This is a genomic window from Actinocorallia sp. API 0066 (assembly GCF_020991275.1).
Lineage (GTDB): Bacteria > Actinomycetota > Actinomycetes > Streptosporangiales > Streptosporangiaceae > Actinocorallia.
This window is the reverse complement of record NZ_JAJLQY010000002.1, coordinates 169,323-226,993: the sequence shown is the minus strand read 5'-3', so window position 1 is coordinate 226,993 and position 57,671 is coordinate 169,323. Positions and strand designations below refer to the sequence as shown.

Annotated in this window: 39 protein-coding genes (2 of these 39 cut by a window edge); 13 read left to right on the top strand and 26 right to left on the bottom strand. The window is 73.2% G+C overall.

Annotated features, from left to right (window positions below; translation table 11 throughout):
- Positions 1-964: the 3' portion of an MMPL family transporter gene (locus LO762_RS05780; protein ID WP_304523613.1), read on the top strand. Its footprint begins 1,094 nt before the window's first position; only the last 964 of its 2,058 coding nucleotides appear in the window; its start codon lies beyond the left edge, outside the window; the stop codon is at positions 962-964.
- Here LO762_RS05780 and LO762_RS05775 read toward each other — a convergent pair.
- From LO762_RS05775 to LO762_RS05745, 7 genes are all read right to left on the bottom strand, one after another.
- Entirely contained in the window at positions 951-1,157 is a 207-nt protein-coding gene (locus LO762_RS05775) for a hypothetical protein (protein WP_230613150.1), read from the bottom strand. The genes LO762_RS05780 and LO762_RS05775 overlap by 14 nt on opposite strands.
- Before the next feature lies 1 nt (position 1,158).
- Positions 1,159-1,620, bottom strand: coding sequence for a flavodoxin (locus tag LO762_RS05770; RefSeq protein WP_230613149.1), 462 nt, complete (start codon positions 1,618-1,620; stop codon positions 1,159-1,161).
- A gap of 179 nt (positions 1,621-1,799) precedes the next feature.
- The gene (locus LO762_RS05765; protein WP_230613148.1) at positions 1,800-2,669 is read right to left on the bottom strand and encodes a Gfo/Idh/MocA family protein; all 870 of its coding nucleotides are present in this window, start codon (positions 2,667-2,669) and stop codon (positions 1,800-1,802) included.
- 81 nt (positions 2,670-2,750) lie between these two features.
- Positions 2,751-3,350 carry a malonic semialdehyde reductase gene (locus LO762_RS05760; RefSeq protein WP_230613582.1) on the bottom strand — a complete coding sequence of 200 codons (600 nt, stop codon included), beginning with the start codon at positions 3,348-3,350 and terminating at the stop codon, positions 2,751-2,753.
- A gap of 133 nt (positions 3,351-3,483) precedes the next feature.
- Positions 3,484-4,728 (bottom strand): cytochrome P450, encoded by a 1,245-nt coding sequence (locus LO762_RS05755; protein WP_230613147.1) that lies wholly within the window; start codon positions 4,726-4,728, stop codon positions 3,484-3,486.
- Positions 4,729-4,739: 11 nt separating this feature from the next.
- Complete coding sequence (locus LO762_RS05750) at positions 4,740-5,708, bottom strand: phosphotriesterase (RefSeq protein ID WP_230613146.1); 969 nt, start codon at positions 5,706-5,708, stop codon at positions 4,740-4,742.
- Entirely contained in the window at positions 5,705-6,481 is a 777-nt protein-coding gene (locus LO762_RS05745) for a phytanoyl-CoA dioxygenase family protein (protein WP_230613145.1), read from the bottom strand. Before LO762_RS05745 ends, LO762_RS05750 begins: the two co-directional genes overlap by 4 nt.
- A 78-nt stretch (positions 6,482-6,559) precedes the next feature.
- On the opposite strand from LO762_RS05745, the gene LO762_RS05740 reads away from it, so the two are divergent.
- Complete coding sequence (locus LO762_RS05740) at positions 6,560-7,483, top strand: TIGR03621 family F420-dependent LLM class oxidoreductase (protein ID WP_230613144.1); 924 nt, start codon at positions 6,560-6,562, stop codon at positions 7,481-7,483.
- A gap of 53 nt (positions 7,484-7,536) precedes the next feature.
- On the opposite strand, the gene LO762_RS05735 is transcribed toward LO762_RS05740, so the two are convergent.
- From LO762_RS05735 to LO762_RS05685, 11 genes are all read right to left on the bottom strand, one after another.
- Positions 7,537-11,103, bottom strand: a complete 3,567-nt coding sequence (locus LO762_RS05735) for a carbohydrate binding domain-containing protein (protein ID WP_230613143.1) — start codon at positions 11,101-11,103, stop codon at positions 7,537-7,539.
- A 73-nt stretch (positions 11,104-11,176) separates the two neighbouring features.
- Entirely contained in the window at positions 11,177-14,659 is a 3,483-nt protein-coding gene (locus LO762_RS05730) for an alpha-amylase family glycosyl hydrolase (RefSeq protein WP_230613142.1), read from the bottom strand.
- Positions 14,660-14,730: 71 nt separating this feature from the next.
- Complete coding sequence (locus LO762_RS05725) at positions 14,731-15,666, bottom strand: acetylserotonin O-methyltransferase (protein ID WP_230613141.1); 936 nt, start codon at positions 15,664-15,666, stop codon at positions 14,731-14,733.
- An 85-nt stretch (positions 15,667-15,751) separates the two neighbouring features.
- The gene (locus tag LO762_RS05720; protein WP_308103405.1) at positions 15,752-17,065 is read right to left on the bottom strand and encodes an MFS transporter; all 1,314 of its coding nucleotides are present in this window, start codon (positions 17,063-17,065) and stop codon (positions 15,752-15,754) included.
- 291 nt (positions 17,066-17,356) lie between these two features.
- A complete protein-coding gene (locus LO762_RS05715) occupies positions 17,357-21,538 on the bottom strand; it encodes a non-ribosomal peptide synthetase (protein WP_230613140.1) in 4,182 nt (1,393 codons plus the stop codon).
- Entirely contained in the window at positions 21,532-22,113 is a 582-nt protein-coding gene (locus tag LO762_RS05710; protein WP_230613139.1) for a DUF6875 domain-containing protein, read from the bottom strand. Before LO762_RS05710 ends, LO762_RS05715 begins: the two co-directional genes overlap by 7 nt.
- On the bottom strand, positions 22,110-23,390 hold the full coding sequence (locus LO762_RS05705) for an NAD(P)/FAD-dependent oxidoreductase (protein WP_230613138.1): 1,281 nt from the start codon (positions 23,388-23,390) through the stop codon (positions 22,110-22,112). Before LO762_RS05705 ends, LO762_RS05710 begins: the two co-directional genes overlap by 4 nt.
- Complete coding sequence (locus LO762_RS05700) at positions 23,387-24,352, bottom strand: hypothetical protein (RefSeq protein WP_230613137.1); 966 nt, start codon at positions 24,350-24,352, stop codon at positions 23,387-23,389. Before LO762_RS05700 ends, LO762_RS05705 begins: the two co-directional genes overlap by 4 nt.
- Positions 24,349-27,297 (bottom strand): non-ribosomal peptide synthetase, encoded by a 2,949-nt coding sequence (locus LO762_RS05695; protein ID WP_230613136.1) that lies wholly within the window; start codon positions 27,295-27,297, stop codon positions 24,349-24,351. The genes LO762_RS05700 and LO762_RS05695 overlap by 4 nt, the downstream gene beginning before the upstream one ends.
- Positions 27,294-28,712, bottom strand: coding sequence for a class I adenylate-forming enzyme family protein (locus LO762_RS05690; RefSeq protein WP_230613135.1), 1,419 nt, complete (start codon positions 28,710-28,712; stop codon positions 27,294-27,296). Before LO762_RS05690 ends, LO762_RS05695 begins: the two co-directional genes overlap by 4 nt.
- The gene (locus LO762_RS05685; protein WP_230613134.1) at positions 28,709-30,235 is read right to left on the bottom strand and encodes a condensation domain-containing protein; all 1,527 of its coding nucleotides are present in this window, start codon (positions 30,233-30,235) and stop codon (positions 28,709-28,711) included. The genes LO762_RS05690 and LO762_RS05685 overlap by 4 nt, the downstream gene beginning before the upstream one ends.
- A 735-nt stretch (positions 30,236-30,970) precedes the next feature.
- On the opposite strand from LO762_RS05685, the gene LO762_RS05680 reads away from it, so the two are divergent.
- Positions 30,971-32,794, top strand: coding sequence for a phosphoenolpyruvate carboxykinase (GTP) (locus LO762_RS05680; protein WP_230613133.1), 1,824 nt, complete (start codon positions 30,971-30,973; stop codon positions 32,792-32,794).
- A 108-nt stretch (positions 32,795-32,902) separates the two neighbouring features.
- On the opposite strand, the gene LO762_RS05675 is transcribed toward LO762_RS05680, so the two are convergent.
- The 5 genes from LO762_RS05675 to LO762_RS05655 form a co-directional block, all read right to left on the bottom strand.
- Positions 32,903-33,676, bottom strand: coding sequence for a hypothetical protein (locus tag LO762_RS05675; protein ID WP_230613132.1), 774 nt, complete (start codon positions 33,674-33,676; stop codon positions 32,903-32,905).
- Complete coding sequence (locus LO762_RS05670) at positions 33,628-36,717, bottom strand: BTAD domain-containing putative transcriptional regulator (RefSeq protein WP_230613131.1); 3,090 nt, start codon at positions 36,715-36,717, stop codon at positions 33,628-33,630. The genes LO762_RS05675 and LO762_RS05670 overlap by 49 nt, the downstream gene beginning before the upstream one ends.
- A gap of 150 nt (positions 36,718-36,867) precedes the next feature.
- Positions 36,868-38,706, bottom strand: a complete 1,839-nt coding sequence (locus LO762_RS05665; RefSeq protein WP_230613130.1) for a substrate-binding and VWA domain-containing protein — start codon at positions 38,704-38,706, stop codon at positions 36,868-36,870.
- Positions 38,707-38,805: 99 nt separating this feature from the next.
- Positions 38,806-39,948: a CoA transferase gene (locus LO762_RS05660; RefSeq protein WP_230613129.1), complete on the bottom strand. Its 1,143-nt coding sequence runs from the start codon at positions 39,946-39,948 to the stop codon at positions 38,806-38,808.
- A 19-nt stretch (positions 39,949-39,967) separates the two neighbouring features.
- Positions 39,968-41,107 carry a CaiB/BaiF CoA-transferase family protein gene (locus LO762_RS05655; protein ID WP_230613128.1) on the bottom strand — a complete coding sequence of 380 codons (1,140 nt, stop codon included), beginning with the start codon at positions 41,105-41,107 and terminating at the stop codon, positions 39,968-39,970.
- Positions 41,108-41,252: 145 nt separating this feature from the next.
- Here LO762_RS05655 and LO762_RS05650 point away from each other — a divergent pair, with 145 nt between their 5' ends.
- Together LO762_RS05650 and LO762_RS05645 are read left to right on the top strand one after the other, a co-directional pair.
- A complete protein-coding gene (locus LO762_RS05650) occupies positions 41,253-42,152 on the top strand; it encodes a phosphorothioated DNA-binding restriction endonuclease (protein ID WP_230613127.1) in 900 nt (299 codons plus the stop codon).
- Between the two features lie 64 nt (positions 42,153-42,216).
- On the top strand, positions 42,217-42,942 hold the full coding sequence (locus tag LO762_RS05645) for a M50 family metallopeptidase (protein ID WP_374201534.1): 726 nt from the start codon (positions 42,217-42,219) through the stop codon (positions 42,940-42,942).
- A gap of 91 nt (positions 42,943-43,033) precedes the next feature.
- On the opposite strand, the gene LO762_RS05640 is transcribed toward LO762_RS05645, so the two are convergent.
- On the bottom strand, positions 43,034-44,071 hold the full coding sequence (locus LO762_RS05640) for a DUF6777 domain-containing protein (protein ID WP_230613126.1): 1,038 nt from the start codon (positions 44,069-44,071) through the stop codon (positions 43,034-43,036).
- A gap of 119 nt (positions 44,072-44,190) precedes the next feature.
- Between LO762_RS05640 and LO762_RS05635 the strand changes: the two genes are divergently transcribed.
- Positions 44,191-45,822, top strand: a complete 1,632-nt coding sequence (locus LO762_RS05635; protein ID WP_230613125.1) for a serine/threonine-protein kinase — start codon at positions 44,191-44,193, stop codon at positions 45,820-45,822.
- Here LO762_RS05635 and LO762_RS05630 read toward each other — a convergent pair.
- Positions 45,819-46,754, bottom strand: coding sequence for a cation diffusion facilitator family transporter (locus tag LO762_RS05630; protein ID WP_230613124.1), 936 nt, complete (start codon positions 46,752-46,754; stop codon positions 45,819-45,821). The genes LO762_RS05635 and LO762_RS05630 overlap by 4 nt on opposite strands.
- A gap of 134 nt (positions 46,755-46,888) precedes the next feature.
- Between LO762_RS05630 and LO762_RS33045 the strand changes: the two genes are divergently transcribed.
- The 5 genes from LO762_RS33045 (at position 46,889) to LO762_RS05605 (ending at position 54,677) form a co-directional block, all read left to right on the top strand.
- Entirely contained in the window at positions 46,889-47,851 is a 963-nt protein-coding gene (locus LO762_RS33045) for an SWIM zinc finger family protein (RefSeq protein WP_304523612.1), read from the top strand.
- 346 nt (positions 47,852-48,197) lie between these two features.
- Positions 48,198-49,622, top strand: a complete 1,425-nt coding sequence (locus LO762_RS05620; RefSeq protein WP_230613578.1) for a DUF5691 domain-containing protein — start codon at positions 48,198-48,200, stop codon at positions 49,620-49,622.
- A 2-nt stretch (positions 49,623-49,624) separates the two neighbouring features.
- Entirely contained in the window at positions 49,625-50,707 is a 1,083-nt protein-coding gene (locus LO762_RS05615; protein WP_230613123.1) for an AAA family ATPase, read from the top strand.
- 47 nt (positions 50,708-50,754) lie between these two features.
- Positions 50,755-53,439: a DUF5682 family protein gene (locus tag LO762_RS05610; protein ID WP_230613122.1), complete on the top strand. Its 2,685-nt coding sequence runs from the start codon at positions 50,755-50,757 to the stop codon at positions 53,437-53,439.
- Positions 53,436-54,677: a VWA domain-containing protein gene (locus tag LO762_RS05605; protein ID WP_255684940.1), complete on the top strand. Its 1,242-nt coding sequence runs from the start codon at positions 53,436-53,438 to the stop codon at positions 54,675-54,677. The genes LO762_RS05610 and LO762_RS05605 overlap by 4 nt, the downstream gene beginning before the upstream one ends.
- 297 nt (positions 54,678-54,974) lie before the next feature.
- Here the strand turns inward: LO762_RS05605 and LO762_RS05600 are convergent, their stop codons facing one another.
- Positions 54,975-56,000, bottom strand: a complete 1,026-nt coding sequence (locus LO762_RS05600; RefSeq protein WP_230613121.1) for an alpha/beta hydrolase family protein — start codon at positions 55,998-56,000, stop codon at positions 54,975-54,977.
- Between the two features lie 172 nt (positions 56,001-56,172).
- Between LO762_RS05600 and LO762_RS05595 the strand changes: the two genes are divergently transcribed.
- Together LO762_RS05595 and LO762_RS05590 are read left to right on the top strand one after the other, a co-directional pair.
- The gene (locus tag LO762_RS05595; protein ID WP_230613120.1) at positions 56,173-57,120 is read left to right on the top strand and encodes a diacylglycerol kinase family protein; all 948 of its coding nucleotides are present in this window, start codon (positions 56,173-56,175) and stop codon (positions 57,118-57,120) included.
- A gap of 66 nt (positions 57,121-57,186) precedes the next feature.
- Positions 57,187-57,671, top strand: the start of a protein-coding gene (locus tag LO762_RS05590; protein WP_230613119.1) for an NAD(P)/FAD-dependent oxidoreductase. The gene runs 970 nt beyond the window's last position; the window shows 485 of its 1,455 coding nt (coding positions 1-485); its start codon is at positions 57,187-57,189; its stop codon lies beyond the right edge, outside the window.

The following is a 57,671-nucleotide window of genomic DNA, read 5'->3' as shown; positions in this document are numbered from 1 at the left end:
CTCGCTCGCCGTGACGGGCGGGCTCGCGCTCGGCGTCGTCGGAATGGACCTCGGGCTGGAACACGCCGAGATGTTCCAGGACAAACCGGGCTCCGTCATCGCGCAGGAGCGGATCGCCGAGCACTTCCCGTCCGGGGCCGCCGACCCCGCCGTCGTTGTGGTGCCCGACGGCGATGCCGACGCCGCCGTCAGGGCCGCCTCAGGGGTGCCGGGGGTCGTCTCCGCGACCGCCGGGGACAGCGTGGGCGGGCGCACCCAGCTCGCCGTCGTGCTCGCCGACGCGCCCGACAGCGCGGCCGCCAAGGGCACCATCGACGGGCTGCGGGACGCGCTGCCCGCCGCCGCGCTCGTCGGCGGCAGCACGGCCGAGGAACTCGACACCGAGCGGGCGACGGCGCGGGACCTGCGGGTGGTGGTGCCGCTTGTGCTGCTCGTGGTGGTGGCCGTCCTCGTGGGGCTGCTCCGGGCCGTCCTGGGGCCGCTGCTGCTGCTGTGCACCGTGGTCGTCTCCTTCCTGGCCGCGCTGGGCGCCTCGAACCTGCTGTTCGTGCACGTCTTCGGCCACGCCGCGGTGGACTGGGAGGTGCCCCTCCTCGGGTTCGTCTTCCTCGTCGCGCTGGGAATTGACTACAATATTTTCCTGATGCACAGGGTGCGGGAGGAGTCGGCCCGGCACGGGCACGCGCGCGGTGTTGTGGTGGGGCTCGCCGGGACGGGCGGCGTCATCACCAGCGCGGGCATCGTGCTCGCCGCGACCTTCGCCGTGTTCGCCGTCCTGCCGATGGTCACGATGATGCAGCTCGGCGTCATCGTCAGCCTGGGCGTCCTCCTGGAGACCCTCCTCATCCGCACGATCCTCGTCCCGGCCCTGGCGCTGGACCTCGGGCCCCGCTTCTGGTGGCCCAACCCCCCGACCGGCCCGGCCGCCGACCCGACCCGGCCGGAGGTCGTCAAGGTCGCCTAGCCCCGCTGACGCCCCGCGCCGCGCCCTCCGGCTCGGCGCGGGGCGTCAGCCGTCCGCCCGCCTCAAGCCGCGCGCGGTACCGCGACAACAGTTCTCCGGGCAGTTCCAGCAGATCCACCAGTTCCTCGACCAACGCCGCATCAACAACGGCGACCTCCACCGCCGTCAGCTCCCGCCCCTCCGCACCCGTCACCTCAGGCCGTTCCTTCCGCCACCTCGGCCGCCACCATCGCCCCGAGGTTCCACACCGCCTCCAGGTCCGCCTTCCGGGGCGCCCCGAGCACCGTCACCGCGGGCTGCACGGCCCGCCACCCCATCCCTGCCGCGATCCCCTCCACCGCCCGGACCGCCCCCGCCGTGTCACTGTTCCCGTGCACATAGAGCCCGTAGGCCATCCGCCTCTTCTCCCCCAGGCACGGGTAGTAGACCGTGTCAAAAAAATGCTTCACCGCCCCCGCCATGTACCCGATGTTCGCGGGCGTCCCCACCACCACCGCGTCCGCCCCCAACAGGTCACTGACGGTCGCCCCCAACGCCGCCCGCACCACAACCTCGACCCCCACCAGTTCCTCGGTTCCCACCCCCGCCTCGACCGCCTCCAACAACTCCTGTGTCCCCGGCGAAGGCGTGTGGTGCACCACCAGAACTCTCCCCACACCCCCAACCCTAACCACCCGCCCCCACCCCGCACACATCCAGGCCCACAAGCCCACGCCCGACGTCCGCGCCGGTCCACGTCCCCGGCTACCGAAGACGATCCCCCTCCCCCGCCGTGCGGCACGCCGTCATCGGGTGGGCCGGGCACCGGGAGGGCGGTGCGCCGGGGGCGGGTCGATCAGAGGGTGAGGTGGGATTCGGCGGTGGCCAGGAGGGTCTGGATGTGGAGGCCGTGCGGGGCGGCGAGGGGGTGGGGGGTGCGGGTGCGGACGGACTGGGCGAACTCGGTGATCATGCGGGTGAAGTCGTCTTCGGCGACCTTCCAGTCGAGGCGGGCCTCGCCTTGGTGGCCGAAGACCTCGATGTGGGCGGACTGGTCGGCGGTTCCGGCCATGGAGAGGGAGACCTCGCTGACGGCGCCCGTCTCGTGTTCGAGCAGCATGCCGAGCCAGCGCAGGGGGTGGCCGTGGGCGCGGACCGACGTGATCCGGCCCAGGGCGGCGTCCATCATGTCGAGGACGTGTGGGCCGAGGTCGAGCAGGGCGCCGCGTTCCAGGCGCCAGGGGGTGGCGAACGGGCCGCCGCGCAGGCCCGGGGACACAAAGCGGCCGTAGCCGCCGAAGACGTCCAGGGTGCGCGCCTGGTCGAGGAACGTGCGCGCCTCCCGGGTGTACCGGAGGGAGAACACCATCTGGGAGACGACGCCCGCCTCCTCGATCGCCTCGGTGAGACGGCGCGCCCCCTCCAGATCCATCGCGAGGGGCTTCTCCAGCAGCACGGCCTTGCCCGCCCTCACCGCCTTCAGGGCGAGCTCCGCCTGGACGTCCGGTGGGACGGCGAACGCGACGGCCTCGCACCCGTCGAACAGCTCCGCCAGCGTCGCGCACGGGCGGGCGCCGTGCGCGGCGGCCAGCTCGGCCGCCGCCTCGGGCCGCCGCGCCCAGACGCCCGCCAGCTCCGTTTCCGGCCCCGCCGCGATCGCGGGGGCGTGCACCATTCCGGCCCAGGGACCCGCCCCGACCAGGCCGATTCTCACTGTGTCACTCATGCGAGAACCCTTTCACGACCGGCCGCGACCCGCGATCGACGCCTGTGGATAACTTTTCGACGGCGACCGCGCCGGCCCCCGTCAGACGGTCGTGACGACCTCGTCGTAGTCGAGGCGCGGGTTGCGCTGGAACCAGGCGTCGGGGCCGGGCCTGCCGATGTTGATGACGGCGAGGACCTTGTGCGTGCCGTCGCCGAAGAACTCCTTGTTGACGCCTTCGGCGTCGTAACCGGCCATCGGGCCCGCGGCGAGCCCGGCGGCGCGGATCCCGATGATGAGGTAGCCGATCTGGAGGGTCGCGTTGAAGGAGCCCATGCCGTGGCGCACCTCGGCGGCGTCGTCGAAGTTCGCCTTGGCGCCCGGCGCGTGCGGGAAGACCTTCGGGAGCTCCTCGTGCCAGTCGGTGTCGTAGCCGACGACGGCGACGAGGGGCGCGGCGGCGGTCTTGGCCCGGTTGCCCTCGGACATGTGGGTGAGGAGCCGCTCGCGGGCCTCGGGGCTGCGGACCAGCGTGACGCGCAGGGGCTGGGTGTTCATGGCGGTCGGGCCGTACTTGACGAGGTCGTAGATCGCCTTGACCTGCTCGTCGGTCACCGGCTCGTCGGTGAACGTGTTGGCGGTCCTCGCCGTACGGAACAGCAGGTCCTGCGCGGCGGCGTCGAGTTCGAGGCTCATCGAGATCACCTTCCCGGTGGGTGGGGGTCTGCGTACGGAGCGTCTCAACAACTTGAAACCTCAAGTTCTGCCCCGCACCGACATGACGTGCGTCACACCCTCTCGCCGCCCGTGACGACGGCGACCCTGCCGGTGAACCTCACCGCTCGTCCCACTCCACCTGGAGGGCGCTGAGGCCCCTGCCGACCAGGCTGCGCCGGTACTCCACCGGGGTGCCCTCCACCAGCCGCAGGGACGGGATGCGGGACGTCAGCTGCTGGAACGCGATCTCCATCTTGAGCCTGCTGAGCGCCGCGCCGACGCAGTGGTGGACGCCGTACCCGAACACCAGGTGGTCGCGCGCGTTGGGACGCCGGATGTCGAACCGCTCGGGGTCGGGGAACACGGTCTCGTCGTGAGCCGCCGAGTCGGTGCTGATGAGCACCTCCACGCCCGCCGGGATCGTCACCCCGTGCAGCTCCACGGGCCGGGTCGGTATCCGGAAGCTGCCCAGGCTGGCTCCGTCGATCCGGAAGGACTCCTCGATCATGCCGGGGATGAGGGAGGGGTCCGCCTTGATCTCCTCCCATACGTGCCGTTCCCTCATGAGCCGCAGGACGGCGTTGCCCAGGGCGTTCGGGACGGTGTCGTTGCCTCCGAGCAGGAGGGCGCTGATCGTCTCCACGACCTCCCGGTGCGACAGCTCGTCGGGGATAAGACCGGCCATCAAGGACGCGAAGTCGTCACGGGGCCGCTCGCGTCGTTCCGTCACGAGGCCGTCGATGTAATCGAGGTACTTGAGGAAGTCTCCGGCCAGTTGCTTCTGCCGGTCGGGGGTCTGCGGCGAAAGGAAGAGCTGGAACCACGACGTCACCCAGTGCTTGACGTTCTCCTCGTCCTCGGGAGGCACCCCGATGAAGAGCGCGGCCAGGTGGGCCGACGGCAGGTGCGCGATCGTCTGGACGAGGTCGGTGCCGCCGCGCGGGATCACCTCGTCGAGGACGCCGTCCACCTGGGCCCGGAACGCCTCGCCCAGGCGCGCGACGGCCCTGGGCGTGAACGCGCGGGAGATGGCCCGCCGCATCCGGGTGTGCTGGGGCGGGTCCACGTTGGCGGCGAAGTTGTCCAGGAACGACTCGTGCTCGCCGAGCGCCCTCCGCACGTCGTCGGTGAGCGTCCGGGAGATGGTGAGGGACCCGGCGGACGAGAACGTGCCGTGGTCGCGGTAGGCGGCGCGCACGTCCTCGTAGCGGGTGAGCACCCACATCCGCAGGTGCTCGCTCCAGAACACCGGCTGCTCGCGTCTGAGGCGGCGCAGGAACGGATACGGGTCGGCGACGTGCCAGGCGGCCGTGACGTCGAAGTCGGCGGCCTCCTCGGCCGCGGCGAGGGGGTGGGGGGACATGGCGGGCTCCCTCAGTAGGGAGCGACGGGCGTGAGCACCCGCCGCGGGTTGTCGATGAGCATGAGGTCGAGCTGTTCCCTGGTGACGCCGCGGTCGAGCAGCGCGGGCAGCACGTCCGACGGGATGTGCCGGAGGTGGTAGTTCGGATGCCTTTCGGCGATGACGTCCCACTCGAACCTGTCGTTGAAGCAGTAGGAGTCGTGCCCGAGGACCATGCGCCCGGCGTAGCCCAGCTCGCACAGGGCGGCGACGGTGGCGACCCTGTCCTCGAAGGAGGTGAATTCGATGCCGAAGCGGTCCATGCCCAGGTAGGAGCCGTTGTCGGCGAGCCTCCGCAGGTAGTCCAGGTCGGTGGAGTCGCCCGCGTGCCCGATGACGACGTTGTTCAGGTCCACGCCCTCTTCAAGCAGCAGCTTCTGCTGGTCGAGGCCGTTGCGCACGGACGACTCGCTGTGCGTGGTGATGGGCGCGCCCGTCTCCCGGTGCGCCCTCGCGCAGGCCCGGATGACGCGCTCTACGCCGCGCGTGATGCCCTGCTTGCCTGTGGCGCACTTGAGCATGCCCGCCTTGACGCCCGTCCTTCCGACGCCCTCGGTGATGTCCCTTGTGAAGAACTCGGCGAGCCTGTCCTCGCCGCCGAACAGCGTGCCGGGCCCCCGGTTGCCGAAGTAGGCGGGCAGGTCGTCGTAGGTGTACAGGCCGGTGGCGACGACGATGTTCACCCCGGTCAGCTCCGCGACCTTCTGTACGGCCGGGACGAACCTGCCCAGGCCGATCACCGTGAGGTCCACGACGGTGTCGATGCCCAGCGCGCGCACGGCCTCCAGTTTGGCTGCCGCGTCGGCGGCGCACCGTTCGAGGTCCCAGCCTTCGGGGATGTCGGGCCAGTTCCACAGGATCTCGGGGCTGAGGCCGAAGATGTGCTCGTGCATGAGGACGGACCCGAGGTTCTCGACGGGCCCCCTGACGGTCTCGGTCACGCGCCCGCCTCCGGGAACCGTGGGTGGTCGAACGGCTGGTTGACCTCCAGGCCGAGCCCGTCCGTCTGCGCGTAGGGCGTGCCGGTGTAGAGGGCGTCGGCGTCGAAGTAGGTGACGGTGAACGAGAGCCTCGGTTCGTCACGCAGGTTGGCGCTCGACCCGTGGACGGTCAGAGCGTGGTGCACGGTGGCGTCGCCCGCCTTGAGGTCCAGTGGATCGGACAGAGGCAGCTCGGTCAGCCACGGGTGCTGGCTCGGCTGGTCGTCGCCGTCGCGGGCGAAACTCCGGCCGAGCACCCCGTACCGGTGCGAACCGGTGTAGAAGCGCAGCGATCCCATCTCGGCCGGGACGTCGCCGAGCGCGAGCCACACGGTGAGCATCTCCGAGCGGTCCATCGGCATCCAGGGGAAGTCCTGGTGGAAGACGGTGGCGCCGTGTCCGCCCGCGCGCTCGGGCTCCTTGACGAGCAGGTTCGTCACCTGGACGCGGACCCTCCCGACCCCGTGCAGGAGCCGGGCGGCGGTCGCGCCGAGCGCCGGGTCGAGGGTGAGGTCGCGGAACAGCGGATCGGTCTCGGCGATGTCGCGGGACTGGCCGAACGCGGCGTCGACGGCGCCGCGGCGGGCCCGGTCGCGCTCGGCGAGCCGCGCCAGGGCGGTCGCGCGGAGCCGGGCGACGGTGTCGGGGGGCACGAGTCCTGGCAGGTGGACCCAGCCGTTCTCCCGGAAGAAGGCGACCTCGTCGTCGGTCGCCGGACGCACTGCGAGGGACATTGCCCAAGTGTCGAACGCACGGCATGGTAAAGCAAGCGCTTGGTTTGACTTCGTTCCCGACCCCGGAGGAGCCCGCCCGTGTCCCACGAGTACCGTCCGTTCCGTTTCGGCGCCGTGCTGCGCCTCGCCGGCACCGGCCGCGCCTGGGCCGACAAGGCCAGACGCCTGGAGGACGACGGGTTCAGCACCCTCCTCGTCCCCGACCACCTCGTAGGCCCGCGCTTCGGCCCCGTCGCCGCGATGACGGCCGCCGCCTGCGCGACCGAGACCCTCAACGTCGGCACGCTGGTGTTCGCCAACGACTTCCGGCATCCGGCCGTCCTGGCCAAGGAGGCCGCCACGATCGACCTGCTCTCCGACGGCCGCCTCGAACTCGGCATGGGCACCGGATGGATGGCCCGCGACTACGACGCCGCAGGGCTGGAACTCGCCTCCCCCGGCGTCCGGGTGGCCCGCCTCGACGAGTCCCTCAGGGTGATGAAGGCGCTGTGGCGGGGCGGACCCGTGCACTTCGAAGGCGAGCACTACAGGATCTCCGGCCTCGAACAGGATCCCCTTCCGGCGCGTAAACCGGGCCCGCGCATCATGCTCGGAGGCGGCGGCCCGAAGATGCTGGCGCTGGCCGCCCGCGAGGCCGACGTCGTCAACCTGACGATGCGGGTGCGCGCGGACGGCGCGGGCCCCGACCTGCGCGACAGCGGCGTCGCCCGGTTCCGGGAGAAGATCGCGACGCTCAGGGCGGCCGCCGGGTCCCGCTTCCCCGAGATCGAACTCGGCACGTCCGTGCTCAGCCTCGGCCTGGACGCCCGGCCGGAGGCGTGGAGCGCCGCGAACCCGTCCGCCCAGGCCGGGACGCCCCAGGTCCTCGCGGGCTCCCTGGACGAGATCTGCGCCGCCCTGCGCCGCTGGCGCGCGGAACTCGGCATCAGCTACTTCGTCCTGCACAACGAGGACGACCTCCCGTCCTTCCGCCAGGTCGTCACCCGCCTCGCGGGCACCTGAACGCCAGGAACAGCCCCGGGAGTCACGCGACTCCCGGGGCCGTCCTTAGGAGATCACTTCAGGTAGGGGCCCGCCGCTCCGATCTGCCCCGGCGCGGCGTTCGCGCCCGGAAGGTCGAGGACGTAAGCGCGGAGGTTGCCCTTTCCGGACGGGGAGGCCGTCAGTGTGCCGTTCGTGACGACCTTGACGTCACCCGTCACGGCGTCCTTGTAGGTGCCGTTGGGGATCCCGGTGAAGGTGGCGGCGCCGGAGATCGCGACGAGCACGAAGCTGTCCACCCCGCCGGAGGTGTACCGCCGTTTGAACGCCAGATCGCCGGAGACGCCCTGGCGCGAGTACTGGCCCATCTGGAGCGCGGGGACCGCCCGCCGGATCCGGTTGAGCCGCTGGAGGTGCTGGACGAGGGGCTGCGCGAGGGTCGTCGCGACCTGCCCCGACGCGCTGGACGCGATCCCGAAGTCCGCCGCCGTCACGGATCCGGCCAGGTGGTCGCCGAAGTAGGCGCGGCCCGTGGTGGCCAGCGGGCAGGTCGGGCCGCAGTCGATCGGCGCGCCCTTCTTGAACTCGATCTCCGACCCGTAGTAGAGCGTCGGGATGCCACGGAACGTCCACATGAGCGCCATGTTCTCCGCCCACGCATCGGTTCCTCCCGTGTACCGGACGTTCGACTTGTTCGGCCCGTAGTCATGGGAGTCCACGTAGACGGCGTTGAACGTGGCGTCATTGGTGGCGTCGTCGGAGTCCATCCCGTTGTGGAACGCGTTGCTCGCGTCCCCGAAGTTCATGTGCATCCGCATGTCGATGATGTTCATGCCGGAGAACTGCGAATGGTCGGGAGCGTGGTAGCCGTTCCCGTTCAGGAAGGCGTTGTCGGACGTCGGCTGGTTCCCGGTGCCCTGGTTGTTCTCCCAGACGAACTGGTCGAGGGCCGCCTGGACGTCGTCGCCGGTGTAGGTGCGGCGCTCCTTCCAGGTGAAGAACTGGGCCGAGTGGTTGACCGAGCCCCGGTTCCACTTGTCGTTCACGAACGCGGCGACCTCGCCGAACAGGTAGAAGTCCCTGGCTTTCGCCGCCCCGTACTTGGCGACGAGCTTCTCCTGGAGGGCGGGCAGGAAGCGGCGGTTCCAGGTGACGCGCGGGATGTGCACGGCGGTGTCCACCCGGAAGCCGTCGACGCCCATCTCGATGTACCTGTTGTAGACGTCGATGAGGTAGTCCTGCACCTCCGTGTTCTCGGTGTTGAAGTCGGCGAGGTCCTCGTGCAGCCAGCAACTGCGCGCGTCCTCGCCCTCCCAGTTGCCTATCCAGCACTGGTGGTAGAGGTCGGCCGGGAACAGCTTGGAGGTCGGCGTGGGCCACTGGCAGTGGCGGATCGGGAACCCTTCGGGGCTGGACTGGCCGGTCGCCTGGCCGTAGTTCGGGCAGACGTTGCCCGTGGGCGCTTCGGTGCTCCACAGGTCGCCGTTGTAGGGACGTCCCTTGGCGAGCACGTTCTGGGCGGGCGTCAGGGACGGGTCGTTCCCCTGGTGCTCCTCCATCGGGTCGTAGGTCTTGCCGGTCTGCCTGGCGCTGTAGAACCAGTCCCACGCGCCGTCGCGGGCGCCCCACACCTTCGGCACGTGCAGGCCCTTGGCGCCCCAGCGCGAGGAGTGGTTGTAGACGACGTCCTGGTAGATCTTGATGCCCTTGGCGTGGGCGCCGTCGATGAGGTCCTGGTAGGACGCGCCGGGCGACTCCAGCCTGGGGTCCACCCGGTAGAAGTCCCAACCGTGGTAGCCGTGGAAGTCGTAGTCCGAGCGGTTCAGGACGACGGGCGTGATCCAGATGGCGGAGAACCCGAGCGCCTTGATGTAGTCGAGCTTGTCGATGAGGCCCTTGAAGTCACCCCGGAACATCGGGTCGTTGTTGGCGGCGTTGCCTGACTTGACGTGCTGGCTTCCGCCCCGGTTGTTCGCGGTGTCGCCGTCCATGAAGCGGGCGGTCATCGCGAAGTAGATGGAGTCCTTGCGCGGGTCGCCGCCGAGCATCTCGCCGGGCTCGGGGTCGGGCAGCGCCCGACCGGTCGTGACGGTCACGGACGCGCTCGCGGCCGAGGTGTTCCCGGCGGCGTCGCGGGCCCGGACGGTGTAGGTGTAGGCGGTCTCCGGGTCGAGCCCCGAGATCCGCAGGGACGGCGCGGTGCCCGTCTCGTAGACGGTGCTCTGCCCTCCCCTGGTCTGGGTCACGACATATCCGGCGACGCCCACGTTGTCGGTCGAGGGCGACCAGCTCAGCTCGACCGCGACCCCGTCGGCGGCCCCTTCCAGGCCCGTCGGCACGGTCGGGGCCTCCGTGTCGGGCTCCGGCGCGACGCACGGGTCGGGCGCGTCGGCGGTGACCACGCCGTCCCTGACGGTGACCCGGCCGAGGCCGAGCGGGTAGTCGGCGCCGCCGTTGTTGTCCCACGCGCCCGCGCCGTTGTTGAACGCCGCCCTCAGGCCCGCGGCGGCGCCCAGGGTGACGGTGAGCGACACCCAGTCGGTGCAGGCCGCTCCGTCCATCCTGGCGCCGGGGACGGTGGTCCACGCGCCGCCGGTCGGCTGGTAGTGGAGGTTCACCACCGTCCAGTTCCGGGTTTTTGTGTAGTAGTACACGCTCGTCCGGTTCGGCTGCGGGGCGGTGCCGGTCGTCGCCGCCACCGAGGCGGACGGGGCGGAGACGTTCCCCGCCGCGTCCTTCGCCGTGACGCTGTAGGCGTAGGCCGTCTCGGCGGTCAGCCCCGTGTCGGTGTGGGACGTGGCCGTCACGGGGATCCGGACGGTGCCCTCAGGACCGGTCCGGATGACCTCGTAGCCGGTGACGCCCACGTCGTCCGTGGCGGCGTTCCAGGTGAGCGCGACCGACGTCCCGGTGACGGTGGCGGCCAGGCCCGAGGGCGCGGACGGCGCCGTGGTGTCGGGCGCGCAGGGGTCGGCGGCGCCGGGGCTGACCACACCGTTCCGCACGGTGGTGCGGCCGGTCGGCAGCGCGTAGTCGGCGCCGCCGTTGTTGTCCCACGTGCCCGAACCGTTGTTGAAGACGACCTTCAGGCCGGTGGCCGTGCCTATGTCGACGGTCTTGCGGAACCATCCGGCGCAGCCCGCGTCCATCGTGACGCCGGGGACAGCCGTCCAGGAGCCTCCGGTCGGCTGGTAGTGGATCCTGGGGGCGGCCCACGCGGTCGCGTAGTACACGGTCGCGGTGTTGCCGGGTTGGGTGGGCCCGCAGGGGTCGCCCGCCCCTATGACGCCGCCGTTCACCGTGACGGAGCCGGTGCCCAGCGTGTAGTCCGCGCCGCCGTTGTTGTCCCAGGCTCCCGCGCCGTTGTTGAACGCGGCCTTGAGGCTCGTGGCGGTGCCGAGGTCCATCGTGCGCTTGACCCAGCCCGCGCAGGCGACCTCCATGGCGGCGCCGGGGACTGTCGTCCAGGCGCCTCCGGCGGGCTGGTAGTGGATGTTGGTGGTGGCCCAGGCGGTCCGGTAGTAGACGGTCACGGAGGTGGCGGCGGCCGCCGGGGGCGCGGCCGCAAGGGAAGCGGCACAGGCGAGCGCGGCGGCTACCGCGACGCCCGGCCGCACCCGGGATCGGGTGGACAGAGGCATGGTGCTCCTCTTGGGGTGGTGGTGGGGCCGGGCCGAGGAACGGCCCGGCCCCCGGGGTGGGAGGCCGGCCGCGTCAGGACGCGGGCGCGGCCCCGGTGGCGGCGAGGAGGCGGCCCTCCCCGTCGCGTTCCACGGCGACCGGCCCTGCGGCCGTCGCCGTCGCCAGGAGGTCCACGTCGCGGGGATCGACGGTGAACGCCTGGTGGTCGGCCAACTCCGGGTACCGCTCCTGCTGCGCGTCGCTCAGCGGGCCCGCGGGGACGAGCCGGATGACGCGGATATCGCCGGAGATCTCTCCGCCCGTGTAGGCGAGTTCACCGGAGGCGGCGAAGAGCAGCGTGTAGGTACGGGCGGTGGTGCTCCGGCGCTTCCAGGCCACGACGCCGTCGTCGATCAGGGCGGCTCCGGCCGTCTCCAGGTCCACGTCAGGCGCGTCGGCGCCTATGACGGGCAGGAGGTAGCCGGGTGTGGCGGCCTGGATCCAGACCTCGTTCCCGAAGGTCGCGAGGTCGAGCGACTGGTCGTCCGGGAGGTCCTTCTCGTCGCCCTTGTGCAGGATGTAGGCGAGCACCTCGGCGTTCGCGGCGAGCGGGATCTCCCAGTACACGCCGAACGCATCGGTTCCGGCGGGTGCGGGCGGGTTCGCCCAGTCCGTCGGTGTGGCCGCGCCCGCCCACGCGTGCGGGCCCCAGCCGGTGTAGTCGCCGTCCGGACGGCGGTAGTGCAGCACCGCGACGCCGTCGGCCGCGGCCTTCGACGGGTGCACCGCCTGCTCGCCGGAGTCCACGTAGCCGTCCGGCTGGTCGGCCGGGACGAGGGACTGGTCCACGCCCGGATCCTTCTCGTCGCCCCGGTGCACGATGAAGTGGAGCGGCGCGGCGGCGTCCTTGAGCGGGACCCGCCAGAACGCGCCGTAGCCGTCGACGCCGTCGGGGGCGCGCGGCGCGTCCCAGGTGGTCGCCGCGCCGTCGGCGAGGCCGTCGCCCCACAGGTGCAGGCCCCAACCGGTGTACACGCCGTCGGGGCGGCGGTAGTGGACGGTGGTGTAGCCCTGTGCCTCGGCCTGCGAAGTGAACACGTCCTGCGCGTCGGGGCGGAGCCACAGCTCTCCGGTGCTGGCGGGCGTGACCGTGTGCTCGGCGATGACGTCGTCGCCGTCACGAAGGCTCAGGGTGACCTCGTCCGCGCCCTCCGCAAGGCGGACCCATGCGAACCGGCCGTAGGAGTCCTCGCCCGCGAACAGCACGGGCCCCTCCTGGGCGACATCACCGGACGCGTGCAAGGACAGGCCGTCGTAGGAGCCGTCCTCGCTTCGGTAGTGGACGAGGACGTGGTCGCGCTCCACCTGGCCCGGCTCCGGCGCCGGGGCGGGCGCCGCGACGGTGCCGGTGACCTGCGCGGACGCGATCCGTCCCGCGCTGTCCACGGCGATCGCCTTGTAGGTGACCTTCGTGCCCGGCTTCAGCCCGGAGACGTCATGGAAGACCCGGAAGTCGCGATTGTCGTCAACGCCGATGTGCTTCCAGCCGTCCCGGCCCGTCTTGGCGAGGAACACCACACGGTCGAACCCGGCGCCCGGCACCGTCGCGGCGACCTCGACGCGGCCGGACAGGTCCGCGTCGGGCAGCGCGACCGACACCGCAGGGGCGGCCTCCGGCTTGGCGAGCTTCTTGCGGGCCTTCAGGACGACGGCCTGGAGCGGCGGGACGGTCACCTCCAGCGACCCGTCCCGTGCCGTCACGGCCTGCCCTGTGGCGCCGTACAGGCCCGTGAACGCGGCCTGCGCGGCGAACGTCGGGACCTTCACCCGCGCGGCCGTCTTCGCGCTGTTGACGGCCACGACGTACTCGACGTTCTCGTCCGGGTCGATCCGGGAGAACGCGTAGACGTTGCCCGTGGCGAGCCGCTCGATCTGGGCGCCGTCGCGCAGCGCGGGGTGCGCCGCGGTGAGGTCGGCGAGTTGCCTGATGGCGGTGTAGAGCGGGTGCCGGGTGTCGAAGTTGTCGCGGGCGTGCGTGGACTTCGTCCCGATGAGCGGGTCGTCGAGGTACTCGGGCACCTTCGAGGCGAACAGGGAGGTGCGGGCGAGCTGGTCGTTGCCGTCGCCGGTGAAGCCCTGCTCGTCGCCGTAGTAGACGACGGGCTGGCCGCGCGTCAGGTACATGAGCTGGTGCGCGAACTGGTCGCGCCGGAGCAGCTCGGCGTCGGAGGCGCCCGGATTGTCGCGCAGCAGGAAGCCGCCGATCCTGCCCATGTCGTGGTTGCCGAGGAAGGTCGGCAGCGAGTAGGCGTTGCCGTCGCCGTCGGTGTAGCGGTCGTCCTGGGCGTACAGGCGGCGCAGCACGTCGGCGGAGCCGCCGTTCACGAAGGTGCGGGCCGCCTCCTGGAACGGGAAGTCCAGCACCGACTGGAGCTCGCCCTCGGTCGTGTACTTCGACGTCAGGGCGACGTCGCTGCTGTAGACCTCGCCGAACATGAAGAAGTCCTTCTTGCCTTGCTTCTTCGCGTAATTGAGGACGTCCGGCGCGAACCGCTTCCAGAACTCCAGGTTGACGTGCTTGACGGTGTCAATGCGGAACCCGTCGATCCCGGCTTCCCTCACCCAGGTCCGGTAGATGTCCGTCATGCCCTGGACGACCCTCGGGTGCTCGGTGAACAGGTCGTCCAGGCCGAAGAAGTCGCCGTACTCGCCGCTCTCTCCGGCGAAGGTCGAGTCGCCCCGGTTGTGGTACAGGGTGACGTCGTTCAGCCAGGCCGGAACCTTCTTCGGCAGCGACGGACCGACGACCGGCGTGTAAGGGAACGACTTGTCCGTCAGGGCCGGGAAGCGGGGCTCGCCCTTCGCGTCGTGGTCCCTGTCGTCGAAGGGGCGGTTGCTGGCGTCCAGGTAGGGGGCGGCGCCCTTGGGCCGGTAGGAGTAGCGCTTCTCCTTGTAGTCGATGATGTCGGCGGTGTGGTTGGTGATGACGTCGAAGAACACCTTCATGCCGCGCCGGTGCGCCTCCTTCACCAGGCGCTTCATGTCGGCGTTGGTGCCCAGGTGGGGGTCGATCCTCGTGAAGTCGGTGATCCAGTAGCCGTGGTAGCCGGCCGACACGTTGTCTCCGGTGCCCTGGACGGGCCGGTTGGCGAACATCGGGGTGAGCCACAGGGCGGTGCTGCCCAGGCCCTTGATGTAGTCGAGCTTGCCTATCAGGCCCGTCAGGTCGCCGCCCTGGTAGAACCCACGCCGGGTCGGGTCGAAGCCGGTGACGAGGGGGCCGCCGGTGAGGCCGCCCTTGTCGTTGGACCTGTCTCCGTTGGCGACCCGGTCCGTCATCGCGAAGTAGAAGTTCTCACGGCTGAGGCTGGGCCGCGCGGGGGCGTCCTTGACGAGGCGGCGGTCCTCGGCGTCGGCCCGCGCGCTGGGCGCCGACCTGGCGGGCTTGGGCCGCTGGCGGCCGTCGTCGGGGGCGGCGGAGGCGGGCGCGCCGGCCAGCACGGGGCTGAGCAGCGACGCGCCGACCACCGCGGCGAGGCCGGCGCGCAGCGCGCGGCGCGGGCGGTTGGCTGCCACGGGGATCCTTTCTCGGGGGGTGGGTGCCGGGCGGCGGATCGGGGGGTGCCGCCCGGACGGCGTGGGCGCCGCTAGGGCGCGGCGCGGGCGGTGAGCAGGAGGTGCGCGGGATGCTCGGGCAGCTCTGCGAGCCGGACGGCACAGCCCGCCTCGACGGCCCAGGCGGCGAGCGCGGCGGGCGGGTGCAGGCGGCCGCCCTGGGTGTGCCAGAGGTTGAGGTCGAAGAAGCGCTGGAAGGCGAGGGCCTCAGGGCCGCGCGGATCGGGGTCGGACTCCAGGATCAGCAGGGTGCCGCCCGGCGTCAGCGCGGCGACGGCCTCGGCGACGAGCGCGCGGGCCCGCTCGGACGGGAAGCCGTGCAGCACGTTGCAGAGCAGCACGACGTCCTGGCCGCGCTCGGTGATCGCGCCGGGCCGTCCCAGGTCGGCGCCCCGGCCGGTGACGCGCTCGGGGAGGGCCGCGTCCGCGACGACGGACGGCAGGTCCACGACGGTCGCGCGCAGCTCCGGGTGCCGCGCGCACAGGACGCGGCTGAACGTGCCGGTGCCGCCCCCGACGTCGAGCAGGGTCCGCGCCCCCTCGGGCAGGGTGAGCGCCGCCGCCAGCCCGGCCGCCAGCCCCTCCTGGAGCCGGTGGAACCCGTGGCGCTCGGCCGGGCGGCCGTCCAGCCACCGGTAGAACGACCCGTCGGGTTCGCCCGATCTGACCGCTTCGGCGAGCCCCTGCCAGGGCCCCGCCGCCAGCGCCGTCCACAGCCCGAGCACGGCCCCCCAGTGCCCGCGCACCTCGACGGCCCCCGAGCGCTCCGAATAGCGCCCGTTCTCGCACGCCAGATATCCGGCCGCCACCAGCGCCTCCAGCAGATGCCGCAAGGGCTCGACCGCCGCTCCCGTCCGCTCCGCGACCTCCCGCAACCCCATGGGCCCCTCGCCCAGCACGTCGAAGACGCCGAGCCGGGACGCCGCGACGGCCGCGTGACAGCTCAGCAGCCCGAGCAGGTCAGCCATCGGCTCCGCCGTGCGCGCGCTCGGCGCGACCTGGAGAGGCGCGTCAGGCGGGTCGGCCGAGTGGGTAGAGGGCGGGGCGGGGGTTTCAGGAGGCATGGGCGGGCTCCGGGGCGGGGTCGTCGAGGGTGCGGAGGGTGGGGTGGAGGGTGGCAGCGGCCAGGGCGGCCAGGAGGAGGGCTGTCATGAGGAACAGGGCGGCTATGCCACGTCCAGGGCCGGTGCCGGTGAGGGCGCCGAGGGAGGCGGCGAGGGCGCCTCCGTCCGCGAGGAGGGGTTCGGCGAGGCGTTCGGCGAGCGGCCCGGCGGAGAGGTAGGCGATCGGCTGGGCGACCTGCCCGAGCGCCTGCACGGTGCCGGTGACCCGGCCGAGCGCGGCGGGCTCGACCCGCGTCTGGAAGATCGTCCGGCCGCAGCCCTGCACGATGGGCAGGGTGAACAGGAAAGCGGCGGCGGCCGCTCCGACCAGCAGTGGCGACGGCCGCACCGCGTGCAGCGCGAGGGCGACGGCCCCTGTCAGCATAAAAACGGTGACGCCGCGCGTCCGGCGGCGCGGGCCGCCCCACGCGCCCATCACGAGGCTCCCTACGAACACCCCGGATCCGCCCGCCAGCATGAGCACACCGAGCGTCGTGGGCGGCGCGAAGGACAGGATGAGCGGCTGCACCAGCACGCCCGCGAGCCCGTACACGAAGTTGTATCCGGTGAAGACGAGCGCGAGCAGGAGCAGCGCCCGCCGCGCGCGCAGGTAGCGCCATCCGAACAGCAGGTCCGCGCGCAGCGGCCGGGGCGCGGCGGGCCGCTCGGGCCGCAGGACGCGCGCGGGCAGCCTGACCGCCGCCAGAACGCTCACCGCGGCCGTGAACGAGACGAGGTCGAGCACCAGGACGCCCGCGGTCCCCACGGCCGCGAGCAGCCCCGCCGCGACCGCGGGGGCCGCGATCTGCGCCGCCATCCCGAGCTGCATCAGCCCGTTCGCCCGCCCGAGGTGCCGCTCTGGGATGAGAAGCGGGGTGATCGCCTGGTACGCGGTGAAGTGGAAGGCGCCCGCCGCCGAGCTGACGGCCGCCGCCACCGCCACGTGCCACGGCAGCAGCCCGCCCGTGTGCACGAGCAGCAGCAGGACGGCCGTGACGACCCCGCTCACCGCGTCGGCGGCGATCAGCACCCGGCGCCGGTCGAACCGGTCGGCGACGACCCCGGCCAGCGGGCCCAACACCACGGGCGGCACCATCGCGGCGAGCATGACCAGCGCGAACCCGGTCACCGACCCCGTCGTCTGGTAGACCCACACCCCCAGCACGAACGACGACAGCGCCGACCCCACACTCGACACCAGCGAAGTCGCCCAGACCACGGCGAACCGCACCACGTCCCCGCGTGTCTCCTCCACGACGCTCACGCAAGCCCCCCGCAAGGAAAGCGACGCGCCACGGGACCCCGGCGGATCTCGCCCCTGGCGGTCATGCGGACACCCCGCAGGGGAAGCGCTCCGCCACGGGACCCCGGCGGATCTCGTCCCCAGGTGTCGTGCGGAGACCCCGCAAGGGAAGCGCTCCGCCGCGATCGGGCGTAGGCGCGGGAAGGGTGGGGTGCCGCGAGGGCGCCGCGTCCGCCACGGCGTCTCCGGTGTTCCGTGCCCGGCCGTCACGCGGGCACCGTGGGAGAGCGGTGGTGGGTCGGGGGTGGGCGGTCATCGGAGGGCTCCGGTGGTGAGGAAGGCGACGTAGCGGGCGATGAGAGCGGGGTCGGCGGGTGGGAGGGAGCCCAGGGCGCCGATGGTGTGGGCGCAGTCGAAGTCGGGGCGGGGGAAGGTCGGCGGGTCGGGCGGGAGCGAGGCTACGTAGGGGGCGAGGGCCAGGGGCGTGCCGGCGGCGAGGCGGGCGTTGACCTCGTCGCGCCAGCGGGACCACGGGACGAGCGCGACGTCGTGGCCTCCGGCGCGCAGCGCCTCAGCCAGGCCCGGGTAGCCGATGGTCGCGTTGTTGAAGTAGTGGAAGTCCCGGCCGGGCGTCTCCGGGTCGAGCACGGCGCGCGCGATCGCCGCCGCCACCCGGTCCACGGGCGCGACGTCCTCGGTGTGCGCGAGGTCGGGCACGCACCCGGTCTGGGCGAACGTGCGTAGGAGGCTGCTGAAGTAGTCGCCGGGCTCCGCACGGCCTGTCTCCGAGTGGCCGCCTATCCGTGCGGGCCGGTGCAGGCTGAGCGGGATCCCTTGCTCGCGGGCCTCCCTGCACAGCCGGTCCGCGACCCACTTGGCCTGTTCGTAGGCGCCGGGCAGCCCTAGCGGGTCGTCCGGCGCGTCCTCCTCCGTGACGCGCCCTCCGCGAAACTTGTCGGCGATGTACACGCCGAGCGTGGAGACGGCGTGGACGGGTGTGCCGCCTCCGAGCGCGGCAAGGCGCAGCACCTCGATCGTCCCGCCCACGTTCGCCGGACGCAGCCGCTCATACGGCTCGCTGAAGCTGACGAGCCCGCCGCTGTGGCAGATCACGTCGCAGCCCGTCGCGAGCTCACGCCACGCCTCCTCGTCCAGGCCGAGGCGGGGCAGCTCCAGGTCTCCCGGTAGCGCGATGATCCGGGCGGCGTCGCCTTCCAGGCCGCGCGCACGCAGCGCCTCCAGCACCCGCTCCCGAGCCGGCCCGGACGACGCGGCCCGCACGGGGCACAGCACCGTCACCTCAGGCCGGGCCAGCAGCTCGGCCAGCAGATGCGCCCCCAGGAACCCCGTGGCGCCTGTAAGCAGCACCCGCACCTTTCCGCCGCGCCTGCGGCCTGGAACCGCTGCCGCGTCGCCCGTCCCGCCTCGCGACGGCCGGGCGCGGAGGTCGGGCGGAAGGGGCTCGCTCAGGTCGGGGGGCGCGGAGGCCGGGCGGTCGCCTTGGGCGCGGCGGGCGAAGTCGGCGAGGTCGGCGGCGGCGAAGAGGTCGTCGAGCGGCACCCGGACGCCCAGGCCGCGCGCGACGGCGGCGGTGACGCGGGTCGCGACGAGGGAGCTGCCGCCGAGGGCGAAGAAGTTGTCGGCGCGGCCCACCCGGGGCACGTCGAGGACCTTCGCCCAGATCCCTGCCAACGCCGTCTCCCAGGAGCCCTCGGGCGGCTCGTGGCCGTGTTCGGCGGACGGCACCGGAGGCAGCGCGGCAAGGTCGACCTTCGCGTGCGGGGTGCGAGGCACCGCCTCGACCGGAACGAACACGTCCGGCACCAGAGGGCGCGGCAGCCGGGTCCTGGCGAAGGCGCGCAGCTCGCCTGGGGTCGCTTCCGTCGCGGCGTAGGCGACGAGGCGGCCTTCCACCGCGATGACCCCGGCATCGCGCACCGAAGGGTGCGCGGTGAGGGCGGCCTCGATCTCGCCGGGCTCGATCCGGAAGCCGCGGATCTTCACCTGGCGGTCGGCCCTGCCGAGGAACTCCAGTTGGCCGTCCGCGCGCCACCGGGCGAGGTCGCCCGTCCGGTACATGCGGCCGCCGTGCCACGGGTCGGGCGGGAAGCGGCGCGCGGTCTGCTCGGGCGCGCCCAGGTAGCCCAGGGCGACGCACTCCCCCGCGAGGTGGAGTTCGCCGGGCGCGCCCGGCGCGGCGGGCAGCCCCTCGGAGGTGAGCACGTAGGCCCGCACGTGCGGCAGCGGACGTCCGATGGGCAGGTGCGCGCCCTGGTGCTCGGAGCCGTCCAGGGTGGTGGACACGGTGGCGCACACGGTCGCCTCGGTCGGGCCGTAGTGGTCGTGGAGGCGGATCCGGGAGCCCGTCGCGGCGGCCCACGCGGCGACCGCCCCGGTCGGGACGCGGTCGCCGCCGACCATGAGCGTGGTGACGGGCCAGTCCGCCGGGACCGTCGCCTCCCCCGAGGCCAGGTCGTCGGTCCAGCGCCGCCAGAGCGCGACCGGCGCGTCCACCGCGGTGACGCCGTGCGCGGCGCTGAACGCGACGAGGGCGGCCGCGTCGAGCCCGGCCGGGTCCGGGTGCAGGACGAGCGCCGCGCCCGACGTCAGGGCCGGGAAGAGGTCGCCGACGGACGCGTCGAACGTCAGCGGCGGCAGCATCAGCACCCGCTGGCCGGGCGCGAAGCAGCCGTGCGCGGCGACGAACGACCGGGTGAACCGGGCGAGCCCGTCCCGGCCGACCATCACGCCCTTCGGCTCGCCGGTGGACCCCGACGTGAAGATCACGTACGCGAGCCCGTCCGGCAGGCCCTCCGGCGTCGCTCCGGTGCGGCGCAGGCCGTGCGCGTCGATGACGGTGTCCGCGCCCGCCCGGCGCAGCAGGCCGGGCGCGCGCGGGTCGTCGGGCGACAGCGGCAGGTAGGCGGTGCCCGCCCGCAGCGCCGCGAGGATCGCCACGATGGCGTCCGCCCCCGTCGGCAGCACCACCCCGACCAGCCGCGCCCCTTCCAGGCGCGCCGCCAGCAGCCGTGACCCCCGCTCCAGCTCCCGATAGGTGAGCGTCCGCCCACCCGCCACCACCGCCACGTCCCGAGGCCGCTCCGCGACAACCGCGAGGAACGCCTCGACCACGTCCCCCGCCGCCTCTCCTGAGGCGGGGTGTTGGGCCAAGGGGTGGGTTGGGGAGGTGGATGGGAGGGCCGGGATGTTGAGGAGAAGGGTGGAGGGGTCGGTGGCGCAGGCGTGGAGGAGGCGGACGACCTGGTCGCGGAAGGAGGCGGCCTCCTCGGGGGTGAGGAGGTCGGCGGCGTAGTCGAAGTACAGCTCGGTGCAGGGGTCGCCGAGGGAGACGACCATGGTGAGGTCGAGCCGTGACGTCGGCGCGACGAGCGGCCACGGCTCGGTCGGGAGCCCCTCGGGCGCGGCCGCTGCGCCGCCCTGCTCCATCACGAGCATCGTCTGGAACAGCGGGTTCCGGCCGGGCTCGCGGGCCGCCCCGGACGCCGCGACGATCTCCTCGAACGGCGTGGCCCGGTGCGCGAGCGCGTCCAGGACGGCCGCCCGCACCGCGCGCAACTGGGCCCGGAACGGCGCGTCCTCGGTGACGGCGCAACGGATCGGCAGGCTGTTCACGTAGAACCCGACGGCGTCGGCGAGCCCCGGCGCGTCCCGCTCGCTGGACGGCGTGCCGACCACGACGTCGCGCTCCCCCGAGTGCCGGGCCAGCGCGACCGTCATCGCGGTGAGGAACACGACAAAGGGTGTGCACCGCTCACGCCGTGCCAGGTCGAGCAGCGCGCGGGACAGCTCGGGGTCGAGCCGTGCCATGCAGTGCGCGCCGCGCGCGCTGGGCGCCTCCGGCCGAGGCAGGTCGGAGGGTATCCCCTGGAGAGCGGGTGCCCCGGCGAGCCGTTCGGCCCAGTGAAGACGGCCGTCGTCAGCACGTCCGTCGGCCCACAGCGCGTAGTCCGGGAACTGGACGGGCTCACCCTCCGGCGGCCGCCCTTGGTACCGCGCGAACAGCTCGCCTTCGAGCAGCGCGAGCGACTGCCCGTCACAGACGATGTGGTGCAGGCACCAGACGAACACGTGGTCGTCGTCGGCGAGGCGGAGCAGGAGCGCCCGGTGCAGGGGCGGCCGGTCCAGCGGCATCGGCCGGGCCGCGAACTCGGCGCTCAGCCTCCGGGCCGCGCCCTCCGGGTCGGGCAGCCCCGACAGGTCGCGCTCCTCCACGAGGTCCGGCACGTCGGACTCGACCCGTTGGACGGGTCCGTCAGGTCCCGCGCCGATCCAGGTCCGCAGCGCCTCGTGCCGTGCCGTCGTCGCCCGTAGCGCGGCACGTAGGCGGACCGCGTCCAGGGGGCCCCGATAGCGGCGGCTCGTCCAGCAGAGATAGGCGCTGCCGGAGAATCCCGACTGGTCGAGGAACCACAGGCGGGCCTGCGCGGGCGTGAGCGGGGCGGACGCGCCCGGAGGACGTCGGGGGATCAGCATCGGGCGCCCCCGAAGAGTTCGGTGTGCAGGGCGAGCAGCTCCGGGTCGTGTTCAAGGAAGGGCCGGTCGGACGCGACCATGTGCCGCAGCCCCAGCAGCGGGATCGGGCTGCGCAGCGGACGCCACACCGGGTTCCACAGCCCGCCCTTGGGCGGCGGCCCGTCGTGGAACTCACCGATCATGAGGCCGCGGTGCACGAACGAGGCGCGCAGCGCGGCCTGAGCCTCGTCGATCAGCTTCAGGTGCGCGACCTGGGGGAACAGCAGCAGGATCGTCGTGAAGATCGCGTCGGGGGTCGCGCGCGGGGCCAGTTCGAGGAACCAGTCCCGGTAGCGCTCCGCCACGGGGGTGATCTCTTCGAGCGTCTCGACAGGCCCGTCCACGACGTGCAGATAGAACGTCCTGCGGCTGAGTGAGCCCTGCGCGTACGGGCAGACGGGTCCCTTGCGGCCCAGTTCAGGGTGTGGGCTCACCAGGTAGTCCCGTGCCCACGCGAGGATCTCGGCGGCTTCGGGGACGTGCGTGTCGGTCGTCTCCAGCAGGGTCAGGGCGGGGTCACGGGGGTGGGTGATCATCGCTGGTCCGTTCGGAGGATGCGGGCCGCGAGGGCGGCCGTCGCGGCGCCCGCCGTCAGGCCGGCCGCGGCCAGCGCCAGGTCCTGGCGGCGGGCGCGGGCGAGCGCGTCGGCGTAGGGCACGGCGGTGTGGGAGATCATCGTGTAGAGCGGCAGCCAGCGGCCCGGGAGCAGCCGGGCCAAAGCCCGGTCGGCGCGGGCGCGGGCCAGCCGCAGCGGGGAGCGGGTGCCGTCGCGCAGTTCGGCGAAGTTCCGCGCGGAGAGGTCGGCGAGCACGTCGGTGTGCGGCTTGCGGGCCGCCTGGTAGGCGGCGAGCGCGGCGGGCAGGTCGGCGCGCCGGGCCAGGCAGGCGGCCAGGACGAGGCAGTCCTCCAGCGCGGCGTTCATGCCCTGCCCGTAGAACGGCGTGACGGCGTGCGCGGCGTCCCCGACCAGCACCGCCCTGCCGTGGTGCCAAGGCGACGTGCGGACGGTCACCAGGTGGCCCACGGGGCGCGCGGGGAACGCTTCCGCCAGGTCCGGCACCAGGTCGGGCACGGCCGGGAAGCGGGCCGCGAAGAAGTCCGCCACGGCGGCCGGTGTGGTCAGCTCGGCGAGGCGGCTCAGGGGCAGGAACACGGTGCCGGTGTGGGAGCCGTCGACGTTCGGGTGGCTGAGGACGAGGCCGTGCTCGCCGGGCCACAGGTTCAGCGCCTCGTGCGGGATCGGCGCGCCCGCAGGGATGGCCACCTCCTTGTAGCCCCAGGGCAGGAAGTCCTGCCTGTAGTCGGCGGGCCTGCCGCGCTGGAACAGCCCGCGGACCGTCGAGAACGCGCCGTCCGCGCCGACGACGAGGTCATACCGCTCGGACGTCCCGTCGGCGAACGTCAGCAGGCCCTCGTCAGCGTCCAGCCCCACACAGGCGTTCCCGAAGCGGAACTCCGCGTCCTTCTCCGCGCGGCTGATGAGCATCCCGTTGAGGACGTCGCGCCGGATCGAGTGCAGGACCTGCGACGCGTCGGCGCCGTAGGGGGAGAACACCGGGCGGGCGCCAGGGCGGTGCACCGCACGGCCGCGCATGGGCACGAGGTGAGGCGCGAGGTCGTCCCACAGGCCGATCCGGCGCAGCGCCCTGATGCCGCGCGCGGAGATCCCCAGGTTGACCGACCTGCCTTCACCGCCTCCGGTGACGCGCGGGTCGGGCCGCCTGTCGTGAACCGTGACGGTGTCGCCACGTCCGGCCAGGAGCGCTGCCAGGAGCGGCCCAGCGAGGCCCGCGCCTACGATCGCCACCCTCACCTGAGGGCGCCCAGCGTCGTCGGGCCGTGCGCGCGCAGGTCGGCGGCGGTCAGCCGGACGAGCTCGGCCAGCGCGGCCAGGTCCGGCATGCCCAGCAGCAGCGGTTCGGCCTCGGGGAAGCGCCACAGCAGCTCCTCGATGAGCAGCCGCTGGTAGGCGGGGCGCAGGTCGGAGTAGGTGCGCAGCTCGGATTTCAGCATCCAGGTGTGGTGGAACAGGCCGGCGTGGTCGGGGCCGTCCCACGGGTCGGTGCCGCCGACCCAGAACCGCTCGGTGGCGGGCCGCAGGTCGGTGCCGAGCGTCCGCGCGACGGCCGGGGCCAGCCGCTGCTCGGCGAACACCGCGCGCACGTGCGCGCTGCCCTCGTAGGGCCCCGCGTTGCCTACGGCGTACTCCATCCCGGCGGCGGCGTAGGCGGCGCGGTGCTCCTCGTCCAGGAAGACCGAGATCGCCATGTTCGCGGCGGGTGTGTCGAACGTCCAGCGGGACAGGTCGGCGCCCGCGTGGTTCGGCACCTCGGCGACGTCGGGGTAGATGACGGGGTTGAGGCGCTCCCAGTGGGCGAAGACGAAGCCGGTGCCTTCGGGGATCTCCAGCGGCCTGCGTAGGTAGAGGTCGGTGTCGAAGATGGCGAAGGGGGCACGCAGCCGGGACGCCGCGTAGATCTTCGCGCCCGTGGAGTAGACGAGCGGATCGAGGTCGACCCCGTCCAGGTCGTCGAGGAAGGTGTCCACCTCGTCGTAAAGAGAGGCGAGTCCCTGTTCCTTCGCGTAGGCGGCGCCCAGCGAGTCCGTGACAAGGCTGACCGGGCCGTGGTGGCGCCGCCACGAGAGCGCGCCATGCACGGTCGTCAGCAGCTCCTCGGCGGGCAGCCGGTAGCTTCCGGCGGCGCGGTCGCCGGCGCGGGCGAGCCCGTGCCGGTACGGGCTCGTCCAGTTGACGTGCAGCGCGGGGATGGTCACTGTGCCTCCCGGGCGAGGAGCCGGTCGGCGCACGCGGCGAGACCGGCGATCGTGGGTGTGTCGTAGAAGACGTGCAGGGGCAGGTCCGGCCCGATCCGGGCGCGGATCCGGACGGCGATCTGGGTGATGAGCAGGGAGTGCACGCCCAGCTCGAAGAGGTCCTCGTCGGGGCCGACGCCCGGCAGCCGCAGCACCTCGGCGACGATCTCCTGGACGGCGCGGGCGGTGCCGATCAGCTCCGCGCGCGCGGCGGGCGGGGCGGCGGGCTCGGGCAGCGCGGCCCGGTCGAGCTTCCCGTTCGGGGTGAGCGGCAGCGCGGCGAGCGTGACGAACCGGGCGGGGACCATGATCGCGGGCAGCGTCGCGGCGCAGTGCGCGCGCAGCTCGGCGACCCCCACCTCGCCCGTTGTCACGACATAGCCGACAAGGCGCTCGTCCCGGACGGTCACCGCGGCGCGGGACACGTCGGGATGTTCCAGGAGCCGCGCCTCGACCTCGCCCGTCTCGATCCGGTGGCCGCGCAGCTTGACCTGCCCGTCGCGGCGGCCGAGGAACTCCAGCGCGCCGTCCGCGCGGAACCTGGCGAGGTCGCCCGTCCGGTAGATCCGGGCGCCGTCCGGGCCGGTGACGAAGCGCTCGGCGGTCAGCTCGGGCCGGTTCAGGTAGCCGTGGGCCAGGCCCGCGCCGCCGATGCACAGCTCGCCGGGGACGCCGGTCGGGAGCGGCCGCAGCCCGTCGTCCAGGACGTGCACCGTGGTGTTGGCGAGCGGCGTGCCTATCGTGACGTCGCCGTCCACCTCCGCGCAGGTGGACCAGATCGTCGTCTCGGTAGGCCCGTACATGTTGAGCAGGCGCCGTACGCGCGCGCGCAGCCGGTCGGCGAGAGGCCGGGGCAGCGCCTCCCCGCCGACGAGCCCGACGACGGACGGCGCGTCGAACCCGCCGTCCAGGAGCACCTGCCAGCCCGAGGGCGTCGCCTGCACGTGGGTGACCCCGTGCCGCGCCACGAGCCCGCACAGCGCCGTTCCGTCCCCGCCGACGGCCTCCGGCGCGATGACGACCCGTCCGCCCGTCACGAGCGGCAGGAACAGTTCAAGGGCCGAGATGTCGAACGACGGCGACGTCAGCCCGAGCCACACCGCCGCGCCGTCCTGCTCCCCCACCCGGTCCCGCACCGCCAGTAGCAGGTTCACCAAAGCCCGGTGCCCTACCTCGACGCCCTTGGGCCGCCCGGTGGACCCGGACGTGTAGAGCACATACGCCCTGTCCCCCGCCCGGATCGCCGCCGCGTCCGCGAGAGCGGCCACCTGCGGCGAAGCGGGGGCGGCGTAGGCGGGGTCTTCCAGGAGGACGAGTGGGGTGGCGGTCGTGGGGAGGGCGTCCAGGAGGCGTTTGGGGGTGACGAGGGCGGCGGGGGCGGCGTCGTCGAGCTGGTAGGCGAGGCGGGCCGGGGGGTGGGAGGGGTCGAGGGGGAGGTAGGCCGCGCCCGCCTTGAGGGTGCCGAGGAGGGCCGTGAGGGTGTCGGCGGAGCGGTCGGCGGCCACCGCCACGAGGGAGCCACGGCCCGCTCCCGACGCGGCGAGGCGGGCGGCGAGGACGTCGGCGGCGGCGTTGAGCTCGGCGTAGGTGAGGGTCCGGTCATCGTCCACGACGGCGACGGCCCCCGGCGTGCGGCCGACCTGCCGCTCGAACAGCTCCACGACGGTCGTCTCCGGGTACGCGACGTCGGTGGCGAACACCGGCGCGGGGCCGTCCACGAGGGCGGCCAGCGGCGTCTCGGGCTCGGCGGTGACGCGGTCCAACAGGCCGCGCCAGTGGGTGGCGACGCGGGCGGCGGCGGAACCGTCGAGGTGGGCGGGCTGGTACTGGAGGCTCACGTCGCAGCCGTCAGGCCCGTCCACCGCGACGACGCGTAGGGCACCGCGCCCGACACCGTTGAAGGAGACCCAATCCACGTCGGTCGTAAGGCCGGGGAACTCCGGTGCCGCGTCACGCCGCCGGTAGCTGAGCGACACGGACGGGAGCGCCGTCTCCGGGGTGACGCCCGTGACGGCACGCGACAGCGGCACCTCCCGCACCCGGAACAGCCCGCGCAGGTCGCGGCGCAGCCCGTGTTCGAACCGCAGGCTCCGGGCCAGCCGCTGGAACGTCCAGGACGGGTCGAGCCGGGTGAAGACCGGCAGTTCGGTGGCGAACATGCCGATCCGGTCGCGGTCGGCGGCGGCGCGGGTGCCCAGGTCCACGCCGATCGCCGCGTCGGCGTTCCCGTACCGCCACAGCAGGGCCTGGAGCGAGGCGAGGAGCGTTTCGAAGCGGCTCGCGCCGGGCGCCTCGAAGGCGCCGCCGAGCCGGAACGTGATCTGCGCGCCGGGCCCGGAGGGCGCGCACGGCCCGAACGCCTCGCGCAGGAACGGCAGCGCGACGGGCTCGGGCGCGCGCCACCGCGCCTTCCAGAACTCCCGGGCGGTCCCGAGCGCCGCCTCCACCCGGACGGCCTCCTCGGCGGCCAGGTCCGCGTAAGGCAGCGGCGGCAGCAACTCCCCCGCGTACGCGGCGGCGAGGTCCCGCAGGAAGAGCGACTTGGATTCACCGTCGAAGACGAGGTGATGCGCGACGAGCGTAAGGCGGCACCCGCCCTCCCCCGGCTCCAGGCCGATCCGTAGCAGCGGCCCGCTCTCCAGGTCGAAGGGCGCGGCCGCGTCAACGGGCCCCTCCACGACGAACGGAGACACATCCGCCGGGACGAGGTAAGGCACACCGTCTTCCTCCCGCACCGCGCAGGACAGGACGGGATGCCGCGCGAGCACCTCCGCCACGGCGGCCCGGAGGCGCGGCACGTCGACCGCGCCGGAGAAGGAGACGGAGAGCGGCACCGCGTAACCGGCGCGGCCCGCCCGTTCGGCGAACCAGACGTCGTGCTGGCGTAGGGTCGCGCGTTGCTTCATGGGGTCACCTCTGCGAGCAGTTCTCTGACCCTCGGCTTGAGGATCTTTCCGGTGGTGGTGCGGGCGAAGTCAGCGACGAACGCGATCCGCGCGGGGCGTTCGTGCCGGGCGAGGCGGTCGGCGAGGAAGCGTTTGAGCTCGGCCGCCGTCACCGGCTCCGAGGTCCGGACGGCGGCGCCGACGACCGCGCCCATGACCGGGTGCGGCAGGCCCACGACGGCCGCCTCGACGACCGCCGGATGCTCGTGCAGCGCCGCCTCGACCTGGACGGTGGAGACCTTGAGCCCGCCGCACTTGATGACGTCGGACTCGCGGTCCACCAGGTGCAGGTGGCCGTCGGCGTCGACCCGGCCGAGGTCGCCCATCCGGATCCAGCCGTCGCGGAACACGTCGGGCCGGTCCTCGCCCAGGTAGGAGCGCGGCGGGGCCGGGCAGCGCAGCCAGACCTCCCCGGTCTCGCCCGGCGCGGTGTCGGCGCCGTCGGGGCCGACGATCCGCAGGTCGCGCGGGTCGGCGGGCACGCCGAGCGAGCCGGGCCGCCGCGGATCGACGATCATCGCGGTCCGCGCCGGTGCGGATTCGGTGGAGATGTAGCAGTTCACGACGGTCGCCGCCGGAAAGACCCGGGTCAGCGCCAAGGCGACAGCCGGAGGCAGCGCCGCCGCTGACGAGCTCACCATCAGCACGCTCGACAGGTCGTGCAGGCGGTGCGCGCCCGAGCGCAGCAGTTCCGCGGCCATGGGCGGGACGAGGAACACGGTCCCTGCCTTGTGTTCGGCCACCAACGCGCAGAACCGGGCGGCGTCGAAGAACGGCAGGGCGAGCGCCGCCGGGTGCGCCGTCAGACTGTCCATGAGCATCATCTGGGCCGCGTTCGTCCCTATCGGGAACGCGTGGACGAACAGCCTGGAGTGCGCGTAAGGCCGTACGCGCGGGCGGAGCGGCAGCCCGTACGTCAGGTTGGCGTGGCTCGCCGCGACGGCCTTGGGCGCGCCCGTCGTCCCGGAGGTGAAGACGATCTGGGCGAGGTCGTCCGGCCGCACCGTGACGTCAGGAGGCGGGCCGGGCGTCTCCAGACCGTCCAGGCCGGTGAGAGACAACCGGGCGCCAGCCGCCGCGCGCAGCTTCTCGGCCTGCGCGCCCGGAAGCCCGGACGGCAGCGGCAGCGCCGCGCCGCCCGCCTTCTGCACCGCGAGGCAGGCGATCGCGAACTCCGGCCAGGCGCGTCCGGCGAACGCCAGCGCCACCGGTTCGCCGGGCCGCAGGCCGCGGTCGAGCAGGCCGCGCGCGACGGCGTCGGAGCGGTCCTGCCAGGCGCCGAACGTCAGGGCGGCGCCGTCGGGGGTGCTGATCGCGGTGCGGCCGGGCTGGTCGGCGGCCCGCGCCCGCAGCAGGTCGGGGACCGTCGCGGTCATGCCAGCTCGGCCAGGAACGCGGCGGTCTCGGCGGTGAACAGCTCCGCGAGGCGGGCGGCGGTCTCGGGCGCGAAGCCGAACCCGTTGTAGACGACGGACGCGCGCAGCGACCCGTCCCGCTGCTCCTCGACCACCAGCCACGGCGCGCTGAGGTCCCGCTCGCCGGGCGGCGCGTGCCACACGAGGTTCTCCTGGAGGCGCGACAGCGGGAACGGCTCGGAGCGCAGTCCGGGGAAGTTCGGCGGCTGGCCCCAGCTCTCGTAGTGGATGCGCGACGGGTAGGGCACGCGCGGCCTCACGTCCTGGTAGGCGTGCAGTTGGTGGGACGTCGCGCCCAGCACCGTCCGCCTGACGCGGGCGAGGAGTTCGGCGCGGCCCGGCGCGTCCGAGGCGTCGATCCGCAGCACGAGCGACTGCACGAGGCAGCCGACGAGGCCGTTGTGCGCGGGCTCGGTGCGGCCCGGCGCGGGCGACATCACGACGAGGTCGTCCAGGCCCGTCCACGCGGCGAGGACGGCGCTCCAGCAGGCGGTGACGGCCATGAAGGGTGTCGCGCCGTATGCCTTGGCCGTCTCCCGGAGCCGTCCGGCGGTCTCCGCCTCGACGGTGAAGGGGTGGGCCCTCCAGGTGTACCTGTCGGTCGGGAGTCTTCCGGGGAACGGGACGAGCGCGTTGGGCACGCCGTCCAGGGCGGCGTCCCAGTACGGGCGGTTCACCTCCCATCGGGTCCGGGTCCACGCGCAATAGCTCCCGTAGGTGAGTTCCACAGGGCGCAGCGGGGAGGGCGAGCCCGTCCGGAAGGCCGAGTAGGCGAGGGCCGTCTCACGCAGCACGATGCCCATCGACCAGCCGTCCGTCACGAAGTGGTGGACGGACAGGACGAGCACCTGGTCGTCGTCGCCCAGCGTGATGACGAGCGCGCGGACCATCGGGTCGCGGGTGAGGTCGGACAGGCGGGTGCGCTCCCGTTCGGCGATGGCGAGGGCGTCGGCGAGTCGTTCCTCCTCGGTCGCGCCCTGTGCCCGTACCTCCGCGACGTCAGGAGGCAGTTCGTCCAGGGTCTCGACCCTGAGGCCGTCGCCGTCAGAGCGGCACACGGTGCGCAGTGCCTCGTGTCTCCGGACGACCTCGCCCAGCGCGCGCGCGAACATCTCGGTGTCGAACGCGTCGCGGATGCGGGTCGCGATGGTGATCGCCCCGATGTCGCGGCGGACGGCGCCCTCGTCCATCCAGATCAGGAAGTCCTCCTGCTGGGTGCTGAGCGCGGCGCCCGGCACCGGCGCGGGGGCCGGGTCGGCGACGGCCTGGGCGGCGATCCAGGCGGCCTGCTCGGCCAGCCCGGGCCGGTCGAACGCGAGGTCCGGGTCGGCCTCGACGCCGAAGCGGCGGCTGACGAGCGAGGCGAGCTGGACCGCCTGGAAGGAGTCGCCGCCGAGGTCGAAGAAGTCGGCGTCGGGACGGACGTGGGGCACGCGCAGCAGCTCGCGCCAGAGGTCGGCAAGGGATTCCGCGGTGATGCTCAAGATGCGCTCCGGGGGGTGGTACGCGGTCAAGCAGCGGGCCCCGAGCATGCCACGGAAACCCCCTCGATGAAAGGGCTTGCAGCAATCTTTCAACGTCTTGCAGGATCTTGACTGGATGCTTGCGGCGACGGGCTGTCGGAGCCGCACGCCCCACGAGCGGAGGTGCTTGCACGGTGCGGGTCGGCGACGCCGTCACGGAGACACGACACGTGACGCTTTCCGGGAATTGCAGACGCCCGCCCCCGCGCGTCCCGCTATCGTCAATCTGACCGCGCGAGTAAGAACGGCCCAGAACGGGGACCGGTCCATCCGACCAGTGGTCTGGACCAATTCCGGAAGAAGATCACCGCTGGCAAGGCGGCGGCCGCACCCCGTTCGCCCGACACCGCGCCCGCCGGTTTGCGCGCCCTGCCTGCGGCGGGACGCCCGGAGCGGGCCCGTCCGGCCGTCGCCGCAGGTCGCGGCGGCGCGCCCACCAGCCGAAACACCCGGTGAGACCTGCGCCACACCGCGCCACCGGCGCGCCGATCCGCGCCATCACCGCGCCCGCCCCGCACAGCGCGGATGACCAGGCGCGCTCTCGGCGAGTTGTGGCCCGCCCCCCAGAACTCTGAAGAATTTTCTGTGTGAGGCGATGTTTCCACAAAGTAACGCATTGGCCCAGACCAATTAGCCAAGACCTGTAGGTGTCGTTCACGATGCGTACAACCCCAAAGCAGGTGTGAGGAGTAAGGCGTGTCTGACCAGGTCCCCGGGCTCAAACCGGCACCTACCAGCAACCAGGAACTGATCGACTGGGTCGGCGAGATCGCCGCGCTGACCAAGCCCGACAACGTCGTCTGGTGTGATGGCTCCGAAGAGGAGTGGGTACGGCTGACCGACCTGCTCGTCGAGGCGGGCACCTTCAAGCGGCTCAACCCTGACAAGCGCCCGAACAGCTTCTACGCCGCCTCCGACCCGCGCGACGTCGCACGGGTGGAGGACCGGACCTACATCTGCTCCGAGAAGGAGGAGGACGCGGGTCCGACCAACAACTGGATCGCCCCGGCGGAGATGCGCGCGACGTTCGCGGACATCTTCGACGGCTCGATGAAGGGCCGCACCCTCTACGTGGTGCCGTTCTGCATGGGCCCGCTGGGCGGCAACATCTCCCAGCTCGGCGTCGAGATCACCGACTCCGCCTACGTCGCGGTCTCGATGAAGATCATGACCCGGATGGGCGCCGAGGCGCTGCGCCTCATCGAGGAGCGCGGCTCCTTCGTGAAGGCCGTGCACACGGTCGGCGCGCCGCTGGAGCCCGGCCAGGCCGACGTGCCGTGGCCGTGCAACACCGAGAAGTACATCTCGCACTTCCCCGAGACCCGGGAGATCTGGTCCTACGGCTCGGGCTACGGCGGCAACGCGCTGCTCGGCAAGAAGTGCTACGCGCTGCGCATCGCCTCGACCATGGCGCGGGACGAGGGCTGGCTCGCCGAGCACATGCTCATCCTCAAGCTGACCCCGCCGAGCGGCGACGCCAAGTACATCACCGCCGCGTTCCCGAGCGCCTGCGGCAAGACCAACCTCGCCATGCTGCAGCCCACCGTGCCGGGCTGGAAGGTCGAGACGGTCGGCGACGACATCGCGTGGATGCGGTTCGGCGAGGACGGCCGCCTGTACGCGATCAACCCTGAGGCGGGGTTCTTCGGGGTGGCGCCCGGCACCGGCGAGACCACCAACGCCAACGCCATCAAGACGCTGTGGGGCAACTCGATCTTCACCAACGTCGCGCTGACCGACGACGGCGACGTCTGGTGGGAGGGCCTCACCGACGAGCCGCCCGCGCACCTGACCGACTGGAAGGGCAACGACTGGACGCCGGCGTCCGAGACCCCGGCCGCCCACCCGAACGCCCGTTTCACCACCCCGGCCGGGCAGTGCCCGACGATCGCGCCGGAGTGGGAGGACCCGAAGGGCGTGCCGATCTCGGCGATCCTGTTCGGCGGGCGCCGCGCCACCTCCGTGCCGCTGGTCACCGAGTCGTTCGACTGGCAGCACGGCGTCTTCCTGGGCGCCAACGTCGCGTCGGAGAAGACGGCGGCGGCCGAGGGCACCGTGGGCGAGCTGCGCTACGACCCGTTCGCGATGCTGCCGTTCTGCGGCTACAACATGGGCGACTACTTCGCTCACTGGCTGAAGCTCGGCGCCTCCGCTGACGCCGAGAAGCTTCCGCGCATCTACTACGTCAACTGGTTCCGCAAGGACGACGACGGCAAGTGGCTGTGGCCGGGCTTCGGTGAGAACAGCCGCGTCCTCAAGTGGATCGTGGAGCGCCTGGAGGGCAAGGCCGAGGGCACGAAGACCGCCATCGGCCACGTGCCCACCGCCGCCGCCCTGGACCTGGAGGGCCTGGAGATCGACGGCCGCGACCTCGACCTCCTCCTGTCCGCCGACAAGGAGACCTGGAAGCGCGAGGCGTCCCTGATGCCCAAGCACCTGGAGTCCTTCGGCGACCACCTCCCCAAGGAACTCTGGGACGAGTACCACGCCCTCATCGCCCGCCTGAACGACGACTTCTAGCCGTCACGACCACCGCGGGGCCGTGCCCTCCCACACCCCGCCGGGCGCCCTCGCCTCATGAGCGCGCCCACCAGAGCCCCCACCAACGCCGCCGGGGGCTCTACCCGTTCACGCGGGTTCTGGGGCCAGTTTGGAGCCGGGGAAGGGGGCCAGGAGGGTTTCGCGCCAAGTGGCGGTGAGGAAGTCGCGGGAGCGGGCGCGCCAGGTGAGGAGGCGGGGGTCGGGGGTGGTCTCGTCGTCGAGGCCGAGGGCGGCGTCGCGGGCGCGTTGGAGGGCCAGGTGGGCGTCGAGGGTGGTGCCCCAGAAGGTGACGACCTCGGTGTCGCAGAACTGGACCTCGTAGGCGCCGATCAGGCGTTGGCCGTGCTCGGCGAGGACGGGGGCGCGCTCCTCGGTGACGGCGGCGAGGTAGTCGAGGGCGGCGCCCGGCCTTACGGTGGCGCTTTCGAAGACGTAGAACGGGGCGGCGTAGCCCTCGTCCACCAGGTCCGCGAGAGCGGGGCTGTCCGGGGCGGCGCCCAGGGGACGTGAATAGGCGGCGTGGCGGAGGTCGTCGATGTCGGAGAGGAACAGGCGCTCGTCCACCCCCGCGTAGATGTCCATCATCTGCTTCCAGCCGCCGTCCCAGCCTCCCCGGCAGTCCCACAGGGTGACGGCCTTGAACTGGCGATGGCCGGTGATCCCGACGGCGTAGAAGGCGCCGACCAGATCTATGTCGCTCGACCTGACGGACTTGCCTTCGGTGAGCTCGGCCTCGCCCGCCCCGTACGCCTCCGCGTCCTCGTTCTTGTAGCCCGTCAACCAGGTCAGATACTCCAGCGGCTTCCTGGAGTTCATCGGGTTGAACTCGACCTCTTCCAGCAGATAGATCCCACGCCGCACGGCGGCCTCCCATCAACCAAGCGATTGCTCGGCAAGCCTAACCGGCCCAGCCCCTCGCGGCCCACCCCCCGATCCGACGAAGCGCCGTGCCGGTCGTCCAGGGACGTCAGGGCCGCTTCGGCGCGGGCGGTGAGAAGGTGGGCGGACTGGGCGCGGGCGGTGGCGACGGCCTCGCGCAGGACGGCGCGGGCGCTTTCGACGTCACCGGACGCGGCGAGGGCGAGGCCGCGCAAGCGCAGGAGTTCGGCGCGGTAGATCCCCTCGCCGGTGGCGTCGGCGAAGGCGAGGCCCTCCGCCGTCTCCGTCAGCGCGATCTCCGGCGATCCGAGCGTGAGAGCGGCTTCGGCGAGTTCGGCGTGGACGACGGTGTTCGTCGCGCGCATGGACAGCGCGGCGTAGGCGTGCGCGAACCTGTCGCGCAGCCAGGCGAAGCCCTCCGGTGTGGTCGCCTCGGACCAGGCGAGGAGCGAGCCCGCCAAGCCCTCCAGTAGGAGAAAGCCGCCTTCCCGGCTCAGCTCGACGGCCCGTGCGGCGTTCCGCCCCGCGCGCGCACGGTCGAGCTCCACGAACGCCGCCCAGGAGCGGAAGTGCACGGCCGACGCGCGGTCGTACGGGTCGCCCGAGCGGGCCGCGAGCCGCTCCGCCCGCTCCTCGACGGCCCGCGCCTCCGCCGGACGCCCCTGCGCCGTCAGCACAAGACCGAGGAACGCCAGCGCGTACAGGGCGGCGTGCGAATGGAAGGACCCCGGCGGCCCCGACAGCCCTCCGGAGACCGCCTCCTCCAACCGCTCCCTGGCGACGTCGAAGTCACCGCGTAGAGCGGCCGTGCAACCGGCGGCGTAAGCACCCGCCCCGGGATCGACCTCCGAAAGCCGGGCCGCGTACTCCTCCGCCGCCGTGTACTCCGCCGCCGTGTTGGCGTGCTCCCACAACTGCCCGAGCGCCGCCGCCACGCCCGGCGCCGACGGCCCCGCGAGGTCCAGCACCGTCCGCAACCGCGCGTTGTTCTCCGCGACCTCGGGCCCGTTGTAGCCGTCCAGGCCGGAGAGCAGCGCCGACCTACGCGCCAGCACCTCGAGCTCGCGCGCCGCCTCGGCCGGGTCCAGCTCGGCGCGCGCCGCGTGCACGGCGGCCTGGCGGCGCAGGAAGTCGGCGGCGTCGGCGTCGGCGAACCCGCGCGCGGCGGCGTCCGCGGCCCGGCCCAGCCAGGTGATCCGCTCCTCGCGGTAGCCCAGCGGCGCCGCCTGCTCGTAGTGGAACGCCAGCTCGGCGGGGGTGCCGGTGCCCTCGGCCAGGTGCGCGGCCGCCAGCGCCGCGTGCAGGGCCGCGCGGCGCGCCATCGGCAGTCCGGCCAGCACCGCCTCGCCGAGCAGCGCGTGCGCGATCCTGACGCGCGCGCCGCGCTCGGCCGCCAGGCCGGACGCGAACGCGGGCCCGAGCGCGGTGAGCGTCGCGACGACGTCGGCGCCCCAGGCCGCGGCGAGCGTCGCGGGCTCGACCGGACGGCCCGCGACGGCGAGCAGCTCGACCAGCTCGCACGTGTCCGGCGGATGCTCCTCAAGCCGACGGGTGATCACCGTGTGCAGCTCGGTCTCGGCCGGGGCGTCCCCGAGCTGCGCCAGGTGGAACGGGTTCCCGCCCGTCACGGCCTGCAGGAGCGGCGCGCCCTCCGCGTCACCCGTCAGCTCGCCGACCTCGACGGGAGACAGGCCCGCCAGCTCGATCGCGGGGACGTCCACCGGGACGGCCCCGCGCGACAGCACCAGGCAGCGCACCCCACGCGTGCGCGCCTTGGCCAGGTAGCGCAGGAAGAGCACCGAGTCGGGGTCGGCCGCGTGGACGTCGTCGAGGATGACGAGGAGGCCGTGCGGTGCGGCGGCGTCGGCCAGGAGCCGGACGGCGTCCTCGTACCTGCGGAACCTTCCTATCGGCTCGGCGTCTTCGGCCTCGCGTAGCAGGGCGCGCAGCCTCCCGGCGTCGGGCCGGGGCGCGCGCAGGTCGGCGAGGGCGTCGGCGGCCTGGCGCCACACCCAGAACGGCGGCGCGTCGCCCGCGTCCGGGCAGCGTCCCCAGACGACGGGCACCCCGCGTCCCTCGGCCGTCTCGGCGACCCGTTCGGCCAGCTCGGTCTTGCCGATGCCGCCGGGGCCCGTGACGACGCGCACACCGTCCCCCTCGACGGCGAACCGGGTGAGCGCGGCGAGTTCCCCGGCCCGTCCGACGAACGGCCTTGCGTCCGCGAGACGGCCGTCGTACCTCGGGTGCGTGATGGGCGCCAGCTCTGGGTCCTGCCGGAGGATGCGCTCGTGCAGCGCGCGCAGGTCCGCCGACGGGTCGATGCCCAACTCGTCGGCGAGGGTGCGGCGCAGCCTTTCGTACGCGGCGAGCGCCTCGCCCTGACGGCCCGCCCGGTACAGCGCCAGGATGAGCTGCCGGTGCGCCGTCTCCCGCAGCGGATGCGCGGCCGCCAGGCGCACCAGTCCGGGGATCGCCTCGCCGTGCCTGCCCAGGGCGACCTGCGCGGCGCCCAGGCCCTCCTCGGCGCGGACGCGCAGTTCGGCGAGCCGGTCGGCCTCCAGGCGGAGCGGCTCCAGGTCGGGCAGCCCGGCGAGCGCGGGACCCCGCCACAGGTCGAGCGCCCGCGCGAACGCGGCGGCCGCCTCGGCGGGCCGTCCCTGTTCGAGGTGCCTTTCGGCGGATTCGAGCAGCCCGGAGAAGGCGCGCGCGTCCGACTCCGGAGGCTCCAACGCGTAGCCGCCCGCCCGGCTTACCAGGACCCGGTAGGGCTGCCCCGGCTCCAGCTCGCGGCGCAGCACCGAGATGTAGGACCGCAGCGTGGCGACGGCACCGGCGGGCGGCGCGCCCGACCACAGCTCGTCCGCGAGGTCGCCCGCCGAGACGTAAGCGCCGGGCCGTACCAGCAGCAGCGCGAGCAGCGCCCGCTGACGCGGCCCGCCCAGATCGACGGGCACGCCCTCCCTGAGCACCTCCAGGGGGCCGAGCAGACGGAACAGGAGCGGGGCGGCGAGATCAGCGGGCATGGCTTGCCGCGGAGCGGGGTGCTCGGCCCCAGGGGAGCCGGAGGAGGCGCCGCGCACGCCTCCTCCGTCTCCCGCCGGAGCCGAGTCCCCCGGTCGCAACGCGGCGACTCCTCAAGGTAATCAGACGGGTACGTCAGGTGGTGGGAGAATCTAGAAATTCGACGTGACGTTGCCGATCACTTCGTCGATCGTGGCGGCGTCGCGCGCGTCGTACGCCTTGGCGTCGGTCGCCTCGGCGATCCTGGCGAGCACCTTGTGGTCGGCCCCGTCGGAGAACCCGATGGTGAACAGCCGCACCCCGCTCTCCCCGTCGAGCCTGCCGAGCAGCGCCTCCAGGGTGATCGAGTTGCTGTCGTCGTTGACGCCGTCCGTGAGCAGCACCACCGAGTTGATCGCGTCCGGCGCCCGGTTCTGCTTGACCCGGGTGAAGGCCGCCAGCGCGGTGTCGTACAGCCCGGTGTCGGTCTTGGGCTGGAGCGCGCCCACGGCCTGCTTCAGCCGCGCCCGGTTCTGCGCGACGGAGCCGATCGGGACGAGTTCGCGGTAGTCGCGGTTGCCGTCGATCCTCGTGGCGAACTCCCACAGGCCGACCTTGTCCACGCCGATGAACTGGTCCATCGCCTTGGTGAGCGACGCCTTGGCCAGTTCCATCCGGGTCTTCCCGGTGCCGGGCACCTGCTCGACCATCGAGCCGGACACGTCGACCACCCACAGCACGTTGGAGCGCTTGCGCAGCGACTCCCAGCCGCGCAGCACCTTGTCCAGGACGGCGGGCTCCGGCGGCGCGAGCATCTTGGTGGGCTGGCCGGGAAGCAGGCCGTTGTCCTCGGTGATGAGGTTGGTGACCTGGTTGTCGTAGCCGCGGAAGGCGTCGCGGGCGAACCGCTTCTGGCCCTCCGTGCCGCGCAGGAACGCAAGGAAGTCGTCGGCTATCGCCCGCTTGCCGGGATCCATGGTGCCGAGCGCGACATACGGGTGGTCGGAGACGATCGTCCCCTCTTCGGGGTAGATCGCCACGAGCGGGATCTTGGGCGGGGAGTGCTGGCCCTCGCTCACCCGGTTTCCGGTCGGGTTGCCCTGGTTGTAGTAGCGGACCGACATCTCCTCGACCGCGACGGCCGACACGTAGCCGAGCCCCTCCCCTGCGTCGTCGGCCCTCTGCAGGCCGGAGAGGAACGTCAGCGTGGTGTCGCCGTAGTGGACGATCGAGCTCTCCACGTCACGGACGAACGCCTTCACCGAGGAGGCGTCGACGTCGGAGGCGGTGAGGCTGCCCGGGGTGCCGCCCGCCGCCTTCTCGGTCGCCGCGAAGTACGCGCCGACCGTGGCGTTGAGTCCCGACGTCGAGTAGTTCGGGTTGGTCTTGCCGAGTTTGAACGGACCCCACTCGGGATGTCCGTACATGCCCCAACCGCGCGGGTCGCGCGACAGCTTGAGGATGTCGGACCAGCCGATCGCGCTGTTCGGCCAGCCGAGCGCCTGCGCCATCGGCCGCGGCATCGCGATGACCAGCGGCGACACCGCGACGCCGGGCGTCTCGGCGGGCAGGAAGTCGATCTTGCCGGACTGGCTCAGCCGGTGCCGCAGCAGGCCCACCCAGGTGGAGGCGGCGGGCGTCCACACGTCGGGCCGCGGCGCGCGGTCCACGGCGGGGTCCCAGCCGCGCGCGAGCGCCGCCATCGCCTCGCCGGACGACTTGGACTGCACGGCGATCTGCGCGCAGACCCCGTTCACCTCGGTGCCGGAGTACTGCTCGGCGAGGTCCTCCATGACGCCGAACTTCTCCGGCGACGACGACACGTTGAGCGTCACGCCGTCGGCGCCGCAGCCGCCGCGCTGTCCGAGCACGTAGAAGGCGACGCCGCCTCCGACGACGAGGACGGTCAGCAGGGCGACGATGCCGAGCACGAGCGGGCCGCGGCTCCTGCGCCGCGGCGGAGGCGGCGGCGTGTAGTACGGAGGCGGGGTGTAAGGAGGCGGGCTGTACAAGGGGTCCTCCAGACCAGGGACGAGACTTTGCGGCCCGCCCGCTCGGGGGGTTTGGGTGGTCTGACGCCAAAGTTATACAGGTGGTTCGGCAGGCGGGGGTCATCCCACGACGCGCCGTGCCCGCAGGTCGGCCACCTCGTCGGGTGAGATGCCCAGCCTGCCGAGCACCGTCTCGGCGTCGCCGCCGAGCACGGGGGCGGGGCGCGGCTCGCGCGGGACGCCGTCCCGGACGGGTGTGCGCGGCGCCCGGACGCGGCCCAGGCCCGGCTGGTCGATCGGCACGAGGAGGTCGTGGTCACGGGCCAGGAGCTCCCGGAACGTGCCGTAGCGGGACCACAGCACCGAGGTGTGCCCGAGTGCCCCGGCGGCCTCGTCGGCGGTCCTGGCGGCGAACCAGGGCTCGAAGAGGGCGGCCAGGCCCTCGCGGTGCCGGTACCTGTCGCCGTCGTCCGCGAAGTCGGCGCCGAGGAGCCGTTCCAGCTCGGCGAGGCGCTCGGTGGCGCCGGTGGCGGCGGCGAGGTCGTCGAGGTGCCTGCGCGACAGCGTGACGACCATGAGACGGCCGTCCGCGACGGCGAAGTCGCGCGCGAACCCGCCGAACAGGTGGTTGCCGATCCTGGGCCGGTCCACCCGGTTGAGTTCCGCCTCGCCCAGGAAGCCGAGGTTCCCCGCCGTCGCGAGAGCGACGTCGGACAGGGCGATCTTCACCGACCTGCCCTTGCCGGTGCGCATCCGGTGGTGGTCGGCCGCGAGCACGGCGACCGCCGCGTACAGCCCGCACGCGACGTCCCAGGCGGGCAGGACGTGGTTGACGGGCTCCCCGCCGAGCCCGGTGACGAGCGGGAAGCCCGTCTCGGCGTTCACCGTGTAGTCCACGGCGGGCCTTCCGTCGGGATACCCCTGGACGAGCACGTGGATGAGCCCTGGCCGCAGCGCGGCGAGATCCTCATACGCGGGCCTGGGTGTGTTCGCCAACACCACGCCCGCCTGCGCGGCCAGCCTGAGGACGAGGTCACGCCCCTCGGGGGTGCGCTGGTCCACCATGATCGAGCGCTTGCCCTTGTTGAGCGACGCCCAGTAGATCGACGCGCCCTCTTCGGTGACGGGCCAGCGCCGCGTGTCGGTGGCCCCGCCGAGGGGATCGACGCGCACCACGTCGGCGCCCAGCTGGGCGAGGGTCATCCCGCCCAGCGGGGCCGCGACAAAACTGGAGACCTCCAGGACCCGCAGACCGCTCAGCATGCTCCGAGCCTGCCACGGTTCAGCGTTGGACGACGGCACCGGACTCGAGGAGCTCGTCCACGTCCTTGAAGCCGAGGTCGGTGAGGACGGCCCTGGTGTGCTCGCCCGCCTGCGCGGGGGTGCCTGTGATCGTGCCCTGCGTCCGGGAGAAGCGCGGCGCGGGCGCGGGCTGCACCCTGCCGTCGGGGCCTTCGACGAAGACGTCGCGCTCGGTGTTCCACGGATGGGCGGCGGCCTCGCTGAGGCTGAGGACGGGCGCCACGCACGCGTCGGAAGGCACGAACACCTCCGCCCACGCGTCACGCGTCCGCTCCTTGAACTTCGCCGCGAACAGCGCCCTGTTCTGCTCCCAGTTGGCGAAGTCGTACTGCTTGGCCTCCTCCGGGGCGACCCCGAGCCGGTTCAGGAACTCGGCGTAGAACTGGGGCTCGATGGCGCCCACCGCCATGTGCTGCCCGTCGGCCGTCTCGTACACGTCGTAGAAGGGCGCGCCGGTGTCGAGGAGGTTGGTGCCCCGGTTGTCCGTCCACAGGCCGGACGCCTGGAACGCGTGGATGAACGTGGACAGATGGGCGGTGCCGTCCACGATCGCGGCGTCCACCACCTGGCCGCGGCCGCTCAGCTTCGACTCCAGCAGCGCGGCGAGCACGCCGACCACGAGGTACATGCTTCCGCCCGCGAAGTCGCCGACCAGGTTCAGCGGCACCTGCGGGGGGCCGCTGGCCCGTCCGATGGCGTGCAGCGCGCCCGTGATGGCGATGTAGCCGATGTCGTGGCCCGCGGTGTGGCTGAGCGGGCCCTCCTGGCCCCAGCCCGTCATACGGCCGTACACGAGCCGCTCGTTGCGGGCCAGGCAGTCGTCGGGGCCGAGCCCGAGCCGCTCGGTGACGCCCGGCCGGAAGCCCTCCAGGAGCACGTCGGCCTGCTCGACGAGGCGGAGCACGACCTCGCGGCCCGCCTCGCTCTTCAGGTCGACGGCCACCGAGCGCTTGGACCGGTTCGTGAAGTCCCGGTCGGCGGCGGGCCCGGTGCCGCCTCCGCCGGGACGGTCGATCCTGATCACCTCGGCGCCCAGGTCGGCCAGCAGCATCGCGGCGAACGGCCCCGGGCCGATCCCGGCAAGCTCGACCACCCGCACTCCGGACAGCGGACCAGCCATGTGCACACCCCTCACTCGCGGACTCACCCGACAGTGTGCCACGAAAGTAAGTGCTCGCTTTGGTCAGGGCCCGTCCGCACACTCCGACCAGCGATGTCAGGCATTACCACGACAAATACCGGTGGAGAGGTTTTACGATTGCCGCATGGAGTGGCTGGAGCTCATCCTGAGGTTGCGCCGCTGGACCGACAACGGCACCCGCGACCCGCACAAGGCGCTCCTCCTCCTTTACGCGTTGGGGCAGCTCCAGCGTGTCGGATACAAGACGATCCGCTACCGCGACGCCGAAGCCGTCCTGGACGGGATGCTGAAGGAGTTCGGCCCTCCCCGGCCCGCCGCGGCCGGCTACCCCTTCCACCACCTGGCGGCCGACGGCCTGTGGGAGGTCGCCACCGCGTCCGGAGGGCCCAGCACGTCAGCCGACCGGTCCGCGCTGCTCGCAGGCGACGTCCACGGGCGGCTCCACCCGGGGTTCGCCCGCGACCTGCTCGCCGACCCCGGCCTTCTCGCCCAGGTCGTCAGGCTGCTCCTGGACACCAACTTCGAGGGCGGCCTGCACGCCGACGTGTGCGCGGCCGCCAACCTCATGCCCGAACTCGCGCAGACGGCCGCGGTGGCCGCCTTCGACAAGGGCGACCTGCCCACGGCCAACCGCGACCCGATCCTCCGGCAGAAGATCCTGCTGGCCTACGACTGCCGCTGCGCCTTCTGCGGCTTCGAGGGCTGGATAGGCACCACCGTCATCGGGCTCGAAGCCGCCCGGCTGCGCTGGTGGGCGTTCGACGGACAGGACGACCCGACCAACTGCCTGTGCCTGTGCTCACTGCACCACAGGCTGTTCGACAAGGGCGTCCTCGGCCTCACGCCCAACGGCAAGATCCTCGTCTCCCGGCAGTTCGTCGGCACCACCGAGACCTCGCGCAGGCTCGTCACCGACCTCTCCGGACGGGTCTTCCACCCGCCGCAGCCCGGCTTCGCCCGCCCCGACGCGCGGAACATCGCCTGGCACACACGGCAGGTCTTCCGGGGGCCGTCGCTGACGTGACCTGCGGCGAACACGGGCACCGCGCGGGGCGTCATACCCTGAGCGCACACGGAGGGCGGAAAAGGTGACGTTCAGCGACTTGTGGCAGGAGCAGGCCGTTCCCGAACTGTGGATCACCGGGATCGCGGCGGTGGTGGCCCTCGTCCTCGTGCTCTACGGGCCGGCCTGGCGGCTCGCCCGCAACGTCGTCACCATCGCGCACGAAGGCGGGCACGCCGTCATCGCGCTGGCGACCGGACGCAAGCTCGACGGGATCAGGCTGCACTCGGACACCTCGGGCGTCACCGTCTCGCGCGGTCGCCCCGACGGCGCGGGCATGGTGTTCACCGCGCTCGCCGGGTACACCGCGCCACCGCTGCTCGGCCTGCTGTTCGCGTGGCTGCTCGGGATGGGCCGGATCACCCTCATGCTGTGGTTCGCGCTCGCGCTGCTCGCGGCGATGCTCGTGATGATCCGGAACGTGTTCGGCGTGGTGTCGGTCGTCACCACCGGGGCCATCGTGTTCGCCGTCTCCTGGTTCGGCTCGGCCGAGATCCAGGGCGCGTTCGCGGCTTTCGGCGCGTCGTTCCTGCTGTTCGCGGGGGTGCGGCCGGTCATCGAGCTGCAGCGGCTGCGCGCGCGGCGGCAGGCGCCCAGCTCCGACGCCGACCAGCTCGCCCACCTCACCGGGGTGCCCGGTCTGGTCTGGGTGTTCTTCTTTGGATTTGTCGCGGTCGCCGCGCTGGCGGTGGGCGGCGGGCTGCTGATGCCGCCGGACGTCGCGCTGCCCTTCGGCGACGGCGGCGCGTGAACGTCGCGCGCCTGAGCGGGCCCGAGGGGCGCGCGGCCCGCACGGATCTTCGCGGGGTCCGGGCGGGGCGCGCGGCGGGCTCAGGCGGCTTCTAGGGGCTCGGCGTGGTCGGCACCGGATCGTCGGGCGGGGTCTCGGGTGCGGGTTCCGGGTCGGGCGGGTCGGGTGGCGTGGCGGTCTGGGGTGGTTCGTTCGGTTGTGCGGTGTCGGGGCCGGGCGGATCCCCGGTGGGATCGGTCGTGGTGACGCCCTGCGCGTCCTCGGGCGTCGTCGTCGGGATGCCGGTGACGTCCTCGTCGTCCGGCGGGACGCCGGTGGGGGTGCCGGTCGGGTCGGCGGGCGGCGGGGCCTCGGTGGGCGTGGCGGAATCCGTCGGGCCGGAGACGCCCTGGTCGTCACCGCTCGGGGCGGTGGGCGGCTCGGAGGCGGCGGCCGGAGGCACCGGCTCGGGCTCACCGTCGGCGTCGCCCTCGGTGCCCACCGGGCGGTCGAAGGCGGTGCGGCCGTCGCGGTCCACAAGCTTCAGCTCTTCGATCTCCTGCCGGGTGGGACGGACGACCGTCACCTTGTCGGGAGAGAACTGTGGCCATGAGGCGCCCTTGTAATCACTGTCATGGACGGGCAGATCAGGGTCGGGCGCGGAGAGCGGATTGCCGCAATTGCACTTGACCACCGGAAGACCCTTGGCGTTCACCATGACCGCAATTCCCGCTTGCAGAAGCGCGTTCATCTTTGTCGCTTTTCCGGCGCGGTAGCCGTGGTTCGTCACGAGGGTGTCCGTGCGCAACAGGACGGGCGTGAGGTCCGCGACGAACGCCGCGATCCCGTCGGGCGCGATGCCCTGCGCCTCGGCCCAGGCCCGCGCCTTGCCCTCGTCGCCTTCGAGGAACCTGACCAGGGCTTCCTTGTCACAGACCTTGTCCTTGCGGGTGCCTCCGTACAGGCCAGGGGCGTCCCCCTCCTTGTCCCCGCCCGCCGCCGCGAGCCTGCTGATCTTGGCGTCGTCGGTGCCTTCGACGTGCGTGTAGGCGTCCGGCCCTGGATCGCCGACCGCCAGCCTGGTGATGACCGCCCCGGCGTCCCCGCACGCCGTGACCATGGTCAGGAACAGGGCGGCGAGAAGAACCACCGCTCTCGCCCTCGTCTTCATCCGGTCCCCCGTCTGGATTTATGTAAGCCTTTCCTCTTTGATGTCTCATAGATGGGGGAAATATCCAATTGCCACCGGTGGCCGGGGAGGGACGAATCGTGCGCGCGCTCCAACCGGGGGACCCGGAGCGGCTGGGCGGCGTCACCCTCCTCGGGCGGATAGGCGAGGGCGGGCAGGGCACCGTCTTCCTCGGCCGGACGAGCTCCGGCGACGTCGCGGTCAAGCTGCTGCACGCGCGGCTCAGCGACGACCCGGTGGCGCGCGCCAGGTTCGCCCGCGAGTCGGCGACGCTCCGGCGGATCGCGGGCTTCTGCACCGCGCGGGTGCTCGCCGCCGACCTCGACGGGGACCGGCCCTACATCGTCAGCGAGTACGTGCCGGGGCCGTCGCTGCACCAGCTCGTCAGGGCCGAGGGGCCGCGCGGCGAGGACGCCCTCATGCGGCTCGCCGTCGGCACCGCCACCGCCCTCACCGCCATCCACGGCGCGGGCGTCGTGCACCGCGACCTGAAGCCGCCGAACGTCCTCATGGCATCCGACGGTCCGCGCGTCATCGACTTCGGCATTGCGCGCGCGCTTGACCACGCGGGCCTACGCACCATGACGGGCCAGCTCATCGGCACCCCCGCCTACATGGCGCCCGAACAGTTCACCGGCTCGTCCGTGGGCCCGGCCGCCGACCTCTTCTCCTGGGCCCAGACCATCGTCTTCGCCGCCACCGGCCGCACCGCCTTCCCCGCCGACACCCTCACCTCCCTCATCGAAGCCATCCGCTCCGCCACCCCCGACCTCACCGCCGTCCCCACCCCCCTCCAAGCCCCCCTCACCGCCTGCCTCGCCAAGTCCCCCACCGACCGCCCCACCGCCCACCAACTCCTCTGGACCCTCCTCACCCTCCGCCCCCCAAGACCCCACCCCGGACAACCAAGCGACGACGAACAGAACCGGCACGGGCATGAAGACGCCGCGCCGGACGCCGGTCCAGGGTGGGCCGCCGAGACCCGCGTGGAAAGGCGGAGCGACGAAGACGCCCGGACCGGCCACACGGGAGGCGCGGCGGCGCGAGGCGACGAGACCCGAGTGGAGAGGCGGGACAGCGGCCCTGGGGGTGGCCAGGCGGGGGTCGGTGGGCAGGGGCGGGCCGATGAGGTGTTGACGTGGGACTTTGGGGGGCGGGGGGTGCGGCGGGACGAGCGGTTCGGGCGGGGGCGGCCGTTGGGGGCGGTGCGGCGCGGGCGGCCGCCGGGGGTGGCGGTCTCGGCGGAGGACGTGACGAAGGACTTCGGGCGGGTGGCGGGGCTCGGCGGGACGGCGGCCGTCCCCCAGGAGGAGGCGGAGCCCGTTGGGCGGGGGCGGCTGCGGCGGAGTTGGGCGCTGCTGGCGGGGCTGCTGCTGGTGACGGCGGTGTCGCTGCTCGACCTGGCGTCGCTCTCGGTGGCGGCGGGCGGGCCCGTCACGGAGCTGAGCCAGCGGTGGGCGCTGGTCCTGGCGACGGGCTACGCGTCCCTCGCCGTCGTCACCCTGTTCGGCGTGGCGGCCGCCTGGCGCGGCTACCGCTCCGGTGTGTGGACGATCATCGCCGTCCGCGCGGTCAGGGTCGGCCTGTGGGTGGCGACCCTCGGCCAGGTGCCCCCGCACCCCGCGACCCTCGTGCTGCAGACGGCGTCGCCCGCGCTCGTCGTGCTGCTGCTGCTTCTCGCGCTCTCCCTGGGCCGCGAGAAAGCGCGCTAGAGCGGCGCGCCCACCGTCGCGTGCCCGTGCGCCGCGCAGCGCACGTCGGCGCCCTCGGTGTGGTCGACCTCGAGCGTCGTGTGGGTGATGCCGTAGGCGTCGCGCAGAAGGCGCCGCGCCTGCCTGCGCACCGCGTGGCAGTCGCCGCCGGGCCGTAGGAGGAGGTGCGCCGAGAGGGTCGGATGCCCCGACGTCACCTCCCACACGTGCAGGGCGCGCACCTCCGCGACGTCCGGGAGCGCCGCCATGACGTCCGACATCTCCGCCGCGTCCATGCCGTCGGGCGTGGCCTGCATGAGGACCCTGCCCGCGTCGCGCACCAGCCCCGCGCCCGCCTTGACCATGAGCGCGGCGACGACGAGGGACGCGACGGCGTCGGCCCGGTTCCAGCCCGTCACCATGATCACCGCGCCCGCCGCGGCCGTCGCCACAAAGGCGAGCAGGTCGTTGAAAATGTGCTGGTACGCCCCTTCGACGTGGAGTTTTGAACGGTCTGCCCGGCGCAGCAGCCACGTCGCCGCGAGGTTCACCGCGATCCCGGCGAGCGCCGTCGCCAACACCATCGCGCCCTCCACCGGATGCGGGGCGAGGAGCCGCCGCACGCCTTCGACGGCGAAGTAGGCGGCGAGCAGAAGCAGCGTCAACCCGTTGAGTTGGGCGGAGAGGATCTCGGCGCGTTTGAGGCCGTAGGTGAACCTGCCGGAGGGCGGCCGGGCCGCGATCCGCATCGCCAGCAGCGCCGCCGCGATCGCGAACGCGTCGGTGAGCATGTGCGCCGCGTCGCTCAGCAGCGCCAGCGAACCGGCGGCGACACCGACGCCGACCTCCGCCGTCATGAACACGACGATCAGCGCGAGCGCGCCGCGGAGAAATCTGCGATCCCCGTCCGCCGCGACCCCATGCCCGTGTCCGTGCCCGTGACCAGCGCCCATCCGCCCACCCCCTGACCGGCAACAATAGCCCGGCGCCGCCCGCCCGCCCGGCGTTTGCGCCGGGCACGCGCGCCTCGCGGAATCGGGCTGTGGACAACCCGATTTTGTCGGTGCCGGGGGCTAGATTCGACAATGTGAGCGAACGAGAGCTGGAAGCCGAAGCGGGCGGCGCGCCGCGGCGGTCGGGCGCGGCGGAGCGCCGGGCCGAGCGGGTGGACGACGGGATCGCCGAGTTCGGCAGGTGGCTGCGCGACCAGGTGTCCCGCGGGCTCGCCGCGGCCGAGCGCGCCCCCTACGCGCTCTGGGACGACGCCGCGCGCCGCCTGGTGGACGCCCAGGCGGGCGCCCTCGCGGGCCAGGTGAAGACCCTGGCGTCGGTGCCGCGCGGCGGTGGCCGCTGGCCGGAGCACCTGCTGGAGGAGTACGGCCTCCTGCATCTGCTGGTCCGCGCGTACGCGAAAGCCGAGTCCCTCTCCCCCGGCCTGCGCGAGACGGTGCGCACCCGGATCGGCTACACCACCCCGCGCGAGGAGGTCCTCGCGGGCCCGCACGTCCGCGACACCTGGTCCGTCCTGGGCGTCCGCGAGACGCAGGCCGACAACCTCAGCACCCGCCGCACCTGGCTCCGTGGCACCACAACGGGCAGGCCCGCCCTGCTGCTCTCCTTCGCCGCACCCGGCCGAACCCACGATCCCACCCCTCCCCCCGGCACCGAGGTGGACGCCTCCCTCGCCTTCCACCCCGCCGCCCAACCCCTCCGCGCCCTGATCGCCCACCAACACGCCCCACCCCGCCCGGCCACCCCCCAGGGCACCTCCGTCACCACCCTCCTGGCGGAGTACGCCACCGCCCTGGCCCGCGACCCCTGGCTGGACCACTGGCCCACCACCCTGACCAACGTCCGCCTGGCCCGCACCACCCCCCTCCAGATCGTCGACCCCGAAGGCGATGCCCTCCCCCTCCACACCCCCTCCCCCTGGCACCTCCTGGCACTCTCCGGCGGCACCCCCTTCACCCTCACCGGCGAATGGACCCCCACCGGCCTCCACCCCCTCACCGCCCACCACCCCGAAGAAGGCTTCCTCTCCCTCCCCTGACCCAAGGAGCCCCCATGCCCCCCACACCCCAGGACCACCACCTCACTGGAGCGCCCACCCCAGAGCACCACCACAGCGCACCCCCACAGGTCACACCCCACCGCGCGCCCACCGTGCCAAGCCTCACCTCGCGAGGCCGCCGTCTCGGTGGGGCGCCTGCCGTGCCAAGCCCCGCATCGCGAGGCCGCTGCCTCGGTGGGGTGCCCGGGGTCAGGGCGGGTGGAGGGTGTGGCCGGGTGTCGGCGTTGGGCGATGGGAGGGGGGCGTGGTGAGGGGGGTCTGGGAGGAGCATGTGGTGGTGGCGTTGGTGGGGACTCGGCGGAAAGGGGTGCCGGAGTTGGGGGAGGTGGAACTGGGGGAGCGGGATCCGGCGGCGCGGCTGTTGGATCAGGCCGGGTTGCTCGCGGTGCGGCGGCGGGCCGGGATGCGGCCTGGGACGGCGGAGGCGGTGGCGCCCGCGCCGTCCGAGGAGGTTCCCGTGGTGCCTGAGGCGGCGCGGGGGCGGCTCGGGCTGCTGTTGGCGGGTGACAGGGCGCGGTTGCTGCCCGAGTGGTTGGAGGCGGTCGCCGTGCGCGGGTTCAGGGTTCCGGCGCGGTACCTGCCGGAGCTGCTCGACCGGGGCAGGGCGGACAGGGCGTTGCGGCCGCTGGTCGCCCGAGCCGCCGGACGGCGTGCGGCGTGGCTCGCCCTGCAGAACCCGGACTGGGCGTACCTGCTGACGGAGTCCGAGGCGGCGGCCGAACCCGTCGCGGACTGGGAGCGGGGCTCGCGCGGCCAGCGCGTCGCCGCCCTCACCGTCGCCCGCCGCACCGACCCCGACGCCGCCCGCGCCCTCCTCCTCCGCACCTGGACGGGCGAGTCCGCCCTGGACCGGGCGGCCTTCCTGGCGACGTTCACGCACGGCCTGTCCGACGCCGACGAGGAGTTCCTGGAACGCGCCCTGGACGACCGGGGCAAGGACGTCAGACGCTGCGCCGCCGACCTCCTGGCGTCCCTCCCCGGCTCGGCCTACGCCCGTCGTATGGCCGACCGCGCCCACGCCCTCATCCGCCTGGAGGGCACCCCCGCGCGCCGCCACCTGTCCGTCACCCTCCCGGCCGAACACGACGACACCATGGCCAGGGACGGCATCCCGTTCCACCCGGCGGGCTCGTTCGACCCGTCGGCGGCGCGGACGGGGGTGCGCGCCGCCTGGCTCCGCGAGATCCTCTCCCGCACCCCGCTCGGCACCTGGGCGGAGCACCTGGGGCTCGACCCGGAGGCGGCGGTGGCGCTGCCCGTCGCCGACGACTTCGCCCGCGACGTCCACCTCGGCTGGTGCCGCGCCGCGCTCCGGCAGGGCGAGGCACGCTGGGCGCGGGCCCTGCTACGCGAGGGCTTCATCGTGGACGAGGCGGACTCCCCCACGGCGCTGCTGGCACTCCTCCCGGAGCCGGAACGCTCGGTGGAAGCCGCGGCCCTGCTCGCGGCCGCCGAAGACCCGCCGCACCGCCTGCGCCTGCTCGGCCACCTGCCGGGCCCGTGGGAGGGCCCGCTGGCCGACGCCGTCCTCGCCCCGCTCGCCGGGGCCGCAGGCGACGACGCCCGGCACGTCTCGCAGCTGTGCAGGCTCGCCGACGAGCGGCTCACCCCGGCCAGCGCGGAACGGGTCCGCGACCTGGCTGCGGCGCACCCGAGCTGGCCGCTCACCGAACTCGCCGACACCCTCGCCTTCCGCCACCGGATGCTCAGCGAACTCGACGAACCCGACAACCAGGACAAGGAGCAGTGAACATGGGCGAGGTACTGCGGCCCCACGCGGAACAGGAGTACGCCGCCGAACTCGGGCGGCTCGCCGAGCTTGACGACAGGCCGCGTCCGCCGGGCTGGAAACTGTCGCCCTGGGCCGTCACGGAGTACCTGCTGGGCGGCGAGCTGTCCGACGGCACCGTCATCACGCCCAAGTACATCGGGCCGCGCAGGCTCATCGAGGTGGCGGTCGCCACCCTGGCGACGGACAGGGCGCTGCTGCTGCTCGGCGTGCCCGGCACCGCCAAGACATGGGTGTCGGAGCACCTCGCCGCCGCGATCAGCGGGGACTCCACGCTGCTCGTCCAGGGCACCGCGGGCACCCCCGAGGAGGCCGTCCGCTACGGCTGGAACTACGCGCGGCTGCTCGCCGAGGGCCCGTCCCCCCAAGCCCTCGTGGAGAGCCCTGTGATGCGCGCCATGCGGCGCGGCGCCGTCGCCCGGGTCGAGGAGCTCACCAGGGTGCCGTCGGACGTCCAGGACGCGCTCATCACCGTCCTGTCGGAGAAGACACTCCCGGTGCCGGAGCTGAACACCGAGGTGCAGGCGGTGCGCGGCTTCACCGTGATCGCCACCGCCAACGACCGGGACAGGGGCGTCAACGAGCTGTCCAGCGCGCTGCGCCGCAGGTTCAACACCGTGGTGCTGCCGGTGCCCGCCTCCGCCGACGACGAGGTGGAGATCGTCTCCCAGCGGGTCGCCCAGCTCGGCAGGGCGCTGGAGCTGCCGGAGCCGACGACGGGCCTCGCCGAGATCCGCAGGGTCGTCACCGTGTTCCGGGAACTGCGCGCGGGCCTCACCGAGGACGGCCGCACCAAGGTCAAGACCCCGAGCGGCACGCTGAGCACCGCCGAGGCGATCTCGGTGATCACCGGCGGGATCGCGCTCGCCACCCACTTCGGTGACGGAGTCCTGCATCCCGCGGACGTCGCCGGAGGCATCCATGGCGCGGTCGTGCAGGATCCGGTGTCGGATCGCGTCATCTGGCAGGAGTACCTGGAGACCGTCGTCAGAGAGCGGCCCGACTGGGGGGACTTCTACCGGGCCTGCCGGGAGGTGTCCGCCTGAACTAACCGCCCTCCCGACCGCTTCCCCACCTTCCTCCGGGAGTCTTCTTGTCCGTCGAGGTCTACGGCATCAGGCACCACGGCCCCGGCTCGGCCCGCGCCCTGGCGCGCGCCCTCGCCGCGCGGCGGCCCGACATCGTGCTCATCGAGGGCCCGCCCGAGGCCGATCCGCTGCTGCCGCTGGCCGCCGACCCCGCGCTCGTCCCGCCCATCGCGCTGCTCGCGCACACCCCCGACACCCCGGGCCCCGCCGCCTTCTGGCCCTTCGCCGCCTTCAGCCCCGAATGGACGGCCCTCCGCCACGCCCTCGCCTCCGGCGTCCCCGCCCGCTTCATCGACCTCCCCGCCGCCCACACCCTCGCCCCGAACCCACCGGACACCGCGCCACAAACGACCACCACCGAGGAAGACGCCGACGGAACCAGCACGCGCCGTGCGTCAGACGCCGCGACACGCGCGGCCGCCACCGGAGACGACGCCAGCTCTTCCGAGAGCGCCGAACCGGCACGCGCGCAGCGCGGCAGGCCGGGCGTGGGTGAGAGTGGTGCGCACGGCGTGGGTGGGAGTGGTGCGCAGGGCGTGAGAGGGAGTGGTGCGCCGGGCGTGGGTGAGAGTGGTGCGCCGGGCGTGAGAGGGAGTGGTGCGCACGGCGTGAGAGGGAGTGGTGCGCCGGGCGTGGGTGAGAGTGGTGCGCCGGGCGTGAGAGGGAGTGGTGCGCCGGGCGTGAGAGGGAGTGGTGCGCACGGCGTGAGAGGGAGTGGTGCGCCGGGCGTGGGTGGGAATGGTGCGCACGGCGTGGGTGGGCGTGGTGCGCCGGGCGTGGGTGGGAGTGGTGTGCAGGGCGGTTGGGTGGGGAGTGCGGGGAGCGGAGAGGGCGGCATGGAGGGGGTTCTGGGGGATCCGTTGGGGGTGCTGGCGAGGGCGGCGGGTTACGAGGACGCGGAGAGGTGGTGGGACGACGTCATCGAGATGCGAGGGGAGGAGGATCCGTTCGCGGCGGTGGCGGAGGCGATGGGGGCGTTGCGGGAGGGATACGCGGCGTCGGGGCGGGAGGAGCGCAGGGAGGCGTGGATGCGCCAGGCGATCCGTAAGGCGGTGCGGGAAGGGTACGAGCGGGTGGCGGTGGTGTGCGGGGCGTGGCATGTGCCCGCGTTGCGGGAGAAGGTTCCGGCCAGTAGCGACGCGGCGGTGCTGCGCGGGCTGCCGAAGGTGAAGGTCGCGGTGACGTGGGTGCCGTGGACGTACGGGCGGCTCACCCGCGCGTCCGGCTACGGCGCGGGCGTCGCCTCGCCCGGCTGGTACGACCACCTGTTCACGGCGCCCGACCGTCCGGTGGAGCGCTGGCTCACCGCGACCGCGCGGGTGCTGCGCGAGGAGGGCGTTCCGGTGTCGTCCGGGCATGTGATCGAGGCGGTGCGGCTCGCCGAGGCCCTCGCCGTCCTGCGCGGCCGTCCGCTGCCCGGCCTCGACGAGCTCACCGAGGCGACGCGCGCGGTGCTGTGCGAGGGCGCCGACCTCCCCGTCGCCCTGGTCCAGCGCAGGCTCGTGGTGGGCGAGCGGATGGGGGCGGTGCCGGAGTCCACCCCGATGGTGCCGCTCCAGCACGACCTGCGGGCCGCGCAGCGGCGGCTGCGGCTCAAACCCGCGGCGGAGAAGAAGGACCACACGCTCGATCTCCGCAAACCGCTCGATCTGGACCGCAGTAGGCTCCTGCACCGCCTGCGCGTCCTCGACGTCGAGTGGGGCAGCCCGGCGGGAGCCGAGCGCGGCAAGGGCACGTTCAAGGAGACGTGGACCCTCCTGTGGCATCCGGAGTTCGACGTCAGGCTGATCGAGGCGGGCGCGTGGGGCACGACGGTCGAGGAGGCCGCGCGGGCCCGCGTCGTCGCGGCCGCCACCGCCACGAAGCCGCCGGACCTCCCGGAGCTGACGGCGCTGGCCGAACGCTGCCTGCTCGCCGACCTGCCCGCCGCGCTCCCCGTCGTCATGCGGGCGCTGGCCGACCGGGCCGCCGCCGACCGCGACACCACCCGCCTCATGGCCGCGCTGCCCCCGCTGGCGCGCTCCCTGCGCTACGGGGACGTCCGCGGCACCCCCGTGGCGCCGCTGCGCGCCGTGGTGGACGGGCTGGTCGTCAGGATCTGCCTGGGCCTCCCCGGCGCCGCCTCCACGCTGGACGACGACGCCGCCCGCGCGCTCCTCGCCCTCGTGGACACCGTGCACGAGACCCTCGCCCTGCTCGACGTGCCCGAGCACACCGACCGCTGGCTCGCCTCCCTGTCCGCCCTCGCCGACTCGCCTTCTCTCCACGGCCTCTTGGCGGGCCGCCTTACCCGGCTTCTCCTGGACGCCGGACGCGTCACCGACCTACCGGCGCGGATGTCCCGGACCGTCTCCGTCGGCACCCCTCCCGAGCGCGCCGCCGCCTGGATCGAGGGCTTCCTTTCCGACAGCGCCCTGATCCTCATCCACGACGACGCCCTCCTCTCCCTGCTCGACTCCTGGCTGGGCGCCCTTCCCCCGTCGTCCTTCGAAGCCGCCCTTCCGCTGCTCCGCCGCACCTTCGCCCGCTTCGCCGCCCCCGAGCGCCGCGCCCTCGCGACCCGCGCCCGCCGCCCCGCCACCGCGCCCGCCTCCGACGACGACCTTGACCTCGCCCGAGCCGCCCCCGCCGTCGCGACGGTCCTCTCCCTGCTCGCCCCGTCCGGCATCGCGCCGAAGGAGCCCCGATGACGCCCGCTCAGCCCGATCCGTCCGCGATCGCCGCGGATCCCGCGAACACCGACGAGAAGGGGCTGACCGCGCTCGGTGAGGATGATGTGGCGCGGGGGGAAGGCGTGCCGGACGGTGAGCGGGAAAGACAACGAAGGTGGCGGTTGGTGTTGGGGCCGGAGGCGGCGGACGGCACGGGAGCGGCGCTCGACGGGCGGGACGGACGGGTCGATGAGGCATTGGAGGCGCTGTATGGGAGCGGAGTAAAAGGTGGTCGCAGGGGTGGGCTCGGGGCTTCGGCGCCGCAGGTGGCGCGGTGGCTCGGCGACATCCGGGAGTACTTCCCGGCGCCCGTCGTCAGGGTGCTGCAGCGCGACGCGATCGAGCGGCTGGATCTGACCCGGCTGCTGCTGGAGCCGGAGCTGCTGGACGCGGTCGAGCCCGACGTCAGGCTCGTGGGGACGCTGCTGTCGCTGGCGAAGGTGCTGCCGGAGAAGGCGCGGGAGTCGGCGCGCGCGGTGGTGCGCACGGTCGTCGCCGAGCTGGAGCGGCGGCTGGCGCAGCGCACCCGCACGGCGGTGCGGGGGGCGCTGGACAGGGCGGCCCGCACCTCGCGCCCCCGCCCCGCCGACATCGACTGGGACCGGACGATCCGCGCGAACCTGCGCCACTATCTGCCGGAGCGGCGCACGCTCGTCCCCGAGCGCCTCGTCGGGCACGGCCGCAGGCAGCGCGCCGTCCACCACGAGGTGGTCCTGTGCGTGGACCAGAGCGGCTCCATGGCCTCGTCGGTAGTGTACGCGGGCCTGTTCGGGGCGGTGCTGGCGTCGCTGCCCACACTGCGCACCTCGATGGTGGTGTTCGACACGGCTGTCGTCGATCTCACCGACCGGCTGCACGATCCGGTGGAGGTGCTGTTCGGCACCCAGCTGGGCGGCGGCACCGACATCAACCGCGCCCTGGCGTACTGCCAGGGCCTGATCACCCGCCCGGAACGCACGGTCCTGCTGCTGGTCAGCGACCTGTTCGAGGGCGGCGACCGAGAGGAGATGCTGGGCCGAGCCGCCACCTTGGTCAGGTCGGGCGTCCGGGTGCTGGTGCTGCTGGCCCTGTCCGACGACGGCGCGCCCGCACACGACCACCGCACCGCCGAGGAACTCGCCGCCCTAGACATCCCAACGTTCGCCTGCACCCCAAACGCCTTCCCCGACCTCCTGGCCGCCGCCTTGCAAGGACTGCCCCTCCCCCAGCCCGGCTAACGCCCGTGCCGCCTCACGACGGCACCTGACTGCCGGAACCTGCCCGGCCCGACCTCTCCCCCAGCCCGGTTGACACCCGTGCCACCTCACGACGGCACCTGACTGCCGGAACCTGCCCGGCGCGGCCTCTCCCCCAGCCCGGTTGACGCCCGTGCCGTCTCGCGATGGCGCATGGATGCCAGGACTTGCCGGGGCTGCCGCTCCCGCAGCCCGGTTGACGCTCGTGCCGTCTCGCGATGGCGCATGGTGCCGGGGCTTGCAGGGGCTGCCGGTCCTGCGGGCCGGTTGACGGGGGGCTTAGGCGGCGCGGGAGGAGCTTTCGGGTGGGGGGGAGAGGGCCTTGCGTAGGCCCGGCAGGGCTAGTGCGAACTCTCGGGACCAGTAGGGCCAGGAGTGGGTGCCCGGGTGGAAGCGGGTGGTCGCGGGGACGCCTAGTGCCTGGAGTTTTGCGGCGTACAGGGTGGTCATGGTGTGTACGAGGGCCTCGACGGGGTCGGGTGCGCCGTGCGGGAGCGGGTCGAGCGGGCCCGGCACGCCCGTGCCGGACGTCAGGTGCAGCCGGACCCCGGTGAGCGGGGTGACCATGTCGAACGGGTTGTGCCGCCGCCACACGCCGCGCTGCGCCTCCGGATCGCCCCAGTACCCGGACCAGTCGACGCGCGCGACGGCCGCCGTCAGCTCCAGGAGGTCGAGCGCGTCGAGCCCGGACGCCGACCGGTACAGCGTGTCGAGCGGCGGACTGAACGCGGCGACCGCGCGGAACGCGCCACGGTGCCGCGCCGCGTACGCCAGCGCGCCGCGCCCACCCTGGGAGCACCCGGCGACGGCACGGGCCGGGCCCGCCCGGTAGCCGCGCTCCAGGATCTGCAGGAGTTCGGTGACGTGGAACGTCTCCCAGCGGGGCGGGCCGCCGCGCCGGGGCCGCCACGGGTCGGTGTAGGCGGCGCACGCGCCGCCCTCGGGCAGCACGACGATCATGTCGTCGCCGGCGGTCAGCGCGAGCACGTCGGAGTGCTCGGTCCAGCTCGTGTGATCGCCGCCGGGGCCGTGCAGCAGCCACAGCGCGGGCCAGGTGCGCCGTGCGTCACGCGCCCAGCCGGGCGGCAGCAGCAGCCGGACGTGCCTGTCGTCGCCCAAGGCGGGCGAGCGGACGGTGAGATCGAGGACACGCCCTTTCCTGCGTTCGGCGACGACACGGGCGCCGTCGTCGGCCGAGGGCACCCGGGCCCTGGCGGGCCCTCCGGGTGCGATGGTCGCGACCGTCCTGCCGACGGCCGAGACCAGGGTGAACGCTCCGATGACTTGCCAGGCAGACCTCCGCATAGACGCCTCACAGGGGATTCTCTCGTCGGGGTAACGATGTTGTTCCCGGCAGAACGCCTGTTCGCACCCTCTGACAAAGATTTATAAGATGAAGGTCATCGGCGTCACAGCGTGCGCAATCGACGGCGTAAAGCCGATTGTTACGAACCGCTCGGTCGAACGGAGTGTCGCGATGCGCAGCAAGGCCGAACTCGGCGCCTCGATCAGGGCCGGTGGCAAGGCCGTGCTGATCGTGAACTCCCGCTCGCGCCGGGGCCGCCTCAAGTACGCCGAGGCGCTGCGGCTGCTGATCGGGGCGGGTATCGGGTTCGTCGGCCTGTATCCGGTGACGGATCCGGAGAAGCTGCCCGAGGCGTTCGACGAGGCGCTGGAGCTGGAGCCCGATCTTGTTGTGGTGGGCGGCGGCGACGGCACGCTGAAGGAGGCGGTCCGGCATCTGGCGCACCGGGACATCGCGCTCGGCCTGCTGCCACTGGGCACCACCAACAACTTCGCGCGCGGCCTGCTGCTGCCGCTCGGGCTGCGCGGCGCGGTCGAGGTGATCGCGCGCGGCAAGGTCGCGGACGTCGATCTGGCCGAGCTGACCCGGGACGACGGCACCCCGCCGGAGATCTTCGCGAACATGCTGAGCATGGGGCTTTCGGTGCAGGTCGCCGAGACGGTGCCGCATCTGCTCAAGCGGTACGTCGGCCGGGCCGCCTACCCGCTGACCGCGCTGGCGCGGCTGGCCCGGCACCGGGCGTTCACCGCGACGCTCACCGTCGACGGCGAGGCGCACACGCTGCGCACGCACCAGTTGAACATCGCCAACGGCAGCCACCACAGCGGCCGTCCCATCGCCTATGACGCGAGCCCTGACGACAGGCTGCTCGCGCTCTACCCGCTGGGCGAGGCGGGCCGGGTCAGGCTGCTGTCGGCCACGGCCCGGCTGGTGCTCACGGGCCGGTTCCGCACCATCACCGAGCCGCCGTTCCTGACCGCGGGGCAGGTGCGGATCGTCACCGATCCGCCGATGGGCGTGGACCTGGACGGCGAGTTGCATCCGGGCACCCCGGCGACGGTCACGCTGTTGCCGAACGCCCTGCGGGTCATGGTCAAACCGGAGTATCCCGACACCTGACCCCACCCGAGGCCGAGTCGGGTTCGGGTCTGGACGCGGCAGCCGCCCGCCGTCAGGATGCGGGGCATGGACGACGTACGGGTGGCGATCATCGGCGCGGGGTTCGGCGGCATCGGGCTGGCGGTCCGGCTGAAGCAGGCGGGCATCGGCCCGGTCGCGGTGCTGGAGAAGGCCGCCGACCTCGGCGGGACGTGGCGCGACAACACCTATCCCGGGGCCGCCTGCGACGTCCCGTCGCACCTGTACTCCTTCTCGTTCCACCGCAGGCCGGACTGGCCGCGCCGCTTCTCCGGGCAGCACGAGATCCTCGCCTACCTGCGCGGATGCGCCGCCGCGCACGGGATCGAGCCACGGCTGAACACCGAGGTCACCCAGGCGCGCTGGACCGGCGGACGGTGGCTGCTCAGCACGTCCGCGGGCGAGTTGCGCGCCGACGTGCTCGTGTCGGCGTGCGGCCAGCTCAGCCGCCCCGCGATCCCCGACCTGCCGGGCCTGGACACCTTCGAGGGGAAGGTGTTCCACTCGGCCCGCTGGGACCACGGCCACGACCT

Excerpts from the sequence above, each read along its gene's own strand:
- LO762_RS05765 (WP_230613148.1), bottom strand. The coding sequence starts at position 2,669 with ATGAGTGACACAGTGAGAATCGGCCTGGTCGGGGCGGGTCCCTGGGCC.
- LO762_RS05755 (WP_230613147.1), bottom strand. The coding sequence starts at position 4,728 with ATGTCCCCCCACCCCCTCGCCGCGGCCGAGGAGGCCGCCGACTTCGAC.
- LO762_RS05745 (WP_230613145.1), bottom strand. The coding sequence starts at position 6,481 with ATGTCCCTCGCAGTGCGTCCGGCGACCGACGACGAGGTCGCCTTCTTC.
- LO762_RS05735 (WP_230613143.1), bottom strand. The coding sequence starts at position 11,103 with ATGCCTCTGTCCACCCGATCCCGGGTGCGGCCGGGCGTCGCGGTAGCC.
- LO762_RS05725 (WP_230613141.1), bottom strand. The coding sequence starts at position 15,666 with ATGGCTGACCTGCTCGGGCTGCTGAGCTGTCACGCGGCCGTCGCGGCG.
- LO762_RS05715 (WP_230613140.1), bottom strand. The coding sequence starts at position 21,538 with ATGCTGATCCCCCGACGTCCTCCGGGCGCGTCCGCCCCGCTCACGCCC.
- LO762_RS05710 (WP_230613139.1), bottom strand. The coding sequence starts at position 22,113 with ATGATCACCCACCCCCGTGACCCCGCCCTGACCCTGCTGGAGACGACC.
- LO762_RS05695 (WP_230613136.1), bottom strand. The coding sequence starts at position 27,297 with ATGAAGCAACGCGCGACCCTACGCCAGCACGACGTCTGGTTCGCCGAA.
- LO762_RS05690 (WP_230613135.1), bottom strand. The coding sequence starts at position 28,712 with ATGACCGCGACGGTCCCCGACCTGCTGCGGGCGCGGGCCGCCGACCAG.
- LO762_RS05670 (WP_230613131.1), bottom strand. The coding sequence starts at position 36,717 with ATGCCCGCTGATCTCGCCGCCCCGCTCCTGTTCCGTCTGCTCGGCCCC.
- LO762_RS05660 (WP_230613129.1), bottom strand. The coding sequence starts at position 39,948 with ATGCTGAGCGGTCTGCGGGTCCTGGAGGTCTCCAGTTTTGTCGCGGCC.
- LO762_RS05655 (WP_230613128.1), bottom strand. The coding sequence starts at position 41,107 with ATGGCTGGTCCGCTGTCCGGAGTGCGGGTGGTCGAGCTTGCCGGGATC.
- LO762_RS05650 (WP_230613127.1), top strand. The coding sequence starts at position 41,253 with ATGGAGTGGCTGGAGCTCATCCTGAGGTTGCGCCGCTGGACCGACAAC.
- LO762_RS05630 (WP_230613124.1), bottom strand. The coding sequence starts at position 46,754 with ATGGGCGCTGGTCACGGGCACGGACACGGGCATGGGGTCGCGGCGGAC.
- LO762_RS05615 (WP_230613123.1), top strand. The coding sequence starts at position 49,625 with ATGGGCGAGGTACTGCGGCCCCACGCGGAACAGGAGTACGCCGCCGAA.
- LO762_RS05605 (WP_255684940.1), top strand. The coding sequence starts at position 53,436 with ATGACGCCCGCTCAGCCCGATCCGTCCGCGATCGCCGCGGATCCCGCG.
- LO762_RS05600 (WP_230613121.1), bottom strand. The coding sequence starts at position 56,000 with ATGCGGAGGTCTGCCTGGCAAGTCATCGGAGCGTTCACCCTGGTCTCG.
- LO762_RS05595 (WP_230613120.1), top strand. The coding sequence starts at position 56,173 with ATGCGCAGCAAGGCCGAACTCGGCGCCTCGATCAGGGCCGGTGGCAAG.